The sequence below is a fragment of the Paenibacillus sp. SER-28 genome (assembly GCF_052906305.1).
In genome coordinates, this window is record NZ_JBRECM010000004.1 from 57672 (window position 1) to 115342 (window position 57671).

Sequence of the window (57671 nt, forward strand, 5' to 3'; positions counted from 1 at the left end):
GGAGCTAACCCCCATGGAGATGACACCGAGGACACGAGCTTGATAAGCCTTGGACACCACTTTGACTGCAATGGTCAGTGACAATGTCACGATCAGCGACCCGCTTGCAGCGGTAATGATACGGGATACAAACAAGACTGCATAATTCGGACTCCAGAAGGCCAGCAGACTTCCCAGAATAAAAATAAACATCGACCACAGGTACAGTCGTTTTCGTTCAATTTTGGCTGTCAACGCCAACAGAGTTGGCCCAGCAATAGCATACACGAGCGCATAGATCATGATAAGCTGTCCTGCCGTGCTTACGGAGACATTCAAATCCTGTGCAATTTGGGGTAGCACGCCACCGATAATCAGCTCCACCAGCCCCACCGTAAAGGTCGCAATCGTTAAAATAACTACTTTGAAGTTCATTACATTAGCTCCTTTGCTGTCATGTAAATTCCCTCGTATTACGCAAAAAAATCCTGACCACAAGAAATGTACAAGACGTACACTTTTTGTAATCAGGATTTATCGGTTCCTGGTAGAGACCCTCAAACCATATTATTGAGGTTATACAAATGGGGCATTCATTTATTACGCATTCACGAAGGTTATAGCTATTACTATAAAGGAGCCTGTGGCTAAGTTCAACCCCCTACAGCCGCAAAAATTCGCTCATAGCACGATCCGACAGATAAGGTAGGTACTCATGACCGTATTCGTGATACAGGAGTATTTCCTTGTCTGATACGATTTTATTGTACACCGCAAACTGCGTGGAAGGCGGACAGATGATGTCCGACAGTCCTGTTACAAACAACACACGACCACGAATACGATCTGCCAAATGTTGAATATCGATGTACCCTAGTCGGTGAAAGAGCTCCTCCTCGCGCAGATGGTTCGGATCAAACCAACGAAAATAATAAACCAGTTCTTCATATGCAGATGTAGTGGCATCCAGCATCCAGGCTCTTTTATAGTCCGACAGAAACGGATATACCGGAACTGCCATACGGACACGCGGCTCCAATGCAGCGCAGGCAACCGTCAGAGCCCCTCCCTGGGAGCAGCCAAATGCGCCGATCCGTTCAGGATCGACCTGCTCCATAGACATCAGAATGCGCACCGTCTGCACGGTATCCAAAAATACATTGCGGTAATACAACCGATCCGGGTCCGGGTCGTCAATCCCTCGGATGATATGGCCGCGTACCGTCGTTCCCTGAACCTGCAAATTGTCCTCGGACAGCCCACCTTGCCCCCGGCAATCCATGGCCAGCACAGTGAATCCGTGTGCCGCATAGCTTACCTTGTCGAACCAGTCGCCACTGTCGCAGGAATATCCATGAAACATGGCCAAAGCTGGCCCTTGTTCCGTAAGGTGCTTGGGACGAGCCAGCTTCCCATGAACCTTTGCTCCGCCCACTCCAGTAAAATATAGATGGTAACACTCCACCATCGGAGAGACAAAATCAGCAGGCTCCAGTGTATAATCAAGCGGCTGCCGCTCCAGCTCCTGTAATGCCCGTTCCCAGTATGCGTCAAAATCCGGCGGCTTCGGGTTACTCCCCATATATGACTGCAATTGCTGTAAAGACATATCCTCCGGCATTCAAGTTCCTCCTACATCCGACCTGACTCACGGTCGTCTGCGACCACTTCATCCGTTGCGATGACATACTTCATAATGTCAGACACTGTCGTGTATGCAATACCTACATACGTGTCAGCGGCTCCATAATAAATCGCAATCCGGCCCGTGTCCGCATCATGCAGCGTAGCACACGGGAACACCACATTCGGCACAAAACCCCGTTCTTCGTACCATTCCTCCGGGGTCAGCACGAAATTCGAGGAACGATATTTAACTTTAGACGGATCATCCAGGTCAAGAACGGCTACGCCCATACTGTATACCAGCCCATTGCACGTGCCTGTCACCCCGTGGTAGAACATCAGCCAGCCCTCTGTCGTCTCAATCGGAGCCGGTCCGCCGCCAATCTTTACCGATTGCCACCAGCCCTGTCCGCCTTTGCTCATGACATGACGGTGCTTGCCCCAATAGACCAAGTCAGGACTTTCACTCAGAAAAATGTCGCCAAATGGTGTATGTCCGCTGTCGCTCGGACGGGATAGCAACATAAAGTTTCCGTTTAGCTTGCGGGGCAACAGCACACCATTACGATTAAACGGCAGGAACGGATTTTCCAATCGTACAAAGCTTTTAAAATCCTTCGTTTGTGCTATCCCCAATGCTGCACCGTAAAAATCTGTACACCAGATGATATAATACGTGTCCTCCACGCGAACCAGACGCGGATCGTAAGCATAATTTGGCTGATAATCTTTCCCTTCCTCATCAACCAACTGCAAACGTTCTGTCTCAATGTCCCAAGCCAAGCCGTCGTCACTCCAGCCTAGGTGCAAATGCGGACGTCCATTAATCGTTTCAGCCCGAAATACCCCTACAAACCGTCCCTCATACGGAGCTACTGCACTGTTGAAAATACGGGCAATGCCCGGTACCGGATTCCGTCCAATGACCGGATTCTCACTATATCTCCATACCGGAGCCTCACTGCCTTCAGGCTTATCCTGCCACGGCATTTCCGGCAGACTACCTCCCACAATTCGTACGCTATCTACTCCCAAATCCACATTCAATTTATTCATACGTGTATTCCCCTCTCACCGAGATATTTGATTCACCAAATTTTCTATTTCGCCATTATTCTATTTCACCGAACCCTGCGCGAAACCGTTATAGATATATTTTTGTAATGATAAAAACGCAATCAGCGTCGGAATAATGGCAATGATTATGCCCGCGCTAATGACTTCCCATTGCGAGCCATATGGCCCTTTAAACTTGAACAGCGCCGTCGATATGACCTGAAGGCTTGTTTTGGGCATATACAGGAACGGGGTGTAAAAGTCGTTGTAAATATTAACGCCCTTGATAATGATCACCGTCACAATGGCAGGCTTCAGCAGGGGCAAGATAATGCGCCAGTAGATCGTCAGATAGGAGGCCCCATCCAGCATGGCCGATTCATCCAGCGCCACCGCGATGGAATCCAGAAATTGCAGAAAAATATACACCGCAATAATATCCGTTCCCAAATACAGCAAGATCGCCGCCCAAGGCGTGTTAAACAGCTCCAGCTTGTTGATTATTTGGAATGTCGACACCTGTGTCGTCACCCCCGGAATGAGCGTGGCGAGCAAGAACGCACCCAGCATGAGACTTTTGCCCTTAAATTTAAAACGGTTCAAAATATACGCGATCATGGAACCCGTCAACGTAGCTCCGATGATCGAAATCAACAGGATAAAAGCTGTGTTCGCAAATCCGGTCAGCATATTTCCGTTGATAAAGGCTTTGGTATAGTTAGCCCAATTCAGCCAGTTCACAGGGGGAGTCAGAGGACTGGTTGCCGCATATTCAGCCTTCGTCTTCAAAGATGCAAACAAAATGACAACAATCGGCAGCAGTGCAATGAACGCACCTAGTAGAAGCGCGGCATACTTGATGCTGCTACCCAGTATTCTTTTCAGCTTATACATGATTAGTCCTCCTCTCCCCGAATTAGCAACCGTTGAAGCAGTGTGACAGCAATCACGATCAGCAGCAGAACGACCGCCATCGCTGAGGCCAAACCGACCTTGCTGTATTTGAATGCCACATCAAGCGTCTGAATGACGAATGTTTCACTGCCGTTGGAGCCACCGGTCATAATATACGGGATGTCGAACGCACTGATCGCCCCGCTAATCGCCAAGATGAGGTTCAACTGCAAAATCCGCTTGATACTCGGCAAAATAATAGAGCGGAATTGATGCCAGCGGTTAGCCCCGTCTATATCAGACGCTTCATACAGATCACTAGATATGGAGGAAATCGCACCGAGAAACACGATAAAGTTAAAGCCCATGTATCTCCAGATCGACGTGCCAGCCAGCGAAATATTGATAATCTCCGGGTTGCCCAGCCACAGCTTGACATACGAACCCAGCCCCATCGCCTGAAGCAGTGTATCAAGGGTACCGTCTGGCTTAAAAAAGAATAAAAAAATAAAACCAATAGCTACCCCGTTCATCAGGGAAGGAAAAAACAAAACGCCTTTAAAGAAATTTTTAAACCAGGTTTGAAAGCTGAGAATGGTTGCAAAATAAAGGGCCAGCCCCATCTGTACAAACGTGGCTACAAAGTAATACAGACTGACCTTAAACACCGAGAAATACTCGGGGTCGGTAAAGATTTTGATATAGTTTTCAAAACCCACATATTCCAGACGCTTACTATAACCGTTCCAGTCCGAAAAGCTGTACTTAAACATATTGATCACTGGCAAGTACGCAAAAGTGATCAGCAGCGCTAGCGGAATAATTGAAAAGGCAACAATAATCGCCAATCTTTGTTTGGAGTAGCTGAGATTCGAAAATTTTAACATGCTGCACCTCCTGGCTATCCGTCCATCGACTGCTACGTCGATCCTTTCTTTTCGTCAGTTCAGATGGCTATTTTGCTTCCTTTGCAGCCACTTCAGCACGCGCCTTCACCCATGCGTCGTTCAGATCCTTCATAATGGTGTCATACGATTCCGGGCGGTTACCGACTGCTGCCTCAATAATGCGTTTTTTGAAGTCAGGCTGCCACAAGCCGATTTCTCCCTTTTTGTCGATTTTATCGACAATCCCTTCCTGTCCTTTTGCAGACGGAGTGAGCGTTTCAAAAACGACTCCCTGATCTTCGTATTGCTTCAAAATGCTAGGCATTGGGGCACCCTTCAGCGGACTAATGCTACCTGCCTGCTCTACGGCATAGTTGGACTTTTCGGTAAACCAATCCACCCAGGCACGGGCCGCTGGTTTATTTTCACTGTTTACGTTAATACCGAGGTTAAAATCACCAGCCAGAGGCACAAGTACCTTGGAGGCATTCGTCGGGAAAGGCATAAAACCGATATCATCCTTGTTAGAAGCTGTGCTTTTGATCTGGTCAATCGCCCAAGAGCCAAGTACCATTGTACCGATTTTGCCTTGAGCGAGATCCGCCTTGGAGGTCTCCCAATCTGTAGTCGTTGGATCTTTTTCAATCAGGCCTTTTTTAGCCGCATCGTACAGGACCTTATACAGTTCATAGTGGGGCTGGCCCTTCGTGAAATTGTCATCCGTATTCGGTTGTGTGACATTCACATATTCCTTCGTACCCGCCAATGTTGCCAGACTAGACTCCCACTGGGTCAGTGCCCAACCAGAGGCATAGTTCGTAAACAGCGGCACTGCCTTGGTTTTGTCCTTAATCTGCTGTAACGCTGTCAGGAATTGGTCCGGTGTTTTGGGAAGCTGCGTGATTCCTGCGTCCTTGAACACCTTTTTGTTATAAATCACACCAGAGTAAACCATCGCAATTGGAATACCGTAGCTGTTATGATCCACCGTACGTTCTTCAAGGCCGGTATACTTGTTTTTCATCTCCTCATAAGTACCTAGCGGCTCGAAAAAGTTGGGCAGCTCTTCAACTGGAATACTACCAGGAATCAGCAAAACATCTCCATAATCCCTGGTCCCCATACGGATTTTAATTTGACCCTCATAATCGGCCAATGCCTGAAAATTGACCTTCACGTTCGGATAAAGTTTGTTAAATTCCTTGGCGTAATCCTGAAATACGGTATCCACAATATCAGTCCGCTGTGTGATAACCGTAATTTCACCTTCCACACCCTTCGGATCAGAGCTGGCAGCTGGCTCATCCTTCTTTGAGGTACAGCCAGTAAACAGCCCCGCTAACAAAATCACGGATAGTAATGACATCAAAACCTTGGACAACTTCATGAGACGACTCCTCCTGTTGTTTTCAAATAAGGTTATCGTTAAAGTAACAAAATCATTTTATTATGTTAGCGCTTACTGTGTCAATTACAATATTCTTTTTGTAAAGCGGAATGGATCACATCTTATGAAAAAACACCAATTTAGCATGGTTGACAGTTTACAAACAGCTAGATATGATACTCCTGTAAAGTTAACGATAACTTAATAATTTATTTTCCGAAGGAGGCTTTGTCTCTTGGAAACATTACTGGACGAAATTAGGCAGGAATGGAAGGAACACATACTCCCATTCTGGCTTGGACTGAAGGATGAGACACACGGTGGGTTTTACGGCGAGGTGGACGTGGATCTGCACATTCATAACCAAGCCGACAAAGGAGGGATTGCCACTGCACGGCTACTCTGGTCATTCTCGGCGGCTGCCCGTGTAACAGGGGAAGATACCTATGCAGAAGCCGCACGACATGCATTCACATTCCTGCGAGATCACCTGCTTGATCCATTACATGGAGGAATGTACTGGATGGTGGACTACACCGGGCAACCCGTGGACACGTGCAAGCATGTATACGCGCAGGCATTTGCGATCTATGCGATAGCAGAGTATGCACGTGCCACAGACGACCCGAATGCATTACCACTAGCTATGGAGCTGTTCCACCTGCTGGAGCAAAAAGGATATGATCCCACCCGGCAGGCATACGGCGAACAATATGACCGCTCGTGGAACACGCAGCCTAATGAGCTACTCAGCGAAAATGGGGTTACCGCGCATATCACCATGAATACGCATATTCACGTTTTGGAGGCGTATACCCAATTGCTGCGCGTCTGGCCAAATGAAGAGGTTCGAGATGCACTGACGAACGTACTGGATATTTTATATCATCGTGTTTACGATGCTTCTGCTCGACGACTGGGGGTATTTTTCGATCGTGAATGGCGCTCTCTGCTTGACCTAACCTCATATGGTCACGACATCGAAGCCAGCTGGTTGATTGAGGACGCTATGAATGTGCTGGGTTATTACCCGTCAGAATACGTGGATATGGTGATAGATATTGCCAATGCGGTAGCAGAGCGCGCTGTTCAGCCAGACGGATCGCTCATCAATGAGCGGGAAGGAGAGCGGGTAGACACCTCACGTATCTGGTGGGTACAGGCCGAGGGGATGGTTGGCTTTTACAATGCGTTTCAACGGACACAGGACGAACGTTTTTTGCAAATTGTGAAAAATCTATGGTCCTATACCCGGCAACATATCATCGATCCGCGCCCCGGAGGCGAATGGTTCTGGTCAGTTCAAGCGGATGGTAAGCCTGATGCGAGAGAGATTGCAGGACCCTGGAAGTGCCCTTATCACAACAGCCGATTTTGCATAGAAATGCTAGAAAGGATGGAAAACCAATGATCCATAGCAAATATAATGAGCTGCGGTTGCAGCAAGAGGAACTGATTACACGCCCCAATGAGGTTAAAACTACCTTTTATAATGGTATCTACGAACGCTACATCTACCCAGTGCTCACACGCCATCATGTTCCACTTCACTGGCGGTTTGATCTGGATGCGCAAACCAATCCCTTTTTCATGGAGCGGCTGGGTGTAAATGCGGCATTGAATCCAGGGGCGATCTATCATGAAGGAAAATACATTCTTGTTTCGCGCACAGAGGGACTAGATCGAAAGTCATTTTTTGCTTTGGCAGAGAGCGATAACGGCATTGATCAATTTCGATTCATTGACGCTCCCCTCGTATGGGAGGATATCGACCCGGAAGAAACAAATATGTACGATATGCGATTGGTAAAGCATGAGGACGGCTGGATTTACGGTATTTATTGCTCGGAAAAAAAGGACCCTGACGCACCACCCCACGATACCTCCAGTGCTGTCGCTCAGGCCGGACTGGTCCGCACTCGTGATCTTCGTACATGGACCCGGCTTCCCAACATCACTACCCAGTCCCCACAGCAGCGCAACGTTGTCTTGCACCCTGAATTTGTGGACGGTCAATATGCCTTCTATACTCGTCCCCAGGACGGGTTTATTTCCACCGGTTCAGGCGGAGGCATCGCCTTCGGCCTGTGCAAAGATATTACACAACCCGTGATTGAACACGAAACCGTCATTGATGAGCGCTGTTATCATACGGTGTACGAAGCCAAGAACGGACAGGGGCCTGCCCCGATCAAAACCAGTCGCGGCTGGATTCATATCGCTCACGGGGTACGCAATACAGCCGCCGGGCTGCGGTATGTGCTGTATACCTTTGCCACCAGTCTGGAAGACCCTACGCGCGTCATTGCCAAGCCCGGCGGGCACTTTCTGGCTCCTTATGATGAGGAACGCGTGGGCGACGTTTCGAATGTTATTTTTTGCAACGGGGCTGTTGTTAACGAGCAAGATGAAGTCTTTATTTACTACGCATCCAGTGATACCCGTATTCACGTAGCGACGACCACCATCGCTCGACTGGAGGACTACACCTTCAATACACCATCCGATCCCTTGCGCTCTCTCGGCAGCGCCGCTGTTCGCCGCGAGCTAATTCATCACAATGAAGCGCTATTGCAAGCACACTCCCGTCCTTCCCAGCGGACATAAGCCTCAGGCTTTATCCTACTTGCGGAACCATGTATACTATCCATAGAACAACTGTTACCCGCAGGCTAATAGTTGTTCTATGGGCAGCTACGCTGCTAAGTTTTTTGGATTTTACAGGCGGCTAAGCTACGGATATATTCCCCAGCATTTTGCATCCATTCTCTGGATTAGGCAAAATGCTTATCTTTTTAAAATTGGAAGGCGGAACAGGAATGAAGAGCAACGTTACGATGCGGGATATTGCAGATAAGCTGGGAGTAAGCAGCGTGACCGTGTCGAAGGCGCTCAATGACAAGGATGGGGTTAGCGAGGAGCTAAAAGAGCGTATTAAGACGCTCGCGGGCGAAATGGGTTATCGTTTCAATACCGTTGCCAAGTCCATGAAGGAGGGCCTCACCTATAACATAGGTGTTGTCATTCCTGAACGTTTTACTGGCCCCGGCCAATCGTTTTATCTGCACATCTACCAGCAAATTTCACGGGCACTGGAGCCATACGGCTACTATGGCATCCTTCACATCCTTCATCGCGAAGATGAAGAACAGCTTAATCTGCCACGTATCTATTACGACCGCAAGGTGGACGGCTTCATTCTCCTGGGTCAAGTGAGCAAGCCATATATCGAGCTGGTACAAACCATGGATCTACCCAAAATGTTTCTCGATTTTTATGATGAACATGCCGATATCGACTCTGTGGTGACGGATAATTTCTACGGAGCATATGAGCTGACCAACTATTTGATCGCCCAGGGGCATCGTGATATTGCATATGTAGGCAATATCTATTCCACCAGTAGTATTCAGGATCGTTTCCTCGGCTACTATAAATCCTTGCTGGAGCACAGACTGCCCCTCCGTAACGAGTGGGTGCTCAGTGACCGGGACGACGAAGGTGCTTTTGTTGAAATGGAGCTGCCTCAGCCGCTACCGACTGCCTTTGTATGTAACTGCGATCAGGTCGCTCACAATCTGGTACACAAGCTCATTGGTCTAGGATACCGCGTGCCTGAGGACTGTTCTGTGGTCGGATTTGACAACGATGTATACGCCACTCTTATTGTTCCGCAACTGACCACGGTCGGCGTAGACATCGAGCAGATGGCACGTACCGCGATTGATTCGATGATGAAAAAAATAAGCCATCCCGGCGGCCGCTTTGGTCGAGTCCTCGTGCAGGGTCATATTGTATATCGTGATTCCGTACAGCCCATCCAGAGACCATAATCAACACACACCTTACTTGGGGACAGGTCACCCCTACCCCAATTTCCACAACCAAAAGCCGCTCAGCATGTCGCTGGAGCGGCTTTTGGCGTTCATAAATTCTGCAGTGTGATCATCGTACTCACTTTCAATGGTGGATTTTGCAAAATCCTGGATTAGGAGCGCTGGGCGACAAAGGAATTGCCCGCCCGATTGAGAATCGGCAGCATCCGCATTTCTTGCCCCATTGAGGCTTGGCAAAATGGACAAGCTGGCTCGTTCAAAAAGGTGAAATCCGTTCGCATCCAACCGTTGCAACCCTCGTTTGTACACGACCAAATAGCCGTATTTTCCTCTGGAATGATTTCCGGGGCCTGGCGTCTGTACATCTATATCCCCCCTCGGTTTTTATAGGGTAATATCCCCTGTCGGCTTACTGTTAATTCCCACCTGTGCGGGTATTAATATGCTCCAACCTCCAAAAAATATGCGCAATTTACCAAAATGTTTATTTACGGATAGCCTTAGTCCAGAAGCCGCCATGAAACTGCTTCGGCTCTACCATAATGACAAAAGCCTTAGGGTCCAGCTCTAGAATGGACTGATACAGCTTATTCTGATTTTTTCGTTTAGCCAAAATTTCCATTACCAGGCGCTCTCCATCACGTCCACTGCCCAGCCAGGCTGTAACGCCGTATCCTTTGTCCCGCAGCGCATTGGCAATTCCTCCATTGATCTCATTGCTGATCACCTTAACGGTGACATAACCGAGCGCTATTTTTTCCTCAATCCATGCTCCAATAAGAATGCCCAATGCATAGCCAATGGCGTATACTGCAAGACTTGCCACTTGATCCAGGTACTTAAGCACAACATTCAAGCCCAATACATAGACCGTAACTTCCACGGTACTAATGAGCGCAGCAATGTACTTCTGTCCTTTCAGCGTCAGAATCATGCGCAGTGTATACGCCGATACGTAAATAATTTGAATAACGAGAATAAACAATAAAATTTTGAGCATGCGCTCACTCCCCACTTCACGTTCTGATTTAATCCGTATCCAACATTATACCCCCGTCTGTGATATACAGCCTCTGGTTTCGTATTACCCTCGCTCGGGTAATGACTAACTACAGCATGCTGAATGAAAGTTCGATCACATAAGGAGGGCTATAACATGAAGGATAACGGAACTAGCGATAAAATCAAAGGTAATGTGAACAAAGCCAAAGGTGAAATCAAGGACCAAATCGGGAACGCTACCGATAATAAGTCCCTTCAAGCCGAAGGCAAACTGGATAAGGCCAAAGGCCATCTTCAGGAAACAGCAGGCAAACTGAAGGACGGCAAATAATCCTGAATGGATAACCTCGACGCACTGTTTTACCAACAAGTCACGCTGTCTTGTGCAGCGGGCTTGTTTTGTGTTGTTCGGATACTTTTGGAAAAACTTTTGCGCAAACAGGGCAACTTTTACGGTTGCTGTTGCGTCTAACCAATATAAGCACAACCCATAATGACTCTCCAAGCTGTTGGATTTTGTAGGCATTAATGTTACTCTAGTCTATGAACCAGGCTATAATTCTTAAATAAAGGGGTAGACCAACGAATGAAATCACTGAAATCTATCAAAAAACCTGTCATCATCACTGCCGTATCCGCCTTGGCCATATCCGGGGCTCTTTTCAGCCAATCCACATATGCCGCACAAGTGACTAAGCCGATCCAAGCAGTATATAACAATATTAAAATCATCTACAACGGAACTGAGGTTCCTTATGATGCCAAAACAGAGCCGTTCCTGCTGGATGGCGTAACGTATATCCCACTGAAGCTGGCAGGTACAGCTTTGGATAAAAAGGTAACATGGGATGGCACAAACAAACGCGTAGTCATTGCCGACAACGGCGTTCCGATTGATCAATCTACAGTGACGGCGTTGAACAACCAGATTACGACGCTGACTCAAGAGCTCAACACAGCGAAAGCAGCGAACACAACGAAGGACGCTACCATTGCTCAATTGCAAAAAGACAACCAGACGCTAAAAGATGAAGCAAGCAAAAATAGCTCTAGCTCCTTGAAAGATCTTCAAAAGAAGCTGAACGATGATCACAGGGATGACTACAACACCAACTCGGATATCACTCTGGATGGTAACAAAAACGATATTACGGTGACCATCGAAATGACAAAATCCAGATGGACTGAGCTATCTGACAGCAGAAAGGAAAGCTTCCTGGAGGACATCGTGGAAGATATTTTGAAAGAGTATAAAGATGCCGATGTAGAGGGTACGGTTAAAAACTCTAGTAATAGAGATAAATTAGCAACCTTTACCACCAATAGCAGAGGCGATGTTACTTTGAAGGATGTAGCTTCTTCCTTGGATGCAAGTACGATTCAACGCGATTTGGTTAATAGATATGGCAATTACGCTGGCGTTGGCTTTGATTTCACAGTAAGAGGCGACAGCAGTGAAGCTAGCGTGGATGTATATGTAAAGACTGACGCTTGGAACAATACACTTACTAATGCGCAAAGAAACTCTCTTATAGAGAATGTTCTTTATGAGCTTAAAAACAGAAACTCGGTATCTCGAGTAGTGGGTAAAATTAAGTCTAGCGAAAACAGCAACACGATAACTTCGTTCTAAATCGCACTTTTTTCAAAAAAAAGCGACAAAGGCTACAAAGCCTTTGTCGCTTTTTTTTGATGCACAAGAAACATACATTCAATTATTGAATCAACCTGCCTACGGAAATAATATATTTTATATAATCTTTATCCGCATTGGTCGTATCTATATTTCTCGTATAAACCAGATTACCAGGACTGGTTATTTTAACTTTGTAAAACATACTGGGTTTAGAATAAGGATTTACACTATAGGTCCCTTTGCTATACACAATCAGAGGATTAAAGTCGATTTGCCTGGAAGCAGGTGATAAGCTGCTCTCGTACATAGCATGAATATTTAATAACCCTTTTTTTCGATCCCAATCAAAGGAAGTAAGATCAAACGCATTTGCGTCAATGACTTGGGCCAAGTCTTGTCCCTTAAACCTCATAAGAACTGGACTTTCCGTAAAGCTGTCATGCCTTAGCTTCAATAAGCCACGCTTGGTATCCCACTCCATCTTCGCATCTGTATCCTTCAACAAAATGGATACTGGTAAAAACATCGCATTACTTTTCATGATGGGGACTGTATCCATTGTCACTGGCTCACCATTAACCGATATTTCAGGTGATCCGATCGTAGCCGCTACATTACGGCCCAACAGATCAACCGAAGCAGTTTTGTTCGCTGCATTATAAGTTACTTTGCCGCCCAGTATATCCTCAGCCGCTTGGAGCGGTATAAGCAGTCTCCCCTTCTTATCCACAAAGGGTGATGCAGGGTAGGTGTATAAAACGTAATGATCATTGACCTTCAGGTGTATGGGGGTTTGAGCTTGAGCTGATGCCAAGTTCGAGTTTGCAGAAGCAAGACTTAGTACAAGCATAAGGCATATTAATAACCTGATTTTCATAATGCCCTCCTTGTTATTATTTAGGCTCAAAGCCAAAATTATGGTAGAGGAGTCCAGTTGAGTATGCTTAACATGGAAAAACATCTGCCAAACCACATTGTTGTAAGTCTCACCCAACAACAAAGGAAATGACAGATGCTATTCAGTATATTTTAGCTTGAGCCATTGTTTAACTAATTATTCTTATCGGTTGTTGATCCACACACTTGGACCATAATGAGTAATATAATCGGCGGGCCAATCAATCGTACCGAACCACTGACTTCCATCCCAAAAAGAGTAATCCCGATAGTCATCCCATGGATAATAATAATCTGAATTGAATTTTGAGACTACCAATTCTGAAAACTCTCCATTGATAGAACTTCCATAGATATTGCTGCCATCAAAGTTTTTTTTCGCTATTGCCGTCACTCTCTTAACCGACATGGATGATAGGTCTGAAGAGTCAAAAGAGGTTTGCATAACGACGATGTCTCTGTATTTTGCTAACAGATAAGCGTTATAGGTACTATTATCAATATAAAATTTAACTGAATCATTTATGTCGTGATTTTTCCACGTCTCTAAAGAGTATTTGAAACCATTATTGTTCCTAATATACCCCTGCCATACTTCTCTGCCTGTTTGATAGGAAAATCCCCCCTCAATTCCCCGTCCATTCTTTGCATCAAAACCGTAATACATCCATGGCTGTTCGTTTGCTCCTAGGTACTTAGCCCTTGGCGTAATCACATTTGCATTAACCCCATCAAAACCATCATAATCCAATTGAACCCTTGAGAAAGTTCCCGTTGTCCCTCCACTCACTTGCGATGGAGTGGGATTATTTTTACTTGATATGGAAACATCATGATTGTTGCTTGGTTCACTCAAAGAGTTTGTTTTCATATAAGTAGCATCCGTTACACTATCTTCTTTTGATTCAACTTTATCCGCCATGCCTACATAACCCTTTTCTGAGCTGTATACTTCTCCATCAAGTGTAAGATATATGTATTCCGACTTGTTAAGCTTCTCCAGATTATGTTGTAGATCACTATTATTTTTACTCTTTAGTGATGTACTATCGGCTGTGTTCAGTAGCTCAGTAATAGATGCTTTCGGGTTAACGGTAATCCGGTGTTCTTGAAGTTCATGGACAATCGCCCGCTGTTTGAGATTTTGAAAAAATGCAGCATCGTACGTAGTGGACTTAGGTTCCGCATAGGCGAGGCTTCCCGAGAATGCGGAACACATGAGGATAGTTGCTAATCCCATGCCAAAAAACTTATTTTTCCTAAACATACACAAACCTCCTAGTTATTTTTCGAAACTAGCATACCTCCACAGTTATATAACGTCAACCATAATTTATAATTTTTACCTAAAAAGAGAACGAAGTATTTTACATATCATAGTGTATGGAAGAGTCAGCTACGTAACAAAACAAGTGTGTGAAGCAGTACCATCAAAGACGCTTAGATGCTAAAACCCTCCTTATAGCCATATAATTCATAAATACATTAATAATACTCATAAATATAAAGGTATTTAGCAATAAAAGCAGAATATATCACTGTACTCCAATTCAGAAAGGGGCAAATGTGTATGATGAGAAGTTTTGTTAAACGTAAGGTCAGGAAAAGTATTGCAATAATACTAACATTATTATTAGCAATCGCAAGCGCACCATTAGGTGCAAGTGCAATAGACGCGGCGGTAACGGTGCCAGACCAGAATAATAAGCAGGATGCGCCAACCTTCTCTAATGTATCGGTTCATGACCCTTCCATTGTCAAAGACGGTGACACTTATTATGTATTTGGGTCACACATCTCTGCGGCGAAGTCAAAAGATCTTACAAACTGGACTTCTTTTGCAAACGGTTACACCACGCCTGGGAACACACTCTACGGGGATTTATCGAAGAATCTAGCTGGATCTTTCGCTTGGGCGGGTGAGAATGATGCGGATAGTAAGGGAGGATTCTCGGTATGGGCGCCCGATGTATTTTGGAATGAGCATTATGTCAATGAGGATGGGACAAAAGGGGCATATATGATTTATTATAGTGCATCTTCCACCTACATTCGTTCCGCGATCGGCATTGCAGTTGCACCCAAAATCGAGGGTCCATATCAATATGTGGATACCATTATACACACTGGTTTTACGAAGGAGACTGCATTCGATAAAGATAGCAAGGTAGATAAAAAATGGACAAATACGCCGATTCAACAACTCATTAAGGAAGGCAAGCTTGAGGGTCTCAGACCGGGATGGTTTAATACCGATGGTTCTTATGCGAACCGGATGTTCCCAAATGCAATCGATGCAAGCGTCTTTTACGATGCAAATGGGCGCTTGTGGATGACGTATGGATCATGGTCCGGGGGAATATTTTTACTGGAGCTAGATAAGGCAACTGGCAAACCCATGTATCCAGGTCAAGATGGAACTACGGAGGACGGCCGTCTGATTGATCGTTATTTTGGCATTAAGATCGCAGGTGGATACGGTGAGTCCGGGGAAGGTCCGTATATTGAATACAACCCAAAAACGGGTTATTACTATTTGTATGTAACCTACGGCGGTCTTGCAGCCGACGGAGGGTATAACATGAGGTTATTCCGTTCCAAGAAACCGACAGGACCTTATAAAGATGCCAAAGGACAGAATGCTGTTTTGCCGGCAAACACCAAAAATACAACTTATGGCAACAAGTTGATAGGTAATTTCTTGTTCGATAGTAAAATAGGCGACCCCGGTACAGGCACTGGATACGGCTATGTTTCCCCTGGACACAATTCTGTATACACCGATCCTGCTACTGGACAAATGTTTGTCGTCTTTCATACCCGATTCCCTCAGCAGGGGGAGACACATGAGCTGCGTGTACACCAAATGTTCATGAATCAGGATGACTGGCCTGTCGTAGCTCCTTACCGTTACGGTGGCGAGACGCTTACAAAGCTGGATGAGAAACAATTCATTGGCGATTATCAATATATTAATCATGGCAGTGATTCTTCGGCTACGATCAAGAATACACAATTCATTCAGCTTAGAGCAGATCATACCATCGAAGGCGATGTGCAAGGAACATGGCGCAAGTCGGGAGATGCGAATATCCAATTAACACTGGATGGTGCTGTATTGGATGGGGTGTTCTTAAGACAATGGGATCAGGTTACGAATCAATACATCCTGGCGTTTACAGTTTTATCGAATAAAGGTGAAATGGCTTGGGGCAGTAAGCTCCCTGATATGACCGATACGACAGTAGTGGACAGTGTGTATCGTGAGTTAGATCTTGGCGATACAAGTCGGGTGACGGCTAGCCTGAATCTTCCGAAGGAAGGCAGTCGGCAAACCCGGATTACCTGGAAAACTTCAGACCAAAGCGTCATTACGGATACAGGTGAAATCAAGCGTCCAGGAATCGGAGAAAAGGCTGCATCTGCCACTTTGACGGCTACCATTACCAAAGGAGAACGTAGTCGGGACAAAGTTTTTAACATCACGGTATCCCCTTATGAGAAAGCAACATTGACTGCGTCATACACATTTGAAAATAATCTGGAGGATCAGCAGGATGCTTTTGCTAATGGCAAAGTTATCGGTGACCGAATCGATCGCCAGGGAGGAAGTGTATCCTACGCTGAAGGCGTAAAGGGCCAAGCTATAGTCCTTGATGGAAAGTCAGGCATTGCTCTACCTGGAGGACTCATATCCAGCTCAGCATATTCCGTTTCACTGTGGGTAAAACCAAGCGATTTAACTCTGCATACACCAACCTTCTTTGGAGCTATGGATAGTAACCACTGGATTAGCCTTCTGCCCAGAGGACCCGAGAAGGATAATACAATGGTCTGGTCCGGCAGCTCACTTTGGTATACCGGCAGTACTGGCCTAAAGATCAAAACAAATGAATGGACCCATCTCGCCTTCACTGTAGAACGTGGGGTGTTAGCCGTGTATGTGAATGGCGAGCTTCAATTTATCGGCTCAGAATTCCCAGATGTCTTTACCTCCAAATCTGGAACATTCAGCTTAGGTGTCAACTGGTGGGACCCTGCGTTCAAAGGATCTATTGATGAGCTGAGTATATTTGAAGGTGCGCTCCCCCCTGTACAGGTGGCAGAGCTAGCGAAGATGAAGTGAATTAAGACTAATGAATCGTAAGCAACTCTAGTGTCGAAAAGAAAAGCTACAAAAAAAGAGAGCGCTGAATAGCGCTCTCTTCCAATGAAACATATAAAATATAAGGAATATTAATAGGCCAATGCAAAAAGTCCTTTGATGTGGGACAAGTAACGGATGTTACTGCCTTCCTTCATCAAAGTAGCTACAGCGCCTTTCAGTTGGGTGCCATTCGCGCCTACAGTACCGATCGCGTCTGTTCTGCCCAAGCTGCCCAGTGTACCGGAGAATACTGGTGTAAAGCGTTCCATTTTCGCTCCGTTGAAATAAGCAAAGATGTTGTAACCAACTAATTCGCCCATTTGCCAAGCCAACTGTGCAGTTGGAGGGTATGGACGCTCGCCTTCACCCGGGAACACCACTGCGCTGTCGCCAGCGAGGAAGATGTCTTCGTGAGAAGTCGATTGCAGTGCACCATTCACAGTTGCGCGACCACGGTTTACTTCGATACCAGATGCGCCAACCAGTGCATTACCTTGTACGCCGCCTGTCCAGATCAGTGTGTTCGTTTTGATCGAACGTCCGTCTTTCAAGAGAACTTCGTCAGCTTTCATTTCTGTAATCGGAACACCCGCTACGATTTGAACGCCACGTTTTTCAAGGCTTGTTACTGCACGATCAACCAGTGGTTGAGGGAAGCCTGCCAAAATAGATGGTCCAGCTTCTACGCAATACAAGTTGATATCTTCGTAGTTAATACCTTTTTCGCGACAAATTACAGGCAATTTGTCAGCATATTCACCCACCAGCTCAACGCCTGTGAGACCGCCACCACCGATAACGATTGTAGCGTCTGCTTGGTTACCGGATTGCTTGTAAGCATCCAGACGAGCTTCCACATGTGCGCGAATGCGATTGGCTTCTGCCACTGATTTCAGCGTGAAGCTATGCTCTTGCAGTCCTGGAATACCGAAGTAAGCCGTTTCGCTGCCCAGGGAAATAACGAGAGCGTCATAGCTCAACGTAGCGCCACTGGCCAAGGTTACTTTTTTATCGTCAGGCTTGATTTCGGAAACAGTATCCACTTTCAGGATAATTTCTTTGTTACGCAGCAGCTTTTCCAAAGGAAGCGCAACAGCTTTTTCGGCAATTGTACCTGCCGCCAAACGGTGCAGTTCTGTAATAATTTGGTGCGACGCAAAGCGGTTAACCACTGTAATGGTGGCTTGGCTAGCGTCCATATGCTGGCGTGCTGTAAGAGCGGCTAGCAATCCGCCGTACCCGCCGCCCAAGATCAAAATTTGCTTCGACATGTCCATCCTCCGTTCTCGATCAGGTAATTATTTGCTTTCGCGTTGGCGCTCATTCAGAATATCCAGGAAAGCCTGGCTGAAACGCAGCGTTTTTTGTACATTCGGATCTTTAAGCATTTTGAGCAGGCCAAACAGACCTACACTGCCGTCCGTAGTTTGCACACGGTCATTTGCTTCAATTGCAGCAGAAGCCAATCCTTTAGCCGAATCTGTAACAGGCTTCACAAACTCTCCCATGGAGCTTTTCATATCTCCGATAAAGACAGGGTCAGTCGCCAGACTGCGAGCTACATCATAAGCATCGGTCATCAAAGTAACCATCTCAGTCAACTTGGGCAGATTTTCTACCAGCACGGTCAGCGATTGCTGAACCTCCGGTTTCATCAATTGGTCCAATACATCCCGAGACTCTTTGGTAGCTTCCTGTGTTACTGCCACCTCTTGTTGGTTTTCAGACATGCGTGAACGTCCTCCTTTACTGTGAAAATAGAAGTCCATCCTCTCTCGTAACCTGTATCCATAAACTCTAGCAATAAAACGTTCATTGAATTCACGCCCTTAAACATGCAAGAAGCACAGCTTAAACCGGCCTATACCCTACAGGGCAAGACTGATTTATCGCAGATGCCAATTGTATATTGCTCAGACGGTATTCTGTTGTTACTGCTGCGGAATATCCCACGAAGCGCTCCTTCGTGACTACAACAGGCCGAAACGGAACCCTATACCTCTATATTACACCTTTCACGACACAATCGTCGAAGAAATTTTAAATTTGCACAAATTTCTGCAAAATTTTTATTGTTATTTTAGATAAAAATTAGAATAAGCTCGATTTTTGTCCAAGTTTCCCTTAAAAAAAGGGTCATCTTATGCTAGAGGAGGGTAATAAAGAGAGTGCGTTTTAGTTCGATAATATGAAAATAACACAAAATATATTCATACGGAGGTTTTAAATGATGGCTAAAACATTTGGAGATATGGTTCAAGAAGCGAGGCAGCACGTTCAGGGCATTGATTCACAGGAGGCACGTCAGCGAATGGAGGCAAATCCAGATACATTCGTTATCGATGTACAGGACTCCCATGATGCAGGCGCTTGCGGTCTGATTCGCGGAAGCGCCAATATTTCATTGGGCATGCTGCCCATCCGCGCTGACTTGGAGGTTCCACAGGATTTGCGTGACGAACGTCTACGTGACCGTAACCGCCCCATTATCACCACTTGTGGGGCAGGTGGACAAGCTGCATTGGCAGCTTATACACTCCAGCAGATGGGCTTTACCAATGTAGCTTTTATCGAAGGCGGAACAACAGCCTGGAAGGAATCCGGCTTTGAAGTAGAACTGTACTAAGGGACCTACGCTCCAAGAATCGCCCTACGTATGTAGGGTGCCTTCAGAAGCGTCAGGATTATCAGGTGCTTCGAAATCATCAGGAGACGGCTGCGGCACACCAGACTCAATAAACTCATCTACATCGCGGGCAGCCTTAACTTGATTGCATTCATTGCAAGCACATACACAATTGACCGGCGTCGTGTGCCCCCCTTTTGCCCGAGGCAGTAAATGATCAATCGTGTCACCGTAGCCCCCGCAAAAAAAACAAGTATAACGGTCACGCTTAAGCACATATTGACGAAATTCCTTGTTGCTATACAGTCTACGCACGGTGTATGGATTAACAATCACCGCCATACGCTCTCTGACCAGGGTCATGGCCAGATCAAGCTCAATCTCTTGATGCCAGCGTCTCCCCTGGTCGGTTTTGCCTCTTAGCCGAATCATGCCATTGCGATTGAGCCGCAACGCCCGGGTATCCGCAGGCTTCAGCCTGCTAAGCAGATGCCGAACCCGTTGCCGATGGCGCTCACGCGCTTTGTCCGTGACCGGCTTCCTGCGGGGGCGTTGTGCCTCCATAGGTAGCGACGCCTCTAGGCTGTGCGCAGCCGTATTTGCTTCAAGGCTATGCTGCATCACGGGAGCAGCCGAGGGATTTGTTTCCTCGCCGGAGGGAGCGGACGTAGCCGCACGTTCTTGTGGGGCCAATCCTCGGCAGGAACGGCAAGGACCACGCCGGGAATAAGGACCAGCCCGGCGACCCGTTCTGCGCTGAAAGTCCGTTAAAGGTTTCATCTCCTGACAATACGTACATTTTTTAATCAGCGGTTTGCTCGCTTCATCCTTGTTCTGCTGCGGTTCTGTCACGTCCACTCCTCCTTTCCTCTGTTGCTCGCGCTTCACAGTTTGCCCAAAACCCGAACTATTGTTAAGTTAGATTCATTTTACCGTTTTCACGTTCTCTTTTCTAGCTACCCGAGTCGTTGTGAACACTCAGGTATAACAAATTTTAATGATTCAGCATACGTTATACAGCGATCCTTGTTCTTCATTCAGCATCATATTGACCGTCTGACGTTTAGCCCCCCTCACTTGGTGGGTAACTTGTTATATATGAAGGAGGGACGTACATGAAAAGGAACCATACGATGATGCAATTTTTCGAGTGGAATGTCGAAGCTGACGGTTCTCACTGGAAAAAGCTTACCCGCCTGGCGCCGGAACTGAAGGCCAAAGGAATTGACGCGATATGGATTCCACCTGTCACCAAAGGCCAATCGCCCGAGGATACGGGATACGGCGTCTATGACCTTTATGATCTGGGCGAATTTGACCAAAAAGGTGCGGTGCGCACCAAATACGGAACCAGGGAAGACCTGCTGGAGGCTGTTGCCGCCTGTGTTCGCCACGGCGTGTCCGTCTATGTCGATCTGGTCATGAATCATAAGGCCGGCGCGGATGAAACTGAAGTATTCAAGGTCGTCGAGGTCAACCCGGATAACCGCAATGAAGTCATTTCTGAGCCCTTTGATATCGAAGGCTGGACTAAATTTACGTTCCCCGGCCGTCAAGGTCAGTATTCCACATTTCAATGGAACTTTGAACATTTTAACGGAACCGATTACGATGCAAGCCAGGACCGGACAGGAATCTATCGTATTTTAGGTAAAAATAAAAGCTGGAGCGAAAATGTAGATGATGAATTCGGCAATTATGATTATTTAATGTTCGCCAATATTGACTATAATCATCAGGATGTGCGCAAAGAGATGATCCGTTGGGGGAAATGGCTGATAGATACTCTGCAATGCAACGGATTCCGTCTGGATGCAATCAAGCATATTAATCATGAATTTGTACGAGAGTTTGCTACAGAAATGATTAAAAAACGCGGGCAGGATTTTTATATGGTAGGCGAGTTTTGGAAACCGGATCTGGAATCGTGTCAAAAGTTCCTGGATACCATTGATTATAAAATTGACCTGTTTGACGTATCCCTCCACTACAAACTACATAGCGCTTCCTTGGGTGGCAAGGATTTCGATTTAAGCACCATTTTCGAGGATACGCTTGTTCATACCCATCCCCTGAACTCGGTTACTTTTGTCGATAATCATGATTCCCAGCCGCATGAAGCGCTCGAATCCTGGGTGGAGGACTGGTTCAAGCCTAGCGCCTATGCACTCATCTTGCTGCGCAAGGACGGTTATCCCTGTGTGTTCTACGGCGATTACTACGGTATCCAGGGGCAAACACCCGTGAAAGGCAAGCAGGCTGAGCTAGACCCGCTTCTATATGCCCGGTACCATAAAGCTTATGGTGAGCAAAAAGATTATTTCGATGATCCCCATACGATTGGATGGGTTCGTCAAGGCGTGCCTGAGCTGGAAGGCTCCGGATGTGCTGTGGTGATCACCAACGCAAATGACGGAGAAAAGCGCATGTTCGTAGGCAAACAACGTGCAGGGGAAGAATGGATGGATTTGACCGGACATCACGATCATACCGTAAAAATTGAGCAGGATGGCTACGGCATATTTCCCGTTCGTGCCGGCAGTGTATCGGTGTGGGCACTTCCCGCAGAGGAAGACAGCCAGGAAACAGAAGAAGAGGAAGCGAACGCTTAATCTATACCCAACACAAAGAGGACAGGATGCGAGGAAGCGCCCTGTCCTCTTTGTGTATGGAAAGTCACTCCGTTACCTTGCTTTGGTTGGCCACGGCCTGCTTCTTAGCCTCTACATGACTCGGATCACCGAGATAAAAACGCCGGATAGGATCTATATGCTCATCCAGCTCGTACACCAGTGGAATGCCTGTCGGAATATTCAAATCCAGCAAGGCGGTTTCGTCCAGATTCTCCATATACTTGATTAAGGCCCGCAAAGTATTACCATGTGCAGAAATGATAACTCGATCCTTTTTGAGAATCAAAGGTACAATCCGCTGCTTCCAAAACTCACCGACCCGATGCACGGTGTCCTCCAGGCTTTCCCCAAGCGGCAGCTCTTCTGGCTTAATATTACGATAACGCTCTTCCCGATGCGGACTCCGCTCGTCCTGCTCATCCAGCATGGGGGGCCGCACCGTCAGACTACGCCGCCAGATATGAACCTGTTCCTCGCCGTATTGCACGGCGGAATCCAGCTTGCTAAGCCCCTGAAGAGCACCATAATGGCGTTCATTCAGCTTCCACGACTTCTGCACAGGTATCCAGAGATGATCCAGCTCATCCAAGATGTGATACAGCGTGCGGATAGATCGTTTTAGCACAGAGGCGAAAGCCAAATCAAACGTATAACCAGCCTCCTTGAGAATACGTCCCGCCTCAATGGCCTCATGAGTCCCTTGTTCAGTCAGGTCCACGTCCGTCCAGCCCGTAAACAGGTTTTGTCGGTTATACACGCTCTGTCCATGCCTAACCAGCACCACTTGATACATGCACTCACTCCTCTCCTGTCTGTCTTTATGTTTTACCCAACTTCTATGTATTTAACGTAAAATGCAATTTTTAAACCGTCTATTTAATACAAAAAAGGACGGCATTCAGCCATCCTTTTCTTCTTACCCTGCACTTAGTCCCTCTTACTGAATTTGGCCAACAGATCCAGAATCCGTACATACAGCCATACTAGAGTCACCAGCAATGCAAAAGCACCATACCATTCCATATATTTTGGTGCGCCTTGATCTGCTTGCTCTTCAATAAAATTGAAATCAACCAGCAGATTCAAAGCCGCAATGATCACGATAAATAAACTAATGCCAATACCCAGCCAACCTGTTTCATGGATATAGGGAACATTCATACCGAAAAAGTTCAAAATAAAATCAACCAGCGTCACCAGAAAAATCGCCATCGTACACAGGACAACGAATGAGATAAAGCCGCGTGTCACCTTGATGATTCGCTGCGTGTACATAAAGAGCATCAAGAACAAGATACCCACGGTCAGCAAAATGGCATTGGCTACAATTCCAGGGTACTCATACTCCATAAAAGCTGAAACGCCACCCAAAGCAAAACCACTCAGAATCGCATATACAGGAGAGAGTAATGGAGCCGTTTTTGGGAAAAAGGATATCGCAAGTGCTACGCCTGCCATACCAATAAAGCCTGCCGTCAGCAAGGATAGCACCTCTACGGTTCCTTCGTAGGTCATGTACCAGGTAATACTTCCAGAGACGATGAGCAGAACCAGCAGAAGCAACGTTTTGTTCACCGTTCCTCCGATGGTCATGCGTTGTTCACTTGCTTCTCTTTCATCTTCGCGCAAAAAGATGTCATCACGTAAAACCGGATTGCTAAAGCTCATACAGGGTACTCCTTTTCGATGTTGTTGTTTGCTATGCTATATGTATATATCGGCACAATATGAAAAAAGTTTCAGAAAATTTCAAACAAAAAAACTCTAACCTTGCCATACGGCAAAGCTAGAGTTAGAGGATCAGGTCGTTACAGGTTAAAAATCAGCTGTCGCAATCTGGATCGTACCCGTAGCTGCTCCAGCTGCGGTAGTCTGCAGAGCAGCTACCAGCAGTAAAGCAACCTCTAACGTGAGGCTGTTAGTTGGGGGGATAACATAAGTGATCACAGGTGCATTGACACGAGTTACGACAAGATCGATCGGTGCCGGACCGTTATTATTAACGGTAATTGTAGCATTCGCGCCACCGTTCAAGTTTTCAAAGTATGATTTACCAATATTAGCTGCGAGAGAATAGAATTGCTGAGGTAATAGAATCGCCATAGGATTCACCTCCCTTGCGCTTGATAGTGTATTCTATGCTTCCAATCTACGAACGTAACGTTAAGTGACTCAGTAATAAGACACAATTTGAAAGACTTATAGATTAACGTACCCTAACCTATGCAAAAAAGGAGTTGCCCTCTCAGATCCCCTTCAGAATCTGCGGACAACTCCTTACTAAATAATAGAAGTATCAGACAGTATAAAAGCAGTTAGCAGGATTGTATGTTGCCTTTGCTTCCTTATTGCACGTCAATGCTCAATTCCTGCGAACCGAAACGAGAAGGCGCGGAAACCTTCACGCGGATATTGCCCACCTCACCCTTTGTACGAATCCAGAATGCAATGCGTCCACCAATTAGGGATAAGCTTGAAGGACCGATCAATTGACCCACTCCCTCGACCTCCACCGAAACAGGATCTGTATAGAACGGCAGGGCATTGCCGTATTCGTCTAGAGCATCCACTACTACTCGGGTTACGTCCCAATCGCCAGCTTCCAGTACCATATCATCTGCAGCTACCCGTAGCTCTGTCGGCACCGGATTACGTGAATAGTATTTGCGGATCACTTCTTGCCCATCTACGTACCCAATGAATACAGCGTCTTCCCACTTCATGCCCCAGTGGCCTGTCAGCTCGTCGATCACGACAGGGGGGTGAGGAAGCGCCGGGTACTTCTCTCGGTTTGGACGATAAATACCTTTGCGCTCATGACCGTAGATGAACTCCACCTCATCGCAATTGGTGAACACAACCAGCGGCACGATGCCCCCGATATTTCGCTCGCCACGAGACCAGTAAGTGACCGGCTCCATAACGGTTTCCTGTTCGACGTTCTTCTGGCTCCGGTACACGCTCGCTGCAAATTTAGGCAGGCGGAACATATCCATGACACCGTGGTAGCAGATTTTATCACCGGAACCAAAATCAGCATGCGTGTTATAGTCAAAAGCACACCAGCCAATCGCTCCGGCAATGCCCTCATCGGCATAGGAAGCATTTTGGACCCGCGTATGGCGCAGTGCATGCTCCATTACCCGTTCCTCCTGGTCAAAACGTTTCGTCGGGTACATATGCCCGTTATATTCCGTTACCAGATAAGGGACCGGATGATCCAGCTTTGTAACGAGAGACGGCTGGCGCAAACCTGTCGTTTCGCCATCTACGCCTTCTGTATCGTCATACGTATCAAAATTGCGGATTTCCTTCGCCAAATATTTTTTGTGCCCACCATCATGAACAAAATCATTTATCGTATATACATCTTCCAGCAGCTCACTGCCTACAATATAACGCACACCACCCGTAGCACGGGTCGGATCTAGTTTTCGTGCCAGCTCATTGGTACGCGTGTACAGATCATGGTCATCCTGCGACTCATTAATTCGTACGCCCCAGATTACAATGGAGGGGTGATTACGATCACGGATAATCATGTCCTCTACGTCCCTCACCGCCTGCTCCTTCCACGCTTCACCGCCAATATGCTGCCAACCCGGAATCTCTTCGAAAACGAGCAATCCAATCTCATCACAGCGGTCTAGAAAATGACGGGACTGAGGGTAGTGGGATGTCCGTACCATATTCAGCCCCAGCTCCTCCTTGAGCACATCTGCATCACGACGCTGCGCTCTTTTGGGCATAGCATAGCCAACGTACGGATAGGACTGGTGACGGTTCAGGCCGAGCAGCTTGATCTTCCGCCCGTTCAAGTAAAAACCGTCCGGCTGAAATTCAGCCTCGCGGAAGCCAAAGCGCACGGTCACCTGATCCAACTCTTCTCCGCCTCGTAGCAGCGTCAGCTTCGCTTCATACAGCTTGGGATCATCTATATCCCAAAGCCGCAGGCCGCCCAGCTCTTTCAGCTCCAGCGTTACTTCCGCCGCTGTCACCGCTGCCAGCTCGGTCTCCGCCTTCACGCTCACTCCGTCCAGCAATTGCAGTGCGACCGTCAAGTCGTCCTGCTGATCGCCGATGCCCTCCAGCTCCACGACCACGCGCACCGCCTTATTTGCCGCAAGCGGCTCCGGTGTCTGAATGAATATCGTTCCAAGGTGTACAGGCTCCACTATTCGCAGCTGCACTTCGCGGTAAATACCGCCGTAGGTCAGATAGTCAATGACTGCCCCAAAGGGAGGGATGTCGTCCCGTTCCGTGGAATCGACAATGACTGTGAGCACATTGGAGCCGCCATACTCGGCAAGTTCGGTCAATTCAACACTGAACGGTGTATATCCACCTTTATGCTCCCCCGCTTTTACCCCGTTTAGGTATACCTGGGCATAGGTCATGACTCCTTCAAAATCAACATACACTCGCTTACCTTTGGCATCTGTCGGAATGTTCAGCTCTCTTTTATACGTAGAAATAAACTGAAATGCCTTGTCGTCAAAATAATTATACGGAAGCTCTACATTGGTGTGCGGCAGCTGAATTGGCTCATACCGACCTGCATCAATGTCTGCGCTTATTTCGCTCTCGACATATTCAGGAAGGTAAAACCATTGATCATTCAACGGCAAAATGGTACGCATGGGCAGTCACCTCAACCTTTTATTTTCCACTCTTATACCATAGTAAAATATTTAAGTAAAAATGACGAGTAAAACTTAGTAAAATAAATATATGTTCAATGTAAGCATTTCCAAGGCAATTGTCAATCCATTTTTGTATCTTTTTATAATCAAAAAAACAGCCCCGAAAGGCGGAGCTGTCCAAATCCATAGTGTCGATTTTATTTGGCATCGGTATGCAGCGGCGCACTGCTGTTGCGAATCATTAGCTCGGTCGGAATGATGACCTTGCGCCCCACCTCGTTTGCACCGTTGCGTACCGTATGCAGCAAGAGCTGAACGCCCGTTTCTCCCATCAGTTCGGTATGCGTTTTGACTGTTGACAGAGATGGGGTCAAATATTCCGCTGTCGGAATATCATTGAAGCCAACAATTGAGATACGTTCCGGCACCGCAAGCTGATGCTGCTCCAGCGCCTTCAACACCCCAATAGCTACCGAATCGCTCGCGACAAAGAAGGCTGTAGGCAGGTTTTCTGGTCCTGCCAGAATAGCCGCTTCCATCGCACGGAAGCCGTCTGCCGCTGTTCCTCCGCACACATGAATATCATCCGACGTGCATAGCCTATGCTGTTCCTGATACCGCAAAAACGTCTCATAGCGTGCATCTAGCTCGACTCGTTCGGAATCATGGGACTGCTCATCCTTGCCCATACCTACATATCCGATGTGACGATGGCCCGCGCCAATCAAATAATCCAGTGCATCAGCCGCAGCGTGAGCAAGGTCAATGACCACATAGTCTGCCCCTGTACGCTCTACCGGATGATCCAGAAAGACGCAAGGAATGGGCAGTTCCAGCATACGTTTTACCTCTTCACTGCTAAAATGCCCCAGCACGATCAGTCCATGTAGCCCTTCGGATAATGCCTTCAGTGTAGTTAGGTCCTCTCTTCTGAAAATACGCTCCAGCTGCGCCCCACTTTGGCGGCACTCTTTTTCCACGCCAAACCGAATAGATAGATAATAAGGGTCTTCCAGTTCCTCGTACGCACTAAACCAGTGCACCATACCTAACCGGATGGGTCCCTCTGCCTTCTTGCGGGGCTGACGACCAATACCGCCATTTTTACGTTTAACCGTCGTATATTTCATGCGCTCGGCAACCTCAAAAATTTTACGCCGCGTTTCCTCTGATACAGACAGTGTTTCATCATAATTCAGCACTCGGGAGACCGTGGATATCGAAACCTCTGCCTCCTGGGCGATATCTTTTAACGTAGGCATTGCAGACTCCTTTAATCGTTTTACTCTATTTTTACTTTTATTTTACTATTATCTTACTCGTCTCCCCTGTGCAACACAACCCGTCATTCCTAAAAGGGTCAACCATTTTTTTCATATTATAAGCCTAATCATGATAAAATACGTACCATAATAGAAATGACACTAAGGAGGATACACACATGAAACAGGAACTGATTGACCGCCTGACTACATACGTTCAGGTAGATACCCAATCTGATGAAAGCAGCCACACTTGCCCCACTACACCCGGACAGCTCACATTGGGCAACCTCTTGGTGGGCGAATTGAAAGCCATTGGTATGACAGACGTAACTATTGATGATAATGGTTATGTGATGGCGACCCTTCCTTCCAATACGGATAAAGAGGTTCCCGTCATCGGTTTTCTCGCTCACCTCGATACGGCTACCGAACTGACTGGCGCAGGGGTAAAGCCGCAATTGACGGAGAACTATGATGGGGGCGATATCACGCTGAATGCTTCGCTTGGTGTGGTTCTTTCTCCACGTGAGTTTCCCGAACTAACTCAATATAAAGGCCACACCCTGATCACAACAGATGGTACCACCCTGCTCGGTGCAGACAACAAAGCCGGGATCGCAGAAATCATGACAGCTATCCACTACCTGATTGACCATCCAGAAATTCAACATGGCAAAATTCGCGTTGCCTTTACACCGGACGAAGAGATTGGAAGAGGACCGGAACGCTTTGATGTAGCCGCTTTTGGCGCTGAATATGCCTATACGGTAGACGGCGGACCGCTCGGAGAACTGGAGTATGAGAGCTTTAACGCCGCAGCCGCCCATATTACCATTCACGGTGTGAATGTGCATCCCGGTACGGCTAAAAACAAAATGATCCACGCTGCCAAAATCGCTATGGAGCTGCACAGTCGGTTACCTGCAAACGAAGCCCCAGAATATACAGACGGATATGATGGCTTCTATCATCTCTTGGAGTCTACAGGCACGGCAGAACAAGCTAAGCTATACTATATTATCCGTGATTTTGACCGCGAGAGCTTTGAAAACCGGAAAGCTTATTTAACAAATGTAGTCAAAGAGCTGCAGGCCGCATATGGAGAAAACCGTATTGCGCTGGAATTGAGAGATCAGTATTACAACATGAAAGAGAAAATAGAGCCAGTCAAGCATATCGTCGATGTCGCTTATGAAGCAATGACAAAGCTGAATATCGAACCCATTATTAAGCCGATTCGTGGAGGTACAGACGGTTCACAGCTATCCTACATGGGACTGCCTACCCCGAATATTTTTACAGGTGGGGAGAACTACCATGGTAAGTTTGAATATGTGTCGGTGGACAACATGGTACTTGCTACCAAGGTTATTGTGGAAATCGCACAACTGTTCGAGCAACGCGGTAAGTGAACTACCTATACACAGCACTGACACGTTAAGGTTAAATAGAAGGCATATCGTTCCGTAATGGAAACGGTATGCCTTTTTTTCTGAAGCTTTCATTTCCCTTTAAATTTTCAATATCTTTATAACTTTTATCCGTCTTTAGACCGACAACTATATACGAGACTATAAAAAATATATCTAGTAAAGAAAGGTAGGTTATCTATTTGAATACAATAGATGCATTAATTGCAGCCATTCCCTACATACAACAGATTATGCGTGAGAAAGTGACTCTTGCTCTCTTCGACCGCACTCATGTCCTTATGTATACCCAATCGGAGGGTATGGACCTCGGCTTTGAAACGGGCTCGGAGCTGCTCGAAGACTATAAAGATTTTGCCATGCTTAAAAATGGACGTGAGCCCAGCCTGACCCACATCCCTGCTGAAATTCTAGGGCTTCCTCTTGATATGATCAGTATTCCTGTATTTGACGAGAAAGGTGAAGTCATCGCAGCATTTGCGGCCTCTTATAATTTGACTAACAAAAATCAACTGGATCAAATCGTATCCGAGAACCTTTCCATCACTGAGCAGCTCATTGATATGGTACAGCATGTGGCGGCTCATTCCGAGGAGCTTCAGGCAACCAGTGAACAGATTTTGAAAAACACCCAAATCGCCGTACAAAACTCGGGTAAAATCAATCAGGTAGCTGTGTTCATCAAGGAAATTTCCGATCAAACCAACCTGCTTGGATTGAATGCAGCGATCGAGGCCGCGCGTGTCGGAGAAGCAGGGGCAGGCTTTGGTATCGTCGCTCAAGAGGTGCGCAAGCTATCCGTAGAATCCAAAAAGGCGACGGTCGATATTGAAGGAGCCCTTAAGGATGTACAGAACTCCATGCGTCAAATGGAGCAGGAAATTGAGCAAATTGTTTCTTCTTCTCAGGAGCAGGCGACTCTGGTAGGCTCTTTCACTGAAGTGATGGAGCGTATGCAAAAGGCGAGTGAAACGATGCAACATCTGGCCAGTCACCTGACTTCGTATGTCGTAAAATAAATCTTGGCATAAAAGAGGGGAGCACACTGATCGCAAATGCGTAAAAGTGTGCTCCTTTTATGTACAAAAGCCCTATCGGGCTTGAAGGTCTAATTCTGACTCAAGCAGTATAAGAAAAAACACCATGATTTGAAGGAATTACAGGGTCTAACCCTCCCAAAATATTTCCCACCGGAAGAGCAATACTAAGAAACGCCAAGACCATAGTTACCGAGATTAATGCCTTTTTCATTATGAAGCCCCCTTAATAAAATGGTTTGGTATTGCTCTCGCTGTGATGGTGTTGCCAAATCTCGATAAGTCTCAAACAGAGCAACCAGTGTCCTGAAATCGGCATCCGCTTCTACACTGGCAGAGAATTGCAGAGAATCAAGGACATAATTTAAGGCAACAGAATACTGCTTCTTCTTGAAATGGTAAATGGCCAATTGGTTGACCAGTTTTAAATAATATACGCGGTTTGCTCTATCTTCATAACCTTCAAATATCTTAATATCATCGGCAAAATCGTTCAGCAGGTCGTCTATATTCCAATTATTCAGGTTAGCTGCTTCGGCAATACCAACCAATCCTGGAAGTAGCTCCTCGTCATTGTCGTGAAGAAATTGAACGTACTCAGGCAAAAGTTCCCTTCTCCCCGAAAGTAATTCAATCGTAAATAAATTGGCCTTGGCGAGGAAACGGAATCTCTCTACTTCTTCGTGACCGCTCTGATCCAGCCCCATAAACCAACCCATTTCGCTATACTTCATAATATAGTTTCTGGCTTCCTCATACTTGCCCATATTCTGATAGTAAATAGATTTCGCCAAATAACTGTAAGCATAATAAAACACTAGCGGGTGTTTGGTGTCCAATGTCTCATACTTGCCGTCTGCAGCATTTCTCAGTTGGGTGTGATACAGGTTTTCAGCCAACGTATGCAGATAGTCTGCTACTTTGTTCGCTTCATCCCAATCATTATGTGTGTAGCTGATTCTAAACAACTCACAAGCTTTATCGAGTTCGTGGCTGTCCGACAACAAATAAATGGCTTCCCTTTGGTTCAGGACCTCTTCCACTAAAACCCGCCTCCCTATCCTGAAAATTGCGATTACCCCTTAGCACAGCGGCTACTCTTCAGGGTAGTTATACTCTTAGCCTCCATTTTTTGTATACCATTATATTACAAATATAGTCAAAACCTAACTTGAAGTCAATTCAATCATCACTACCTTCTTTTTTTGCAACCTTACATTGCTGTGTACGGTTATCGGTTATGAATAGTCGACTCCCCTTATAGAAATAATGCTAAAAGAAAACAAAATGTAGGCTCTCTCATGGATGGTTTTTATGATGCTATAGTATCGTGGGGGTAACTACGTTACGAATTAGTGCGTACTTTTCAACCGGGTAGCTGGGCCTTACAATCAAACCTGTGCATGAAACTAAAGTATAGATTGATACTCAACAGAGCATGTACCTGTTCATCAAAATATAAATTCACTTAAGGAGTGAAGTTAATAACATGGAACTTCAATTGGCTTTAGACTTAGTAGATATCCCGCAAGGGATTGCATTGGTAAAAGAAGTAGAGTCGTATATTGATATCGTAGAAATCGGTACGCCGATTGTCATCAATGAAGGACTTCATGCAGTAAAAGCAATGAAAGAAGCATTCCCGAATCTGAAAGTGCTGGCTGACCTGAAGGTTATGGATGCAGGGGGCTATGAAGTGCTAAAAGCTTCCGAGGCTGGTGCAGATATCGTTACGATTTTGGCTGTAGCTGAAGATGCAACAATCAAAGGCGCAGTAGAAGAAGCGAAAAAACAAGGCGGCAAAAAAATCCTGGTGGATATGATCGGTGTTAAAAACCTGGAGCAACGTGCGAAAGAAATCGACGCTCTGGGCGTTGACTACATCTGTGTGCATACAGGCTACGATCTGCAAGCTGAAGGACAAAGCCCGTTCGAAGCACTGCAAACCGTCAAAAAAGTCGTGAAAAACTCCAAAACTGCTGTGGCTGGCGGTATTAAGCTGAGCACATTGGCTGAAGTCGTAAAGGCTCAACCGGATCTGGTTATCGTCGGCGGTGGTATCACTGGCGAGGACGACAAAAAGGCTGTAGCTTCCCAAATGCAACAGCTCATCAAACAAGGTTAACCCCAATGGAAACCTCTCAATATTTATCTGAGGTACTCAAGGAGCTACAATTGGTTCCACAATTGATCAGTGATACGGAATCGGAACAGCTGATCCATTCCATCGCCGTTGCCAATAAGGTATTCGTGGCAGGTGCGGGCCGCTCAGGGTTTATGATTCGCTCGCTGGCAATGCGGCTGATGCATATGGGAATTCAAGCTTACGTAGTCGGGGAAACCGTAACTCCCGGTTTGGGCGAGGGCGACCTGCTCATTATCGGTTCAGGCTCTGGTGAAACCAAAAGCCTGATCTCCATGGCAGAAAAAGCAAAGAAACTCGGAGCCTCTCTGGCGCTACTAACCACTTCTCCCGGTTCCACCATTGGCAAACTGGCCGATATCATCGTCAAGCTGCCTGGTGCGGCCAAGGACCGGTCCAACAAGGACTACCAGACGATCCAGCCCATGGGCTCATTGTTTGAGCAAACCCTGCTGTTGTACGGTGACGCATTGGTACTCAGAACGATGGATCTGCGCAAGCTGACCTCCAAATCTATGTTTGGTCAACACGCCAATTTGGAATAAAAGTGCACTCCTTTACGATAGCAAAGCAGGCTGTTCTTTACATGTCACATGTGAAGAACAGCCTGCTTTTATGCTTGTATAAGGCGACGTTCGATACAGCATAGAATAAGGCAAAACAAGCCCGGCATGTATTCAAACCATTTATTCGTTATTCCCTGCTGGCAACGGCGGGACTTTGGACGGATCAGCAAGTGCCCAATAGGCATATTTGGCCTTTAACCGTTCGTCGAATAGTAGCGGTTTATCCAACCGGGCTATCGGAAACGTGCTAAGCCACGTATTTCCATCATCCGTACCCCAAATCGTCACATTGCTGATATGTTCCTGCTGTCTTGAAAACATATCGAACAGCGCCCGATAGCGGTGAGCCTGCCGGATGAGCATAGATTCTGGAATTGTTTCATAGCGATCTGTATCATTGGAATAAAGACCCATATCCAGCTCGGTAATTTGATTATCCAGACCAAGTGAAGCAAACTTTTCTATGGACTGCTCAATCTCGCTAATAGCGGGAAACTCCAGGCGGATATGCGATTGGTGGCCTACCCCGTCAATCGGTACACCTTTAGCGAGCAGATCACGTACCAAATTGTACAGAAAATCCCGTTTCTTCGGCTCATGCGTGTTGTAATCGTTAATGAATAGCCGTGCGTTCGGACCCGTCGCTTCCCTCGTGACACGGAATGCTTTTTCAATATAATCCGTACCGGTAATCTGATACCACTTGCTGCGGCGCATGCCATCCGGCTGATCAGGATCAATGACCTCATTCACCACATCCCAATCGGTGATGACATTTTTATATCGGGCTGCAACAGCGCGTATATGCGTCTCCAGCCGATCCAGCAAAAGCTTTTTATTCTCAGCAGTCGGCGTCATCGGCTGTCCATTCTTATCCTTGAACATCCAATCCCCAGTTTGGTTATGCCACACCAAAGTATGGAAGCGAATTTCCAGTCCATGCTGTCTAGCAAACTGCACAATTTGGTCTACTTCCTCCCAATGGAATTGTCCCTCGGACGGTTGTAAGGAGATCGGCTTCATCGCATTCCCTGCAACGACGCTGTTAAAATGCTTCTGTACCAACTCTCCGTAAGCCCCTTCGATCTGGAAGGCTTCAATCGCCGTGCCAATGCTAAACTGTCCCCCATATAATCCATGCAAAGAAGGAATGTCCTTTTCAATAGCCAGCGGTGGTACAAGTGACAGCTCGAAATCATCCATATAAAAGGAAGACGTTCCTTCTGCCGTTTCCAAATACATAGAAACAGTGTCTGCATCATGCGCAAGCGTATACGTACCAGACAAATGCATCCATCCCCCTGTCGTAGTAGCCGTGTCGCCTACAACAGTTTCATACGCACTATCCCCTTGATGATCACGCTGTACGCTGAGCCTCACCTTGGCAGGCTGCTCACCCGGCGCCAGCTTCACCCAGGCACTGACCGTATATCGGCTGCCCTTTTGCATCGTAGCAGTCACATCCAGCTTGGGTCCGGCATATGTCTTTTGTCTGCCTGTTGTCAGCAGACTGTATGAGCCGCTTCGTGCATCGGCGTCCGAAACCTGTACGGTCTCGGTACCCATACGGGACACCCATCCTTGAGCCGTACCATCTTCAAACCCGGATACGATACCATTGGCCGGCTCCGGTGGCGTCTTCGATACCTGTGTTATTTCTATCTCATCCACATAGTAGGCCTGTGCGGGATTCGAGCTTTCCACATACAGCTTCAATGCATCCATCCCCCCGGTAAAAGTATATTTCCCCTGAAGTTTGATCCACGATGTATCCGCCGTCTCTGTCTGCGCTACCGTCTTCCATGTCGTAGTCCCGCCTGTCGGCTGCTGCTCCACTGTAAGTTTAACCATGCTCGGAATCGCAGAATGACCATCCAGCTTCACATAGCCACTAATTTCATACTCCACATCCGGCTGCAACAGCGACTTCACATCCAGCTCCGCCCCGTTCCAAGCCGCTGTACGAGCGGTTGCCTTCAGACTGTGCGTGCCGCCATATGCTGCTTCCGTGACGGATGCAATTTGGGTATAAGTTCCTCGCGGCTTCCAGCCATCGCTGTTTCCTTGCTCAAATCCATACGTTCCAATGGTCTTATGGATACTACCCGCCGATAGCACCATATCCGAAACGGGCGGGGAATGTTCTATAGACGGAGCTGCCTTCGCCACAGACGCTCCCCACCAACCGACAGGCGATAACAACAGCGCTCCCGCCAGTACCAGACAAAAAGGCTTAACCCAACATGACCGCAAAGCAATCCCTCCCGTACTCCAATTTTTTGAATTCGTATTGGGCACTATTGGATTTCAGTTACTATCCTTTGACACCTCCCAAGGTCATACCCTTCACAAAGTATTTTTGCAAAAAAGGATAAACTAAAATAATAGGCACTGAAGCAACAATCGTCATCGTGGCCCGAATTGAGGTAGGCGTGACCGACTTCGCCAGATTTTCCGAACCAGCGAATTGGCTCGCATAGTCCTGAGTGTTAACAGACGTGTTGGAATTTTGCAGTATTTTCATCAGCTCATATTGAAGAGTGCTCCATTGCTCATATGACGAATTGTACAAAAACACATCGAACCAGGAATTCCATTGCGCGACCGCTGTAAACAGCGACACCGTCGCCAGTACGGGAACACACAGCGGCAAAACGATGCGCATAAAAGTGGCAAACTCCCCAGCCCCGTCAATACGCGCCGACTCCAAAATCCCTTCCGGCAATCCCTCAATAAAGGAGCGAATGACAATCACATTAAACACCCCAATCAATCCCGGCACGACATACACCCAGAAAGTCCCCAGCATCCCAAGCTCACGAATCAGGAGAAAGTTCGGAATCAATCCACCGCTAAAATACATCGTTAAAATAAAAGCAATTGAAACAAATTTGCGCAGCACATATTCCGGCCGGCTGATCGTGTACGCCACCATCGCGCAGCAAAACACCGAAGTCACTGTACCCACAACTGTACGTAATACAGAAATCAGCGTAGCATGGAAAATCGTCGCTTCCTTGAACACAAATTCATAATTACTCCACGTAAATTCACGCGGCCACAAATAGATCCCGCCCCGAATCGAATCATTCGCTTCATTTAACGAAACCGCCAGCGTATTTAAAAACGGATAGAGCGTGAACACCATCAGGCAGAGCATAAACCCGATATTGCACGCATCAAAAATTCGATCCGAGGGCGCCCGAAATCGCCCGTGTACGGCCTTCCCTTTGCCCATGACTTTCGCTCCTTTCTAAAAAATAGTTTAGGCATTTGGATCGCGCACCCTCTGCTATCTCCTTCGAATAGCACAGTCCTAAAAAACAGCCTCTAATGGCTGATAGCGAAGCTGAGCCAACCATAATGGCACATTTACCCAAGGAAGCGCGAGTCACGCGCCTTCCTTAAACTCTCCCCTTGCCACTACCCTCAGTTCTCAAAAAAAGTGACTTTACGGCGGGTAGCAGCGGAGCGGGCGGAATTGTTCTGAAGAAGCGGAGCGTTCACCTTTATCCCCGGATTTTAACCTATGATCTTTATTCCAATAAGAAAATACGGGGATAACAGCGATCGGAAGAACAATCCGCACGCGAAGCGGCCGTCCCCCCACCATAACTCACTCTTTCTTCAGAACAATCTCTCCTCCCCTAACCGCTTCGCAATATGATTGGCGCTAAACAGTAAGATGAAGCTGACCACCGTTTTGAACATCCCAGCAGCAATGGAAAGCGAGAAATTACCCATCTGGATACCATATTTCAGCACGAAAATATCCAGATTCTCCGAGTAATCCACGTTCATGCCGTTGCCCAGTAAGTATTGCGGCTCAAAGCCGGATTCCAGTAAATTGCCAATGTTCATAATGAGCAGGATGATAAATACAGGCTTCAACCCCGGTAATGTCACATGCCAAATCCGCTGAAAACGCCCTGCTCCGTCCATCTCGGCTGCCTCATACTGCGAGGGATCAATCATCGTCATCGCGGCCAAATAAATGATGGTGTTCCAGCCGACATTTTTCCATACCTCCGATGCACCGAGAATGCCCCAAAAATAGCTTCCCTCGCCCAGCCACAGAATAGGCTCCTTAATCAACCCCAGCCACATCAGCACCTCATTGATGATGCCGCCATCCGCAGACAGTGCCGTACTGATGATGCTAGCCGCGACCACCCACGAAATAAAATGTGGCAGATAGCTGACCGTCTGCACGACCCGCTTGAACATGATCTGACGAAGCTCATTCAGCAAAATCGCTAATGTTATAGCGGTGACAAAACCCAGCACCAGATTAATAAAGCTCATCGCCAGTGTATTGCGCATGACCCGCAGAAAGTGTTCATCCTGAAATAGAAAATGGAAATGTTTTAATCCGACCCATTGCTGATCGAGCAACTTGCGGGCAGGCTTAAAATCCTGAAAGGCAATCGTCCAACCCCAGATGGGCAAATACTTGAAGATGAACAGCCAGATTAAAAAAGGGACGGACATCCATACCAGTGCCCGTTGCTGATTCAGCTTGTGCATAAATCCCCTAAAGCCGGTTCGCCGCGAGGGCGGCAAATGATCCGAGGAGATCGTGACAGGTGGTGGTGACGAGTGGCCCATAGCTGCTTCCTCCTTTATTTTTTACCGGGATTTTCGATTTTTTTGGCAACCTCCTTCGTGATCAGCTCCTCATACGCCTTTACATCCAGCTTGTTGAATTCAGTGGTGTATTCATTCCAAATCGCATCAAACTGCTCCGGTGCAGACAGCACCAAACGCGGGAAATATTTGCGCTGTAGGTCCCCCTTCTTTTGCTGGAAGAGCTGCGCAGTTGAGCCTTGAGCAATCGGAATACTCCAGGCCGGATACCATGGGCGCTCGTCAGGTGCGGAAAACATTTGCGAGAAGGACTCTACACCATAGACTTTTAGTAGCTTTTTATCTCCCTCGGTGTAGGACATACGCGCAACCTCAGGCTGCCGTCCGGGGCCAACTGAGTTGCCGTCAGGCAGGGTAGAACCGCTACCGTATCGCGGCCAACTGTATTCAAAATATTTGAACCCGAATGATTCGCGGAACGCGTCCTGACCGGTCTGCTTAATTTGCTCCTCGGTCCGGTAAAAGCGTCCTTTTTTATCTACATCATAGGTTTCTCCCTTGATTCCCCAGTTGGATAATATCTGGTTTTCATCGGTCAGCAGGTTGTCAAAAAATTTGATGATACGTACCGGGTCCTTGGCACTGACCGTAATTCCTATGCCCCGGTTATTAACGAATGACGACGGATCAATGTACTGATCCTTTATATTCTGGTCGTATACAACAGGCAGCCCTATATACTCCATATCATCATTGCCCGATTGCTTGGAAGCCTCTTGCAGATTATTCAGGGCCTGCCCCGCCTGCCAGCGGTAGTCGAAAAAGCCCAGCACCTTACCCGAGGTCAGCTTTGCCAAATATTGATCGTAATTGTCCACAAAGGACGATTTATCAAATAGGCCCTCTACATTGAGCTGATTTAGCTCTTTCAGATACCGCTTTGTGATTTCCATATCTCCATAATCCGTGGCCCGGTGTGTTTTCATATCAATAATCGTGCCGCCATCATTCGGATAGCCTGCCAGATGCATCGGCGCGTTCGTAAGAGCATAAAACCTATCCTGCGTGGTTAACGCTAGGTACCCAGTCAAGCCCTCATCTGCATGCTTTTTCGCATAGTTACGAATCAGAGCTAAATACTCGTCAAGTGTTTTGATTTTTGGATATCCCGCTTCTTTTAATACCCTGCGTTGCACCCAAAAGGCTCCTTGCTCTAAGTTAGGCGCAGGTAAATAATCGCCTACCACCGCACTTAGCGGCAGAAAGTAAATGTTCCCATCCTCCGCCTTCATCAAGTTGTAGTACGGTCCATATACACGCTTAATATTTGGTCCATATTTGTCGATCAAATCATTCAGGGGAATAAAAGCCCCGGCATCCAGCAGCTTATCGATCGTGCCATCCGGCACTATCACATCCGGGTAATCGTTACTGGCAATAAATGTACCGATCTTCGTATTGGAATCACCCACCAAATGCTCCAGCTTCCAGTTTACCCCCGTCTGATCCTCCAGGATTTTGCCGATCCGCGTTTCATTGGTATTAATGTCCCTCCCCGCAGTGGCATTAAAATACGTGAATGTGACCTTCTCCTTGCTATCTCCTGACGCCGGCTCCTTGCCCGAGCTCCCTGAGCAAGCAGCGATCATAGACGCCATCATAACCATTACCAGAGTGATGATTCCGAACCTTTTGCTTGTCATGCCAGACCCTCCCCTTTCTCCCTCTTTTGTCGATTGTGTGTGAATATCGTGCGCACGTACCTCAAGCACTGAGAATCCCGCACACCCTAAATTGTAAGCACTTTCATTTTATAAAATGCTGTTCATTTCGTTCACCTGTCAATCTAAAGGTGTTACTTAGAAAACTATAGGTAAAGGTCCTTCAACGCAAAATAGGTACTGCTCTCCACCTCACTCCCGATCCGCAGGAATCCTAATTCGAATCTCCGTACCCTCGCCGGGTGCACTGCGAATGGCAAGCTCAAAGCGGCTCCCGTAGTAAAGTTTAAGACGATATATGACATTTTGTAGACCTATACGCTCACCCATTTCTTCCTGCCTTTGCATGTAACCATACAAGCGTTGTACCTGTTCCTCAGACATGCCCACCCCATCATCCCGAACCGTTAGAATCAGTTGTCCTTCCTCATGCTCAAAATGAATCTCAATGCGTCCTCCATGCTTTAGCGGCTCAATGCCGTGGATGCTTGCATTTTCAACCAGTGTCAGCGCGACCATTTTGGGAAGCAGATTGTCCAAGTCTTCAGAGCGCGCCTGCACTTCGTACTGTATTCGCTCACCAAAGCGATATTGCTGAATTTCCAGAAAACAACGGATCAGCTCCAGCTCCTCCCGCAAAGTAACCCGATCCTTGTTCCACACCAGCGAATTGCGGAAAATCCGTGCCATGTTATGAATAATGCGCGCTGTCTCATCCTCATGCTTCATCAAGCTCCGCATGCGAATCGTCTCCAGTGCATTGAACAGAAAATGTGGGTTGATCTGACTGTGAAGTGCATTCAACTGGGCATGCCTGCGCTGAATTTCCAGATTTTTTCGCTGTATATCGGCCATATAGACATCGTTAATCAGTCGCTTTATTTTCAGCGTCATCCGATTAAACTCACCTGTTAATTGCCCGATTTCATCTCTCGACTCTGTACCGCGAATCAGCTCAAAATGCTGGTTTTTCACCTTCTTCATGTGCTTTAAAATACGATGAATCCTCACGTTCAACGAACGTGTAATCCAAATAATGATTAATGTAGGCAGCAGCATATTTACACAGGTTAACAAGAGCACAAAATTGCGAGATTCCTGCATTTCATACAGCACTGCATCTCTCGATACCGCAGCCACAATGCTCCAGCCATTCAGATTGCTCGTAAGCACATAATTTGTCTTGAACTCCATGGTGTCCTCGGGCAGCTTGAGAGTGTTATAGGCCACATGTTTGTGGTTTATATCCACTTTGGGGTCCGTTGTATATTCGATTCCCCCTCGTTCGTTCAGCAGAAAGAGACTTCCCTGCAAATTCAGGTTATTGAAAATCTCCCGAATGGACGACATTCGCAGTTCTATTTTCAGTATTTTTTCACGACCATTTTGGGAATAAAAGTAGTTCATCCGCCGAATCAGGCTAAAAGGGTACACCTGTTCACCTGTGCTGTCATCGGTACGTACAAATATAGGCTTGGACTGGCGTCCAGGCGAGATTTTGGTATACCAGGGCAAACTTCTGACTCCCTCATCTATAAAGCTGATTCCCCCGGAATTCAGCAGCGTTGAATTATTGGTGTAGATCGTAATTCCACCTACGGAATGGTATGCAGGACTGTAAGTGTTGTTCAAGATATGACGTAAATAAGAGTCATAAGCGGCGATATAGTCAGCAGGGTGGGGATATGTTTCTTCCAATACCTCATTGAGCTGATGATCCGTATAAAAGATGGACGAGATTTCCATCGCATCTTCAAATTCACGGTAAAATTCAATTTTAATCTGTTCCAGTGCGCGCGAAATATCCTGCATACGCTGTTCTTTCACATTTTGCGAGGTGACATGGTAAAAAATCAGATTGGTCAGCACTACAGGCGTAAAAACACAGAGAAAATAAAGCAGCAGCATTTTATCTCGCAGTCGCACATGATCAAGAGTCATTCTCAGTATCTTCATTCGCCGGCCCTCTCTGACTCGTTGCCAACAATCAGGCTGTTGCGGTATTCGCTTGGTGTGGCATGCGCCATCTTTTCAAACTGGGTAACAAAATAGTCTGAACTGCCGAAGCCCACGCGCTCAGCAATTTCATAAATCCGCAGATCCGTCTGCCGCAACAAGCGTTTCGCCTCCTGAACGCGCAATTTCAGCAGAAATTCGTTAAAGTACACACCATACGTTTTTCTGAACAATTGACCGAGGTATACCGGGTTCATGTAAAAGCGAGCCGCAATACTTTTCAGGCTTATATTCTCGGCGGCATGCTGCTCAATGTAAGCACGGATGTGCTGGATGCCTCCCTGCTGACAATCCTTGCGCAGAACCCCAATATACCTTCCACTTTCCTCTGCAAAAGCTGTAAACAATCGCTGTAGTTCACCCAGGGACAGGTTCATGTCCTGCCAGTTCATCATCGGTTCTAGTGACTGAAGTGAGCGCTCATCTCCCTGCATGTTTTGAATGACCCGAACGATACTAAGTACGCACTGATGCAGACTCATTTTCATAGCCTCAGGAGCATAACACTCCTCCCGAAAGCTGCTAAATACATAATCCACGGCCACACGCAGCTCATCCAACCGCAGTTCCTCAACTTGTTCCGTCAAGCGATCCAGTACGTCCTGAGGGATGGTCCTATAGTGAAGTGGTGGCATTTCCTCCTGTAGATATACAACAATACCGCCATGGTCATAAATGTATTTATGGAGCACTGCCTCCTTCGCACAGGCATAGGACTGCTGGATATCCTGCAACCGATTCACAGGCTTACCTGCATAGATGAAAACTCGACTTCCCAGCTGATCTTTTAGTGTCTTCATCCCCTCTATCTCGCGTTGTAGCGCTTTCATAAAAACTTCGACCTTGCCTTCAAAACACTCCAAAAGGAAGTCCGGTACGATAAGGCCAATCCGGTTACGATGCTCATGAACATAGAGAGGGTACTTGCCATCCATTAAACGATGAAGCGCTTGCTCTATAAGCTCCCTGAATTGGAAAAGCGATAGCATGATATTATTGTCACCGGAGCGCCAGGGATGTTGGTCATTCAGCTCGACGAGTACATAGTACATATAAGTGGCTTCCCCAAGCCGTAGCTGCTGCTCCCACTGTGTCACCACTACATCATCCACCGGGTTCATCATTACAGTCTCTAACAGCCCACCTGCATGGTGATTCTGATATCGTTGCGCATTCTGCTGTTCACGATGCAGTCTTTCACTCAGCTTGCGCAATGTAGCCGAAAAGTCACCCTCATCAATCGGCTTAAGCATAAAATCATGAACCCCATAGCGGATTGCCTGCTGCGCATAAGCAAAATCACTATAGCCGCTTAAGATAATAAACGCGGGATGTTCTGTACTCTGTTCGAGCACAGACCGAATCAGCTCTAATCCGTCCAGCACAGGCATACGAATATCGGTAATGACCAGGTCCGGGTGAATACGGCTGATTAGCTCCAGCGCATCCTCACCGTTATCAGCTTCTCCTACGACTTCAAAACCACAGGCTTGCCAATCCATGAGTTGAAGCAGCCCTTTACGAGTAAAGGTTTCATCATCCACCACAATGGCTCGATGCAGCTTCATAACACGCTTCCTCCTTTTGAAGTATGCCTATTTTATTATTTGGGTTAACTATTCCAATGATCTCAGTCACTATGGTAATGTAAAACATCAGGAATTGGAAATTTTCGTTACGCCTATTATATGACGAATAGAGGGGTGCAAAGCATGTGCACGCCAGCAGCCAAGCCAAAGCAGCAAATATACAAAAAGGAGACGAATCCCTGAATAGGGGTTCGTCTCCTTTTTTTGCTATTGCGTAAAAAGCTTTATTCTCTTATTCGTGAATTCAGGCTATCGCTCAGCGATGATACTGACCGCTTGCAGATGGTCGGCGTACTTTACAAACTGCTTGCGCATACCCATAACCCTTGTCCGGGCAGCATGGTTACGCATAAGGTTAAAGGCAATTTTCCCAAATCTCAACCAGCCCTCGTCCTGAATGATACGTGGCAGATGCAATAAGTGCATGGGAACCGTATAGATTTTAACGACCTTAAAGCCTTCCTCTTTCAGCAGCTGTTCCCACTCTGACACCGTCAGCGGTGTCGCATTAACTCTCATGGCTACAGCCAAATCCTTGTAAATTTGTTTTCTGAGCGTAGGCTCAATATGGTTAGAAGCAAGGCACATCTCATGAATTGCATACTTCCCGCCTACTTTCAAAAGCCGCCTGGCTTCCGAAATAATCTGCGCCTTCTTGGCCCTTGTGTGCATCGTCAGCATGGCTTCCCCATATACCACCGTCGCAGAGGCATCCGGCAACGGAACCTGTTCAGCATCGGCAATAATGACTTCCCGATTTGCTCCGCTTGCATACGTTTTTACGATAGAAGCCGCCTTCTCATTCTGTTCAATCGCAATATAACGACGGGGATTAAGCCGCAGTGTGATTTGGGCAGTTATACCCAATCCGGGGGCAAACTCAATAACCTCATCCTGCCCGGTTACGTCAAGTCCCTCTATCATCCAACGTGTCGTTTTTAACCCTCCGGGCCTAAGCACGCGCTTACCGAGACTTGCTAATATCCAGTGCCCTGGCACCTGTTTGTAATCTACTGTCTGCATTGGCTATTAACACCTCTTCTTAAAATTTGATAATGATATTCATTATCAATACGAGTGTAAAAAAATAACCTTTTTCTTTTTTTGATATGAGCATGTTGCATTATGCAATATCTATATATTGCCAATTGGAGACCCACTCTTACGATTTATGCCAATGCTCCATTTATACAATGATGGTGCTGTATCCTCTTTTATATGTTCTGCGCATAGCTTTCACTTGGCGTTTGGGTCAACACTACATGCAGACTGGAATTTGCCTCTGCACCGCCACGATAGGAAAAGTGTTCATCGCCCGTAACATGAATGATATCCCCTTGGACAACTTCCGTTGCTTCGCCGTTCACAGTTACAATACCGCTGCCTTCAAGAACAAGCAAATATACATTCGCTCCTGGGTGATTATGTGTTGGCAACTCAGCATTAGGAGTAAAGTTGAGAATAAAAATTACATTGTCGGCTTCCTTATGCACAATTCGTTTTGTAAACGCTGCTTCCTTATATTCCTGAAATTGAATGAGGTTTGATTTTTTCATATTGGTTCACGCTCCTGTTTGAAATTAAATTTGCTTAAGATGGATGAATACCTTTATTGTATTGGATTATTTCGCTCGCCTTGTGATTGCAATCACAAAACTAAATTTAAGTAAAAAATACTTTTAATTATTTTAAAATTTGATTTCAATCATCTTTTTCATCGACACATCCAACTAGAATCGATTATGCAAGATGCTAAAACAATAACAAGCAGGAGGTTATTCCTATGAAGCCCGGATTCAAGCTGGCAAAGGATATTTATTGGGTAGGAAAAATTGATAATCGTGAGGTTCCCTTTCATCGTCTTCTACTATCAAAGGGTACAACTTATAATGCATATCTATTAAAAACCGGAAAGCCAACCATTGTGGATACCGTGGATATGGCGTTCGGTAGAGAATTTGCCGAAGCTGTAGCCGAATTGATCGATCCATTGGATATTCAATATATCATCGTCAATCACACGGAACCAGATCACTCGGGCGGATTGGCGGCACTTGCTTCCAAGGCAACGAACGCTACGATTGTCTGCACTGAGATTGCCGTTCCGGAAATTCAACAAATGTACAAGCTTCAGCATCGCAACTTCCTCGTAATCAAGGATGGGGATCAACTGGACATTGGAGGCAAAACGCTGCTGTTCAAAGAAACTCCTTATCTGCATACAGAAGAAACCATGATTACGTATTGTATAGAAGATAAAATCTTGTTCCCTTGCGATATTTTCAGTACACACGTGGCTGTAGAGCATCTATTTGCCGATGAGGCTGGTTTTGATATCACCGAGGACTTTATCGGATACTATCAGGCTATTATTCATCCACATCGCAGATATGTGCGCACATTAATCGAAGCTGTTGCCGATCTGGATATTGAGATGATTGCGCCTTCCCACGGCTTCGCGATCCGGCATGATATTGCCAAGTTTATTGATTTGTACGCCTCTATGAGTACCGAAACCAAGGAAGATAAAAAAGTAGCGATTGTCTATGCCACCCTAAAAAATAATACTAAAAAAATGGCAAACATCCTGAAGGACTGCTTTTTGGAGAACCAAATCAAGGTGGAGCTATGGGACGTGGATAAAGCGGATGAAACAGAAATATTGAATAGTATTGCCTCAGCAGATGCTGTGTTCGTCGGTAGCTCTACTAAATATGCCGATATGACGGGCAAGCTGGAAGACCTATTGCAACAAATGCAAAAGATGAATCTGGAAGGCAAGCTGGCTGCTGCCTTTGGTTCCTACGGCTGGAGCGGGGAAGCCATTGAAGTTGTACAGGATTACTTGAACGGTACTAATATGAAGGTCCAAAGCACTTCAGATGTAATCAAATCAACGGGTATGACCCATGTGGAATTCCCGGTACGTATTCGTTTCTCTCCTACAGAAGTTGAAAAAGTGAAAAAAATTAAAAATGCCGCTGAATTTGTCTCAGATCTACTGCTTAGTGTTATTTAAAACACAGTAGCGTATAGCGAATAGGAGAGATACTGAATGGGTAACCAACACTACGTTATTATCGGAGGCAGTGTCGCCGCCGTCAACGCGGCAAAAGCGATTAGAGATCATGATGAGCTGGCCGAAATTTCTATTTACGGGGAGGAAGCATCCTTTCCGTATAACAGAGTCAAACTTTCCAAGGGACTATTTACTGATTTGCACAGTGACAAAATCCTGATCAAAAAGGAAAAATGGTTTGCCAATCAACGAATTCATGTGTATTCCGGCATCAAGATAACCGAGATACATCCAGAGGATTGTACTATCAAAACAATAGATGGACAAACCGTTGCTTATGACAAGCTGCTGCTGTGTACAGGAGCTCACAACCGTAAGCTTGTGCTGGATGGGGCTTCTCTAAGGAACGTTCACAATATCCGTTTTCGACAAGATGCAGATAGCCTTAAAGCGGAATTGCGACAGGGAGACCGGATATGTATCATCGGGGGCGGTATTCAAGGCGTGGAAACCGCCTGGTCCTTCCAGCAAGCCGGGTATGCTGTAACCATACTGGAAGCTTCGCATCGGCTTATGCCCCGCCAGCTAGATGAAAAGGCCTCCGCTATTTTGACCGATCAAATGACCGAACGGGGTACTCAGATCCACCTTGGGCAAGGCGTAAAACGTATTAAAGGCACAGATCACGTAGAAGGTGTGGAACTACAGGACGGCTCTGTTATCCCTTGCGAGCATGTCGTGTACTCTATCGGAATTGTACCGAATACGGAGCTTGCTCGCCAAATCGGCCTTGATATTGGACAAGGCATTCTGGTGAATGCGCAGATGGAGACCAGCTCCGCCAATATCTATGCAGCAGGTGATGCAGCCGAATTTCAAAGTAGAGTAGATGGGTTATGGGAAAGCGCAATGGAGCAGGGAAAAATAGCAGGCGCTAATATGGCGGGCGCATCCGTCAGCTATCAGCGTCCCCTCTCTGTAACCCTTTCAAACTGCTATGAATCTCCTCTCTTTTCCATCGGTCTGGTAGATGAACAAGTCTGCGACACCAGCCTGATTATTAAAAATCGAGCTTCTTATACACGTATGTTCATACAAAACGGCTCTATCTGCGGCGTTATTGGCTTTGGAGATGCCCTTGCTTCACTACCATACAAAACAGCCATCATGCAGGGACTCAAACCGGACGCACCAGAGCTTACAAAAATTTTGAATGACAAGGAGAACTAGAGATGAAAAAATACGTTTGTCAGCCCTGTGGATACATTTATGATCCTGCTATCGGTGACCCCGATGAAGACGTTATGCCTGGTACAGCGTTTGAGGATCTTCCAGAAGACTGGGTTTGTCCAGTCTGCGGTGAGGATCAAAGTCATTTTGCCCCAATAGATGATACAGAATAACAACCATGCGCTATAACCTGTAGTTTCCGGTTTATGAATGGAGTGAATGAATGTGAATGAGATGTCCTGTCCCTGCCAGTGCGAAAAAGAGCCCTGTGCCCGCAAAGTGCCTATCTTTTCCTCTTTGTCCTGCGAAGATTTGTGTAAGGTCAGCTCCATGATCCGACACCGAAAATATCAGAAGGGTGAAGCCCTGATTATCGAGGAACAAGCATCCGATACGCTGTACATTATTAAAAGCGGGCATGTCAAGCTACTGAAGATGACGCCTCAGGGCAAGGAGCAAATTCTGCACATTCTGACAACTGGCGATTTTTTTGGCGAGTTGAACATATTTAACAGCGATGAGCTGAGTAACTTTAGTGCGTATGCCTTAAAAGATACTGATATTTGTATGCTCACCAAGGATGATATGGAGCAGTTGATCCGCAACAATCCCGATATCTCTTTGAAGCTGCTCAAAACCATTACTAAACGCTTGGCACATACCGAAAACCTGGCTCAAAGCCTAGCTACCAAAGACCCGGAAATCCGCATCGCCTATATGATTCTTGAGCTTGGACATAAATACGGCAAGCCGGATGGTTCCTACATTAAAATAAACCTCCCCCTTTCACGCGAGGAAATGGCTAATTATGTGGGTGTCACCCGCGAAACCATCAGTCGCAAATTCGGAAAATTTGAACAGCTGGGGATTATTCATAGCAGGGGTACAAGAGAGATTACCATCTGCGATGTACAGAAACTGAACGAATATATGGATTGAGACACATAGATACAATGTTACTCTAACATGAGGACAACAAAAAACCGCTTCTTTAACTTATGGATTGCAGTTGATCTATCAACCACTTCCATTTCGTTAAAAGGCGGTTTTTTAGCATATTTTATACTCCACTAACTATCAATTGTCGTGTTCACACCTTGGGAAGACGCTCCCCATGCAGGCCGCGCTGAAGGAAGTTCTGGCGAAACTCTGTCTGTGGAAGGAGCAGCCTCAATCGTGGTCGATTTGGAGCAATCCCACACTACTTTGATCAAATACCCAAACAACAACACATTCAACAATGATGTCACACACAAAATAATACCGTATTGATCCCGAGAGTTGGAGCTATAGAAAATATCAAAGGTGTTCAGGAAAATCGTAAGACTGAATCCACCCGCAAGCCACAAAAATCTGCGGTCTCGTAAATACAGATACGCCAGTACAGCTAACGCGGCCGCAGGGAACAAGTACCGTTCATGCATGCTGGAAGCGAAGGTAAATACACCTGCAATGAGCACCAGCGCAGCTGCTGCTGCAAATTGTGGTTTGCGACTGCGGATATACATCCACCATGTAAATAGAGTCACCAACACAATGCAGATCATACCCCACGTATGGTAACTGAACAGGAACAGCGTTGTAGTGTCCTGCGTATAATTGCCACCGATCAATGCAAAAAAGTTATACGCGTTCACCGAAGCATACGGATACTCGCCGACCGTTCCCTTGTATAGGTCAAGTAGCCATAACGGCTCTTGCCCCCACGAAAATGGCAATATGACCAGAATGGTCGTCACAACGGCACCGCCAATGGACAACAGCCAAGGCTGTATTTTACGTTGTCTCAACAGCTCGAAGAACAAAACGGGCCCATAAATAATTCCCTGCGGCTTCATCAATACGGCTACCGTAAACAATACGGCGGACCAGCCGACCCGGTTTTCCACAAGCAGCACAATCATGCCCACAATCAGCATCGTAAAGAAAGAATCTACCTGTCCCCAGAAGGTCGAATTGATAAACACCGCCGGGTTAAACACGTAGAATATAGCCAATCCAAGGCTTATTCTATAGCCGACCCGTTTGCTCGCCAACCGGTACAGCATGTACGCTGTCACGATATCAGCTAATATATTGGGAAGCCGCAGCAGCACGGACATATAGGGACTGAAAGCATCCGTAGAGCCGATTTGACCGATCACATATAAAATATAAATATAGAACGGCGGATAATCACTTGATCCGTTCGTGTAAAAGCCCGATAAGCTATCCGCTGCTGTCGTAGCCCAGTTCCGGAATAGCATTAAATCCATGTGACCCGAAATCCATGGGGCGATCGCCATTCTTAAAAAGAAACCCACACCCAGCACAGTCCACAACATCAGTCCTCGATTACGTTCCCCGAGCTTCCATTCACGAGCCCGAAACCGATACGCAATAAACACGAACGCACCGAAGAACAAAGCGGCGAAAATCGCCAGCGGAGTAGCATAAGCAGATGAGGAGTTCCCACTTCTTCCACCACCCATACCACCGCCAGGACCGCCCATGCCAGATCCGTTACCAGACATGCCACCGGGGCCTCTGTGCTGTCCGTCTCTGGCAACACCACTGCCGCCCGATACAGACGTATCATTCCCGGTCGTTGTACCTTTGTCACCCGATGTAGATGTCCCCTCAGTGGAGGAGTTGGTAGTTTGGTCTGTCGTCCCCTGATTCTTGCTGTCAGCGCTATTCGCCGAATCCGTCCCCCTCATACCTCCGCCAGGTCCGCCTCCTCCCCCAAACCCGCCGGATGGTCCCTGCCTAACAGCCGCAGACTGGGACGCAGAACTACCTGAATAACTCCATAACGAAACGACACTAGCGACAGCACACAATATGAGACTACATAGAAGTATATATTTCAGACCGTTCGCTTTCCAAACGTTCAAACCCGATGCACCTCTCTCTGTTTCTATTTTCCCATATTGTATCTGCCTTAGCTTAGGACTTTGTGAGTTCTGGCTGAATGTTGGCTGAATACCGAATCATCACACTGAAGATTGTCGTTCCATCTCCATAATCGCCCTTTCCAGCTGAGATTGTGGATGCTTCAGCATGTTGCCGTGACCGACAGCTAATAAAGATGGATTGAAACTCGCCAGCTTTTTGGCGCTTTTCATCTTTCAATCGGCACTTTCATACAAGCAGGTACGGCAGGAGATCCAGATATCATTACAGAAACTTGGTACAACTTATACGAGAAAAAACACAGCTTTGAAGAAACATTCCCAAAAGAAATAGATCCAACCAAGCTGTAAAATTATTAAAGCGAGAAGATGACCATTGTGGCCGTCTTCTCGCTTTTTTGTCATTTATAAGCGTCCTTTGGGCAACAACTTCATCCGTAATTACAGCCGGATTGCCTCAGCAATAGGCGTACTGCCAGACACCAGATTAATTGCACGATGATACGTCTGCTGTTCCTCCAGCGCTGCTACCACCGCTGCCGCCACATCTTCACGAGAAATGGTGTGACTGGTGAGCTCCTCACCGGTAGCAACTTTGCCGGTGCCCACATCATCCGTCAGACCACCCGGACGAAGAATCGTGTAGTCCAGGTTGCTCGCTTCCAACAGGCGGTCAGCGTAATGCTTCGCCACATAATACGGTTTAATGGATGCAGGCCACTGCTCCCGATTCTCCGCATGAAGGGCGCTGACCATAACGAAGCGCTGGATACCCGCTTGTTCGGCAGCTTCCATCGCCTTGACCGCTCCATCCAGGTCGATAAGCAGCGTTTTATCCGCTCCTGTTTTTCCACCGGAGCCTGCTGTGAATACGACAGCATCGCTGCCTTTTATAGCTGCGGCAATATCACCAACCGTCCCTTCGAGGTCAGCTACCACCGTTTCTGCTCCCAAACGTTCAAGCGCTTCGGCCTGATCCGAATGGCGGATCAACGCCTTTACGCGATGCGATTTATTCTGCCCCAGTAGGCGAACAAGATGTCTGCCTACTTTTCCATTTGCGCCAATCACCAGTACGTTCACTCATACCCCTCCTGTATTCGCAGTCTCTCATCTACATTATACAGATGTATTTTACCCTTCGGGTCTGCGACGCAATCATGTTAGCTGCATCAGGTTGAAATCAGACTTCTTTGGTAAGCTCGGCATCTCGCTTTTGCCGCACACGCAGACCTGCCAAAAAGGTAGCCATCATCACCTCAATGCTCCGATCCACTTCCACAGGTAAACCAAAGCCGCCCTTTTGTTCAAGCGAGGCGAATCCATGAAGCAGACTACGGAATCCCCTCGCTGCATGAATGCAATCTTCTTCCTTAAAGCCATAACCACTGGATAGGACGGTAATGACCAGCTCGGCCACGCGATCCGCAGCCTGCCTCATTTCGGTATCATTTCGATCAGTTGCATACTGCATCGCTTCATACAAACCTGGTCGCTCGCGAGCATACCGCATATACGCGTTCCCCATAGCGGTCAGCGCATCTTCGCCCGCTCTACCAACCGCTGCGCTCATCAAAGCTTCCTCCAACTGTTCGAGGCTGTGCAATGCCAGTACTTGGCGCAGTCCATTCAATCCGTTCACGTGGTTATACAAGGACGGAGGGCGAATGTGCAGCTTTTGCGCCAGCGTGGTGAGCGTGACATCCCCCATCCCTTGTTCATTGGCAATGTCCTCGGCAGCCCGCAGGATATCTTGCAGTTTTACTCCGTTTCTAGGCGACACCATCCCGCCTCCTTCCATCGAATTTCTATGTAATCCGGTACCTTATACATATACTGAGTCGATCCAGATTCTATTTTAACTAATCCTGTTAGTTTATACAAAGAAAATGCCGTTTACAACAGCCGACCTGCATCGAACCTTTATAGAAGAGCATGGCGGTCATTACTGATATAATAAAAAAATAAGATCATAAACGGAACGGATCTGATCCCTTTCTCGATCCCTTACAAAGGAGCTAGCTATATCTATGGAACCCAAGCCACTTCCAGCTATTGAATTCAATCACATTATCAAATATTTCACCGGGTCTGGACAGCAACGTGCTGTTCTGAACGGGATTACAGCAAAAGTCTCCCCCGGCAAAATCACCACGTTGGTCGGTCCATCGGGGTCTGGTAAAAGCACGTTGCTTTCACTGTGCAACCTCCTAATGACACCGGATGAAGGGGATATCCGTGTCCTCGGCAAACCTATATCGGAGTGGGAGATCCCTGAACTGAGACGAAAAGTAGCATTGGTTTTTCAGGATGCCCCCATGCTTCAGGGAACGGTCCTATACAATCTCCAAACCGTAGAACGGCTGCACGGTACGGTGCTGGAAGATCCTGCCGGCCTGTTGGAACGCGTAGGACTTACTCGCGACCTGTTGGAACAGAAGGCGCAGGAACTGTCCGGCGGACAAAGACAGCGCTTGGCCTTGGCGCGGACACTCGCGAACCGTCCGGATATTTTACTGCTGGATGAGATTACTTCTGCACTGGACCCTGCCTCGGTCAAAGAGGTTGAGGAATTGCTGCTGCAAATGAACAAAGAAGAAGGAACAACGATGATCTGGATTACGCATCATATGGAACAAGCCCGCAGGGTAGGCCACGAAACATGGCTGATGATCAACGGAAGACTGATAGAACAAGCGGATACGGAGACGTTTTTTAATGCTCCACAGCATAGTGAGACCCGCAGGTTTGTAGCAGGAGAATGGGTATGACGATTGTTGCCTTGATTCTCTCTCTCGGTTTTGTATTTATCGCCATCGTCATGTCCAAATCCTTCAAACTCGGTCTGGACCGAGACATAATCATCGCCACAATCAGAGCGTCGGTTCAACTGCTGGCGATTGGATATGTGTTGCATTTGATTTTTGGGATGCAAAGCTACGGATTTATCGTATTATTCATTCTGCTCATGATTACCGTAGCCTCACAAAATGTTGCGCGCAAAGGACGATTTATCCCCGGTCTCATGTGGAAATCATTCCTGACGCTGCTGTGTGTGGAAATCGTTACACAGACATTCCTCATTGGCCTGCATATCATTCCTGCGACAGCCCGGTATATGATTCCGATTAGCGGCATGATCATTGGCAGTTCCATGATTTTGTCCAGCCTGTTGGTGTCTCGGCTCAAGTCGGAAGTCCTGCTGCGCAAGCCTGAAATCATGCTCATTCTGGCGTTAGGCGGTACGCCTAGACAAGCCATCTTCCCTATACTCAAGGATTGCATACGTTCCAGTATGATTCCAACCATTGAGGGGCAGAAAACGCTGGGGCTTGTCCAGCTTCCCGGCATGATGACCGGACAAATCATCGCAGGTGCCAATCCGATTGCCGCCGTGCGTTTGCAATTGCTAATTGTATTCACTACCATGACCTCTGCTATTTTGACCAGCGTGCTGCTCAGCCTGTTCATTTATCCGGCATTATTTAACCGCCAGCAACAACTGCACACAGAAGCATGGGAACGCTAATCAGGTGAATATCCCCAGTTATCTGTGATTTCACAAAATAAAAGAGACATGTTTAATTCCTGACACAAAGGTTAATAGATACACGTACCCGCTTTACTAAAATTCGATGAGGAGTGATTGAACATGGCTAACAACAATCAAAATGGCAAAATGAGTCGCGAAGAGGCAGGACGTTTAGGTGGAGAAGCTACTGCTAAAAATCACGACAAAGAATTTTATCAAGAGATTGGCGAAAAAGGTGGCGAAGCCACTTCCAAAAGTCATGGCAAGGACTTCTACCAGGAAATTGGTGAAAAAGGCGGCGAAGCCACTTCCAAAAACCATGACAAGGAATTCTATCAAGAAATCGGACGCAAGGGCGGCGAAGCCCGTGGCAACTCAGACCAAAGTGATAGCGACGGGAAAATGAGCAGGGAAGAAGCTGGCCGTAAAGGCGGCGAAGCCCGCGCACGTCAGCGTAGAGATAACTGACAATAGGGAGTATGTGGTCGGTGCAATTGCAATGTAGAGGCACAGACTGCATATAAACATGAAGTATAGTGGACGTTTATGTTATAAAAGCCTATCTGCCGGAAATACGGCAGATAGGCTTTTTGTGTGAAAGTTACTTTCGTCAACCGATCATACGCCTTACAATATACATAAACAGGTTAAATAACCAATCATACATATTTTATTACAAATGAAAGAATGGATTATAGGAGGTTTGCGCGAATGTTGATTACAAAGAATAAAACGGCTGCAACTATTCTAAGAATTATATTTTTTTTACTGATTTTCAGCTGGATTTATTATTATTCAGGTCATCACTCGGCAGAAACCGCTAAATTAGTTAAAACTACAGATGATTACTTGGTCATACAGAGAGATGCTTCTAGCGGAGGTGAATATAAAGAATTATATATTTCCCCAAAGTCTGTGATCCCTCCTCTGGTTATAGGCAAACAATATTATTTCGTGTCTGATCAAAGGTACTTTCAACGCCCATATATCCGTTATGTAGAGGAGTAAAATAGAACAAGACAACAAGGACTAACATACCCTTGATTAAAGCTTCATGGATATAAAAGAGTGCATGCAACTCAAGTCAAATATTCCTGCATTCCGGCGGTTAAGATGGAGTCGAAAGGAGGGAAAACTCGTTGTACGAATGGAATGGAGGTACAGGCAATGAAATCTTTTCGTTTTTGGCTAGTCCTAATCTCATGTCTAATTATTACTGTAAATATTATGGGGTACGACGACTATAATATACTATTGGCTATCATTAGCCCGCTAGTTTGGATGTATGAATCATTTCGATTTGTGCGAGAGGCAAACATCCCCATAACCATTGTTTACTTTACTACACTAGTTTTCTGGTATCTCATTGGATACGCTTTGGACTGTTTGATTAGAAAATTGAAAAATTAAAATCACTTAAAATTACCTTCTAAATTGTCGTCTACTTTGTCAGGCTCGTACTCGACCGTTCTGTAGTCAGGTGATGAAGGAATCATATTGATCACAACATTTCTCATTTGTAGCTTGTACTTTCCTTCCTCAAAAGCAAGAATATGCTTAATGGAAGGTAACTCCATATCCTCATACTTCGTTATCGACGAAACAACAATCTTGGAAGGGTTAGAATCATCCACAGACACGATACGATAATCAATCGGTGTTCCCTGGGCTTTTAGAAAATCAAGCCGTGCCCGTTCTGTTTTAAAGCGATAATCATCAGACAGTGAAAGCATCTTATCGTAATCGCGACTCATAGAAGCGTTCATATATTCTGAAAATGTCGAGACAGCAGCCTCTTTGGGCTTATCGGGAAGTTTATAAGATTCCTTACCTCCTCCAAAACCTGTAGCAATTACGGTCAAAATCCCTCCTAAGACAACCAAGCAAGCCAACTTATTACGCGATACAATCCTCAATAAATAAAACCCCCTTTGTTGTAAATTTTACCACCTTTTTTCAACGTATCTCAACTTAAAAAGGCACTGTAAAACGCAGCATAACTTCTTGTAAAACCCCATTCATTTAAATCCAAGGCCATTCTTTCCATATAATTTTATTTTAACGTAAATACTCGCTGAATACCTTTGTTACCTTATGTAATGTCGTCTTCCCATCCTGTAAACTAAGTTCCATCAAGCGGTAACCGCTGGATCATAGAGAGGATGAGATATTTATGGGTTTGGATAATAGAGTTTTTGCGATACAAGCTGGTCTGGACGGACGTGTAAATGCAGTTATAGATCAAACCCTTGCCGAGAAGCGCCTGGTCGGCGCAGTCGTCATGATATATATGGACGGTTCACCCGTGTATGTCCGAGCGGCGGGGCTGGCTGATCGAGAAGAACAACGTCCTATGCATGAGGATGCTTTATTTCGGCTTTCATCTGTATCCAAACCGATTGTATCTACTGCGGCTTTGGTTTTGGCAGCCCAAGGATTGATTAAGCTCGATGAATCTATTGAACGCTGGTTGCCCGATTTTCGTCCCCGATTAATCAGTGGTGAGCAGCCCTCCATTACAGTACGCCAATTGCTGACACATACTGCCGGGTTGACCTATGGCTTTTTAGAGGAAGAAGGCGGCGGCCCCTATCATCGTGCAGGCGTATCAGATGGCATGGATTTTTCAAATCTTACGCTGGAAGAGAACTTGCAACGTTTGGCTTCTGTGCCTCTGTTATATACACCGGGTAAAGCGTGGGGATATTCGATTGCTACTGATGTGCTCGGCGCTATCATTAGCCGTGTATGTGGCACAACCCTTGATGCAGCTGTTAAAAAGCTCGTTACCGAACCTCTCGGTATGCACGACACCAGTTTCGCGGTCGCGGATGCTGGACGGCTTGCAGCTCCTTATGTCAACGATATATCAGAACCCCGGCGGATGGGTGAGCTTGAGGTTGCGCAGGTTTTTGAAGGCACCGCAGGACTTCGTTTTCAGCCTGCACGAGCCTTTGATCCCACGGCTTTCCACTCTGGTGGCTCTGGTATGATTGGCAGTGCAAAAGATTTCATGCGGCTGCTGGAAACACTGCGAAACGGCGGCAATCCGTTACTTTCAGAGGAATGGGTCCGTGAAATGGGCACCATCCAGACCGGAAACCTCCCCCTGGCAGGCTGGCCGGGACGGGGCTTTGGACTAGGATTCACCGTACTCCAAAATCCCGACGAAAGTGGAACAGCAGAATCACCCGGAACGTGGCGTCTCGGAGGAGCTTACGGTCATTCGTGGTTCGTTGATCCCGCACTAAGACTTAGTGTTGTCGCCTTTACCAATACAGCATTCGAAGGGATGTCAGGTCCGTTTACAACCGAGCTTTGCCAAGCCATTTACGGTAGCTCAAATAGGGTCTAATAAAGTGGGGGTTACATGTTTATGGTCTACAGGCGAGG

53 protein-coding genes and 1 riboswitch (2 of these 54 cut by a window edge) are annotated in these 57671 nt (G+C 46.6%); of the genes, 21 read left to right on the forward strand and 32 right to left on the reverse strand.

Annotation, left to right across the window (positions count from 1 at the left end; translation table 11 throughout):
* The 6 genes from ACUYLD_RS12780 to ACUYLD_RS12805 form a co-directional block, all read right to left on the reverse strand.
* Window positions 1-414, reverse strand: the 5' portion of a protein-coding gene (locus ACUYLD_RS12780) for an MFS transporter (protein WP_235306641.1). 765 nt of this gene lie to the left of the window's left edge; only the first 414 of its 1179 coding nucleotides appear in the window; its start codon is at window positions 412-414; its stop codon lies off the left edge, out of view.
* Between the two features lie 69 nt (window positions 415-483).
* Window positions 484-583: riboswitch (purine riboswitch) on the reverse strand.
* Between the two features lie 57 nt (window positions 584-640).
* A complete protein-coding gene (locus ACUYLD_RS12785; protein WP_165177986.1) occupies window positions 641-1600 on the reverse strand; it encodes an acetylxylan esterase in 960 nt (319 codons plus the stop codon).
* Between the two features lie 11 nt (window positions 1601-1611).
* Window positions 1612-2661, reverse strand: a complete 1050-nt coding sequence (locus tag ACUYLD_RS12790; RefSeq protein WP_446675216.1) for a glycoside hydrolase family 130 protein — start codon at window positions 2659-2661, stop codon at window positions 1612-1614.
* A gap of 60 nt (window positions 2662-2721) precedes the next feature.
* Window positions 2722-3555, reverse strand: coding sequence for a carbohydrate ABC transporter permease (locus tag ACUYLD_RS12795; protein WP_061829465.1), 834 nt, complete (start codon window positions 3553-3555; stop codon window positions 2722-2724).
* Window positions 3556-3557: 2 nt separating this feature from the next.
* The gene (locus ACUYLD_RS12800; protein WP_061829466.1) at window positions 3558-4442 is read right to left on the reverse strand and encodes a carbohydrate ABC transporter permease; all 885 of its coding nucleotides are present in this window, start codon (window positions 4440-4442) and stop codon (window positions 3558-3560) included.
* Window positions 4443-4509: 67 nt separating this feature from the next.
* Window positions 4510-5829: an ABC transporter substrate-binding protein gene (locus ACUYLD_RS12805; protein ID WP_446675217.1), complete on the reverse strand. Its 1320-nt coding sequence runs from the start codon at window positions 5827-5829 to the stop codon at window positions 4510-4512.
* A 235-nt stretch (window positions 5830-6064) separates the two neighbouring features.
* Between ACUYLD_RS12805 and ACUYLD_RS12810 the strand changes: the two genes are divergently transcribed.
* The 3 genes from ACUYLD_RS12810 (at window position 6065) to ACUYLD_RS12820 (ending at window position 9662) form a co-directional block, all read left to right on the forward strand.
* A complete protein-coding gene (locus tag ACUYLD_RS12810; RefSeq protein WP_446675218.1) occupies window positions 6065-7240 on the forward strand; it encodes an AGE family epimerase/isomerase in 1176 nt (391 codons plus the stop codon).
* Window positions 7237-8436, forward strand: coding sequence for a glycoside hydrolase family 130 protein (locus ACUYLD_RS12815; protein ID WP_250260144.1), 1200 nt, complete (start codon window positions 7237-7239; stop codon window positions 8434-8436). Before ACUYLD_RS12810 ends, ACUYLD_RS12815 begins: the two co-directional genes overlap by 4 nt.
* A 212-nt stretch (window positions 8437-8648) precedes the next feature.
* Entirely contained in the window at window positions 8649-9662 is a 1014-nt protein-coding gene (locus ACUYLD_RS12820) for a substrate-binding domain-containing protein (RefSeq protein ID WP_235306647.1), read from the forward strand.
* Between the two features lie 155 nt (window positions 9663-9817).
* Here ACUYLD_RS12820 and ACUYLD_RS12825 read toward each other — a convergent pair whose 3' ends face one another.
* Both ACUYLD_RS12825 and ACUYLD_RS12830 read right to left on the reverse strand, forming a co-directional pair.
* Window positions 9818-10030: a cold-shock protein gene (locus ACUYLD_RS12825; protein ID WP_025721956.1), complete on the reverse strand. Its 213-nt coding sequence runs from the start codon at window positions 10028-10030 to the stop codon at window positions 9818-9820.
* 119 nt (window positions 10031-10149) lie between these two features.
* Window positions 10150-10665, reverse strand: a complete 516-nt coding sequence (locus ACUYLD_RS12830; protein WP_446675219.1) for a DUF2179 domain-containing protein — start codon at window positions 10663-10665, stop codon at window positions 10150-10152.
* A gap of 156 nt (window positions 10666-10821) precedes the next feature.
* Here ACUYLD_RS12830 and ACUYLD_RS12835 point away from each other — a divergent pair, with 156 nt between their 5' ends.
* Together ACUYLD_RS12835 and ACUYLD_RS12840 are read left to right on the forward strand one after the other, a co-directional pair.
* A complete protein-coding gene (locus tag ACUYLD_RS12835; RefSeq protein ID WP_013312524.1) occupies window positions 10822-10998 on the forward strand; it encodes a CsbD family protein in 177 nt (58 codons plus the stop codon).
* Between the two features lie 255 nt (window positions 10999-11253).
* A complete protein-coding gene (locus ACUYLD_RS12840) occupies window positions 11254-12300 on the forward strand; it encodes a stalk domain-containing protein (RefSeq protein WP_068939079.1) in 1047 nt (348 codons plus the stop codon).
* 82 nt (window positions 12301-12382) lie between these two features.
* On the opposite strand, the gene ACUYLD_RS12845 is transcribed toward ACUYLD_RS12840, so the two are convergent.
* Window positions 12383-13180: a copper amine oxidase N-terminal domain-containing protein gene (locus ACUYLD_RS12845; protein ID WP_322158941.1), complete on the reverse strand. Its 798-nt coding sequence runs from the start codon at window positions 13178-13180 to the stop codon at window positions 12383-12385.
* 183 nt (window positions 13181-13363) lie between these two features.
* The gene (locus ACUYLD_RS12850) at window positions 13364-14467 is read right to left on the reverse strand and encodes a hypothetical protein (protein WP_322158942.1); all 1104 of its coding nucleotides are present in this window, start codon (window positions 14465-14467) and stop codon (window positions 13364-13366) included.
* 303 nt (window positions 14468-14770) lie between these two features.
* On the opposite strand from ACUYLD_RS12850, the gene ACUYLD_RS12855 reads away from it, so the two are divergent.
* Complete coding sequence (locus ACUYLD_RS12855) at window positions 14771-17326, forward strand: LamG-like jellyroll fold domain-containing protein (protein WP_061829473.1); 2556 nt, start codon at window positions 14771-14773, stop codon at window positions 17324-17326.
* Between the two features lie 110 nt (window positions 17327-17436).
* On the opposite strand, the gene ACUYLD_RS12860 is transcribed toward ACUYLD_RS12855, so the two are convergent.
* Window positions 17437-18618 carry an NAD(P)/FAD-dependent oxidoreductase gene (locus ACUYLD_RS12860; protein WP_061829474.1) on the reverse strand — a complete coding sequence of 394 codons (1182 nt, stop codon included), beginning with the start codon at window positions 18616-18618 and terminating at the stop codon, window positions 17437-17439.
* Window positions 18619-18645: 27 nt separating this feature from the next.
* The gene (locus ACUYLD_RS12865) at window positions 18646-19077 is read right to left on the reverse strand and encodes a DUF1641 domain-containing protein (RefSeq protein WP_013312528.1); all 432 of its coding nucleotides are present in this window, start codon (window positions 19075-19077) and stop codon (window positions 18646-18648) included.
* 500 nt (window positions 19078-19577) lie between these two features.
* On the opposite strand from ACUYLD_RS12865, the gene ACUYLD_RS12870 reads away from it, so the two are divergent.
* Window positions 19578-19973 (forward strand): rhodanese-like domain-containing protein, encoded by a 396-nt coding sequence (locus ACUYLD_RS12870; RefSeq protein ID WP_023990896.1) that lies wholly within the window; start codon window positions 19578-19580, stop codon window positions 19971-19973.
* 24 nt (window positions 19974-19997) lie between these two features.
* Here the strand turns inward: ACUYLD_RS12870 and ACUYLD_RS12875 are convergent, their stop codons facing one another.
* Window positions 19998-20825: an HNH endonuclease gene (locus tag ACUYLD_RS12875; RefSeq protein ID WP_061829475.1), complete on the reverse strand. Its 828-nt coding sequence runs from the start codon at window positions 20823-20825 to the stop codon at window positions 19998-20000.
* A gap of 263 nt (window positions 20826-21088) precedes the next feature.
* Here ACUYLD_RS12875 and ACUYLD_RS12880 point away from each other — a divergent pair, with 263 nt between their 5' ends.
* The gene (locus ACUYLD_RS12880) at window positions 21089-22585 is read left to right on the forward strand and encodes an alpha-amylase (RefSeq protein ID WP_322171926.1); all 1497 of its coding nucleotides are present in this window, start codon (window positions 21089-21091) and stop codon (window positions 22583-22585) included.
* Window positions 22586-22649: 64 nt separating this feature from the next.
* Here the strand turns inward: ACUYLD_RS12880 and gpmA are convergent, their stop codons facing one another.
* The 5 genes from gpmA to ACUYLD_RS12905 form a co-directional block, all read right to left on the reverse strand.
* Entirely contained in the window at window positions 22650-23399 is a 750-nt protein-coding gene (gene gpmA / locus ACUYLD_RS12885; protein ID WP_328801194.1) for a 2,3-diphosphoglycerate-dependent phosphoglycerate mutase, read from the reverse strand.
* A gap of 134 nt (window positions 23400-23533) precedes the next feature.
* The gene (locus ACUYLD_RS12890; RefSeq protein ID WP_023990900.1) at window positions 23534-24274 is read right to left on the reverse strand and encodes a Bax inhibitor-1/YccA family protein; all 741 of its coding nucleotides are present in this window, start codon (window positions 24272-24274) and stop codon (window positions 23534-23536) included.
* A gap of 147 nt (window positions 24275-24421) precedes the next feature.
* Entirely contained in the window at window positions 24422-24709 is a 288-nt protein-coding gene (locus ACUYLD_RS12895) for a hypothetical protein (protein ID WP_061829478.1), read from the reverse strand.
* Between the two features lie 242 nt (window positions 24710-24951).
* Window positions 24952-27246, reverse strand: a complete 2295-nt coding sequence (locus ACUYLD_RS12900; protein ID WP_446675220.1) for a glycoside hydrolase family 2 protein — start codon at window positions 27244-27246, stop codon at window positions 24952-24954.
* 200 nt (window positions 27247-27446) lie between these two features.
* The gene (locus tag ACUYLD_RS12905) at window positions 27447-28511 is read right to left on the reverse strand and encodes a LacI family DNA-binding transcriptional regulator (protein WP_446675221.1); all 1065 of its coding nucleotides are present in this window, start codon (window positions 28509-28511) and stop codon (window positions 27447-27449) included.
* Window positions 28512-28690: 179 nt separating this feature from the next.
* Here ACUYLD_RS12905 and pepT point away from each other — a divergent pair, with 179 nt between their 5' ends.
* Complete coding sequence (gene pepT, locus ACUYLD_RS12910; RefSeq protein ID WP_061829481.1) at window positions 28691-29926, forward strand: peptidase T; 1236 nt, start codon at window positions 28691-28693, stop codon at window positions 29924-29926.
* A gap of 200 nt (window positions 29927-30126) precedes the next feature.
* Window positions 30127-30963, forward strand: a complete 837-nt coding sequence (locus tag ACUYLD_RS12915; RefSeq protein WP_069290645.1) for a methyl-accepting chemotaxis protein — start codon at window positions 30127-30129, stop codon at window positions 30961-30963.
* A gap of 185 nt (window positions 30964-31148) precedes the next feature.
* Here ACUYLD_RS12915 and ACUYLD_RS12920 read toward each other — a convergent pair whose 3' ends face one another.
* On the reverse strand, window positions 31149-32024 hold the full coding sequence (locus ACUYLD_RS12920; RefSeq protein ID WP_250260135.1) for a DNA-binding protein: 876 nt from the start codon (window positions 32022-32024) through the stop codon (window positions 31149-31151).
* 446 nt (window positions 32025-32470) lie between these two features.
* Here ACUYLD_RS12920 and hxlA point away from each other — a divergent pair, with 446 nt between their 5' ends.
* Both hxlA and hxlB read left to right on the forward strand, forming a co-directional pair.
* Window positions 32471-33106: a 3-hexulose-6-phosphate synthase gene (gene hxlA, locus ACUYLD_RS12925; protein ID WP_013312540.1), complete on the forward strand. Its 636-nt coding sequence runs from the start codon at window positions 32471-32473 to the stop codon at window positions 33104-33106.
* A 5-nt stretch (window positions 33107-33111) separates the two neighbouring features.
* A complete protein-coding gene (gene hxlB, locus ACUYLD_RS12930; RefSeq protein ID WP_250260134.1) occupies window positions 33112-33669 on the forward strand; it encodes a 6-phospho-3-hexuloisomerase in 558 nt (185 codons plus the stop codon).
* Between the two features lie 141 nt (window positions 33670-33810).
* On the opposite strand, the gene ACUYLD_RS12935 is transcribed toward hxlB, so the two are convergent.
* From ACUYLD_RS12935 to ACUYLD_RS12970, 8 genes are all read right to left on the reverse strand, one after another.
* On the reverse strand, window positions 33811-35943 hold the full coding sequence (locus ACUYLD_RS12935; RefSeq protein ID WP_446675222.1) for an endo-1,4-beta-xylanase: 2133 nt from the start codon (window positions 35941-35943) through the stop codon (window positions 33811-33813).
* 61 nt (window positions 35944-36004) lie between these two features.
* Window positions 36005-36928 carry a carbohydrate ABC transporter permease gene (locus ACUYLD_RS12940; RefSeq protein WP_446675223.1) on the reverse strand — a complete coding sequence of 308 codons (924 nt, stop codon included), beginning with the start codon at window positions 36926-36928 and terminating at the stop codon, window positions 36005-36007.
* Window positions 36929-37317: 389 nt separating this feature from the next.
* Window positions 37318-38298, reverse strand: coding sequence for an ABC transporter permease (locus ACUYLD_RS12945; RefSeq protein ID WP_165178022.1), 981 nt, complete (start codon window positions 38296-38298; stop codon window positions 37318-37320).
* 14 nt (window positions 38299-38312) lie between these two features.
* Window positions 38313-39980 (reverse strand): ABC transporter substrate-binding protein, encoded by a 1668-nt coding sequence (locus tag ACUYLD_RS12950; protein ID WP_069290651.1) that lies wholly within the window; start codon window positions 39978-39980, stop codon window positions 38313-38315.
* Between the two features lie 210 nt (window positions 39981-40190).
* Window positions 40191-41954, reverse strand: coding sequence for a sensor histidine kinase (locus tag ACUYLD_RS12955; RefSeq protein WP_446675224.1), 1764 nt, complete (start codon window positions 41952-41954; stop codon window positions 40191-40193).
* Window positions 41951-43582, reverse strand: coding sequence for a response regulator transcription factor (locus tag ACUYLD_RS12960; protein ID WP_446675225.1), 1632 nt, complete (start codon window positions 43580-43582; stop codon window positions 41951-41953). The genes ACUYLD_RS12955 and ACUYLD_RS12960 overlap by 4 nt, the downstream gene beginning before the upstream one ends.
* A gap of 270 nt (window positions 43583-43852) precedes the next feature.
* A complete protein-coding gene (locus ACUYLD_RS12965; protein WP_061829491.1) occupies window positions 43853-44626 on the reverse strand; it encodes a class I SAM-dependent methyltransferase in 774 nt (257 codons plus the stop codon).
* A gap of 191 nt (window positions 44627-44817) precedes the next feature.
* Window positions 44818-45159, reverse strand: a complete 342-nt coding sequence (locus ACUYLD_RS12970) for a cupin domain-containing protein (RefSeq protein ID WP_103047231.1) — start codon at window positions 45157-45159, stop codon at window positions 44818-44820.
* Between the two features lie 227 nt (window positions 45160-45386).
* Between ACUYLD_RS12970 and ACUYLD_RS12975 the strand changes: the two genes are divergently transcribed.
* The 4 genes from ACUYLD_RS12975 (at window position 45387) to ACUYLD_RS12990 (ending at window position 48791) form a co-directional block, all read left to right on the forward strand.
* A complete protein-coding gene (locus ACUYLD_RS12975) occupies window positions 45387-46622 on the forward strand; it encodes an FprA family A-type flavoprotein (protein ID WP_103047230.1) in 1236 nt (411 codons plus the stop codon).
* A gap of 36 nt (window positions 46623-46658) precedes the next feature.
* Entirely contained in the window at window positions 46659-47852 is a 1194-nt protein-coding gene (locus tag ACUYLD_RS12980; protein ID WP_446675226.1) for an NAD(P)/FAD-dependent oxidoreductase, read from the forward strand.
* A 2-nt stretch (window positions 47853-47854) separates the two neighbouring features.
* A complete protein-coding gene (gene rd / locus ACUYLD_RS12985) occupies window positions 47855-48025 on the forward strand; it encodes a rubredoxin (protein ID WP_007432984.1) in 171 nt (56 codons plus the stop codon).
* Between the two features lie 61 nt (window positions 48026-48086).
* A complete protein-coding gene (locus ACUYLD_RS12990; RefSeq protein WP_254326386.1) occupies window positions 48087-48791 on the forward strand; it encodes a Crp/Fnr family transcriptional regulator in 705 nt (234 codons plus the stop codon).
* Window positions 48792-48922: 131 nt separating this feature from the next.
* Here the strand turns inward: ACUYLD_RS12990 and ACUYLD_RS12995 are convergent, their stop codons facing one another.
* The 3 genes from ACUYLD_RS12995 to ACUYLD_RS13005 form a co-directional block, all read right to left on the reverse strand.
* Entirely contained in the window at window positions 48923-50728 is a 1806-nt protein-coding gene (locus ACUYLD_RS12995) for a glycosyltransferase 87 family protein (protein WP_254349895.1), read from the reverse strand.
* A gap of 459 nt (window positions 50729-51187) precedes the next feature.
* Complete coding sequence (locus ACUYLD_RS13000; RefSeq protein ID WP_254349893.1) at window positions 51188-51829, reverse strand: SDR family oxidoreductase; 642 nt, start codon at window positions 51827-51829, stop codon at window positions 51188-51190.
* Window positions 51830-51929: 100 nt separating this feature from the next.
* On the reverse strand, window positions 51930-52529 hold the full coding sequence (locus ACUYLD_RS13005; protein WP_235306671.1) for a TetR/AcrR family transcriptional regulator: 600 nt from the start codon (window positions 52527-52529) through the stop codon (window positions 51930-51932).
* A gap of 247 nt (window positions 52530-52776) precedes the next feature.
* Here ACUYLD_RS13005 and ACUYLD_RS13010 point away from each other — a divergent pair, with 247 nt between their 5' ends.
* From ACUYLD_RS13010 to ACUYLD_RS13025, 4 genes are all read left to right on the forward strand, one after another.
* Entirely contained in the window at window positions 52777-53517 is a 741-nt protein-coding gene (locus ACUYLD_RS13010; protein ID WP_446675227.1) for an ABC transporter ATP-binding protein, read from the forward strand.
* Window positions 53514-54275, forward strand: a complete 762-nt coding sequence (locus ACUYLD_RS13015; RefSeq protein WP_069290659.1) for an ABC transporter permease — start codon at window positions 53514-53516, stop codon at window positions 54273-54275. The genes ACUYLD_RS13010 and ACUYLD_RS13015 overlap by 4 nt, the downstream gene beginning before the upstream one ends.
* 123 nt (window positions 54276-54398) lie before the next feature.
* On the forward strand, window positions 54399-54746 hold the full coding sequence (locus ACUYLD_RS13020) for a KGG domain-containing protein (protein WP_061829502.1): 348 nt from the start codon (window positions 54399-54401) through the stop codon (window positions 54744-54746).
* 243 nt (window positions 54747-54989) lie between these two features.
* Window positions 54990-55286, forward strand: coding sequence for a hypothetical protein (locus ACUYLD_RS13025; RefSeq protein WP_446675228.1), 297 nt, complete (start codon window positions 54990-54992; stop codon window positions 55284-55286).
* A 404-nt stretch (window positions 55287-55690) separates the two neighbouring features.
* Here the strand turns inward: ACUYLD_RS13025 and ACUYLD_RS13030 are convergent, their stop codons facing one another.
* The gene (locus tag ACUYLD_RS13030; protein WP_061829505.1) at window positions 55691-56194 is read right to left on the reverse strand and encodes a hypothetical protein; all 504 of its coding nucleotides are present in this window, start codon (window positions 56192-56194) and stop codon (window positions 55691-55693) included.
* A 257-nt stretch (window positions 56195-56451) separates the two neighbouring features.
* Between ACUYLD_RS13030 and ACUYLD_RS13035 the strand changes: the two genes are divergently transcribed.
* Entirely contained in the window at window positions 56452-57633 is a 1182-nt protein-coding gene (locus ACUYLD_RS13035; RefSeq protein WP_446675229.1) for a serine hydrolase domain-containing protein, read from the forward strand.
* Here the strand turns inward: ACUYLD_RS13035 and ACUYLD_RS13040 are convergent.
* Window positions 57619-57671: the 3' portion of an Lrp/AsnC family transcriptional regulator gene (locus tag ACUYLD_RS13040; protein ID WP_023990936.1), read on the reverse strand. It continues 391 nt past the right edge of the window; 53 of the gene's 444 nt are visible here — the last part of the coding sequence; the start codon falls outside the window, past its right edge; its stop codon occupies window positions 57619-57621. The genes ACUYLD_RS13035 and ACUYLD_RS13040 overlap by 15 nt on opposite strands.

Coding starts and splice junctions, on each gene's coding strand:
- ACUYLD_RS12895 (WP_061829478.1), bottom strand. CDS start 24,709: ATGGCGATTCTATTACCTCAGCAATTCTATTCTCTCGCAGCTAATATT.
- ACUYLD_RS12950 (WP_069290651.1), bottom strand. CDS start 39,980: ATGACAAGCAAAAGGTTCGGAATCATCACTCTGGTAATGGTTATGATG.
- ACUYLD_RS12905 (WP_446675221.1), bottom strand. CDS start 28,511: ATGCCTACGTTAAAAGATATCGCCCAGGAGGCAGAGGTTTCGATATCC.
- ACUYLD_RS12845 (WP_322158941.1), bottom strand. CDS start 13,180: ATGAAAATCAGGTTATTAATATGCCTTATGCTTGTACTAAGTCTTGCT.
- ACUYLD_RS12955 (WP_446675224.1), bottom strand. CDS start 41,954: ATGAAGATACTGAGAATGACTCTTGATCATGTGCGACTGCGAGATAAA.
- ACUYLD_RS12790 (WP_446675216.1), bottom strand. CDS start 2,661: ATGAATAAATTGAATGTGGATTTGGGAGTAGATAGCGTACGAATTGTG.
- ACUYLD_RS12830 (WP_446675219.1), bottom strand. CDS start 10,665: ATGCTCAAAATTTTATTGTTTATTCTCGTTATTCAAATTATTTACGTA.
- pepT (WP_061829481.1), top strand. CDS start 28,691: ATGAAACAGGAACTGATTGACCGCCTGACTACATACGTTCAGGTAGAT.
- ACUYLD_RS13025 (WP_446675228.1), top strand. CDS start 54,990: ATGTTGATTACAAAGAATAAAACGGCTGCAACTATTCTAAGAATTATA.
- ACUYLD_RS12970 (WP_103047231.1), bottom strand. CDS start 45,159: ATGAAAAAATCAAACCTCATTCAATTTCAGGAATATAAGGAAGCAGCG.
- ACUYLD_RS12825 (WP_025721956.1), bottom strand. CDS start 10,030: ATGTACAGACGCCAGGCCCCGGAAATCATTCCAGAGGAAAATACGGCT.
- hxlA (WP_013312540.1), top strand. CDS start 32,471: ATGGAACTTCAATTGGCTTTAGACTTAGTAGATATCCCGCAAGGGATT.
- ACUYLD_RS12965 (WP_061829491.1), bottom strand. CDS start 44,626: ATGCAGACAGTAGATTACAAACAGGTGCCAGGGCACTGGATATTAGCA.
- ACUYLD_RS12865 (WP_013312528.1), bottom strand. CDS start 19,077: ATGTCTGAAAACCAACAAGAGGTGGCAGTAACACAGGAAGCTACCAAA.
- ACUYLD_RS12860 (WP_061829474.1), bottom strand. CDS start 18,618: ATGTCGAAGCAAATTTTGATCTTGGGCGGCGGGTACGGCGGATTGCTA.
- ACUYLD_RS12980 (WP_446675226.1), top strand. CDS start 46,659: ATGGGTAACCAACACTACGTTATTATCGGAGGCAGTGTCGCCGCCGTC.
- ACUYLD_RS12960 (WP_446675225.1), bottom strand. CDS start 43,582: ATGAAGCTGCATCGAGCCATTGTGGTGGATGATGAAACCTTTACTCGT.
- ACUYLD_RS12800 (WP_061829466.1), bottom strand. CDS start 4,442: ATGTTAAAATTTTCGAATCTCAGCTACTCCAAACAAAGATTGGCGATT.
- ACUYLD_RS13010 (WP_446675227.1), top strand. CDS start 52,777: ATGGAACCCAAGCCACTTCCAGCTATTGAATTCAATCACATTATCAAA.
- ACUYLD_RS12805 (WP_446675217.1), bottom strand. CDS start 5,829: ATGAAGTTGTCCAAGGTTTTGATGTCATTACTATCCGTGATTTTGTTA.
- gpmA (WP_328801194.1), bottom strand. CDS start 23,399: ATGTATCAAGTGGTGCTGGTTAGGCATGGACAGAGCGTGTATAACCGA.
- ACUYLD_RS12890 (WP_023990900.1), bottom strand. CDS start 24,274: ATGAGCTTTAGCAATCCGGTTTTACGTGATGACATCTTTTTGCGCGAA.
- hxlB (WP_250260134.1), top strand. CDS start 33,112: ATGGAAACCTCTCAATATTTATCTGAGGTACTCAAGGAGCTACAATTG.
- ACUYLD_RS12785 (WP_165177986.1), bottom strand. CDS start 1,600: ATGCCGGAGGATATGTCTTTACAGCAATTGCAGTCATATATGGGGAGT.
- ACUYLD_RS12855 (WP_061829473.1), top strand. CDS start 14,771: ATGATGAGAAGTTTTGTTAAACGTAAGGTCAGGAAAAGTATTGCAATA.
- ACUYLD_RS12815 (WP_250260144.1), top strand. CDS start 7,237: ATGATCCATAGCAAATATAATGAGCTGCGGTTGCAGCAAGAGGAACTG.
- ACUYLD_RS12900 (WP_446675220.1), bottom strand. CDS start 27,246: ATGCGTACCATTTTGCCGTTGAATGATCAATGGTTTTACCTTCCTGAA.
- ACUYLD_RS12850 (WP_322158942.1), bottom strand. CDS start 14,467: ATGTTTAGGAAAAATAAGTTTTTTGGCATGGGATTAGCAACTATCCTC.
- ACUYLD_RS12945 (WP_165178022.1), bottom strand. CDS start 38,298: ATGGGCCACTCGTCACCACCACCTGTCACGATCTCCTCGGATCATTTG.
- ACUYLD_RS12820 (WP_235306647.1), top strand. CDS start 8,649: ATGAAGAGCAACGTTACGATGCGGGATATTGCAGATAAGCTGGGAGTA.
- ACUYLD_RS12975 (WP_103047230.1), top strand. CDS start 45,387: ATGAAGCCCGGATTCAAGCTGGCAAAGGATATTTATTGGGTAGGAAAA.
- ACUYLD_RS12990 (WP_254326386.1), top strand. CDS start 48,087: ATGTCCTGTCCCTGCCAGTGCGAAAAAGAGCCCTGTGCCCGCAAAGTG.
- ACUYLD_RS12840 (WP_068939079.1), top strand. CDS start 11,254: ATGAAATCACTGAAATCTATCAAAAAACCTGTCATCATCACTGCCGTA.
- ACUYLD_RS12835 (WP_013312524.1), top strand. CDS start 10,822: ATGAAGGATAACGGAACTAGCGATAAAATCAAAGGTAATGTGAACAAA.
- ACUYLD_RS12940 (WP_446675223.1), bottom strand. CDS start 36,928: ATGGGCAAAGGGAAGGCCGTACACGGGCGATTTCGGGCGCCCTCGGAT.
- ACUYLD_RS12795 (WP_061829465.1), bottom strand. CDS start 3,555: ATGTATAAGCTGAAAAGAATACTGGGTAGCAGCATCAAGTATGCCGCG.
- rd (WP_007432984.1), top strand. CDS start 47,855: ATGAAAAAATACGTTTGTCAGCCCTGTGGATACATTTATGATCCTGCT.
- ACUYLD_RS12870 (WP_023990896.1), top strand. CDS start 19,578: ATGGCTAAAACATTTGGAGATATGGTTCAAGAAGCGAGGCAGCACGTT.
- ACUYLD_RS13035 (WP_446675229.1), top strand. CDS start 56,452: ATGGGTTTGGATAATAGAGTTTTTGCGATACAAGCTGGTCTGGACGGA.
- ACUYLD_RS12880 (WP_322171926.1), top strand. CDS start 21,089: ATGAAAAGGAACCATACGATGATGCAATTTTTCGAGTGGAATGTCGAA.
- ACUYLD_RS13020 (WP_061829502.1), top strand. CDS start 54,399: ATGGCTAACAACAATCAAAATGGCAAAATGAGTCGCGAAGAGGCAGGA.
- ACUYLD_RS13015 (WP_069290659.1), top strand. CDS start 53,514: ATGACGATTGTTGCCTTGATTCTCTCTCTCGGTTTTGTATTTATCGCC.